Raw genomic sequence first — 57,671 nt, 5'->3', positions numbered from 1 at the left:
CAATGATACATCTGAAATAATATTGCCAATCCGCCAAATGAACATTCCAAACCGAACCGGGCGCTGTAATGCCCATAATCAGCAACAAAGGCGTTTCATCCGGAGATATTCCCGAACCCCGCTCTTCGTAATGAAGTTGTATTCCGTTGGTTTTTATTAAAGGCATGGAGTGTTAGCGATTGGCTGTTTCTAAGTCGAAATTATTTGAGTTTTTGTCAGATATATTATCGAGCGATAACTAAATGCTTATCGCTAAAAGCCAACCGCTAAATAAGTTTCGGTATTAAATCTTCCTGAATCCATTTCCCGTCATGTAACGTTACGAAATCAGGATCTTCCAGTGCTTCAGAACCTTCGTCTTCACAGATAATCCAGCCTTTATAATCGATATCTTTTAACCATTGTGTTACGCTCAAAAGATCAACTTTTCCTTTGCCCATCAGTGCAAACTCAGGATTTCCATCCCAGTCTTTGAAATGAACATGGTTGATCAGTGACTGATATTCTTTCATTTTCTCCAAAGGATCCATACCACCATTGATGATATGCCCAACATCCGGCGTCCAGCCAGTCACGGTTGAATCCAAGGATTCCAGAACAATTTTGTAATCTTCTGCGGTACGAATAATGGAGCTATGCGGTGAATTTGGGTGATAACTGCATGGAACACCTTTTTCAGCAGCTCTGGCCGAAACACGGTTTACAATATTCACCAGATTTTTCTGACGTTCTGCCAGATTATGACGCCCTGTTGGTATTTGAACTGTATTTAAAATTGCTCCCGGAAACTTTTGCAAAACGCTGATCGCATGGTCGGCCACTTCTCTTTCACGCTCTGTTTCTTCGGCCTCATTCCAGTCAAGAGCCAGCGCGAGCGCAGCCAATTCTATTCCCTGTTCTTTTAATTTCGCTTCCAAAAGTGACGGATCGATCAAATCGCCCATCCAGGTAAAAATGGGTTGAATGCCACTAAAACCTGCTTTTGCAATCACTTCAATCATATGACCCAAACGGCCCTGATGCGTTTGGCCGTTATTACTCATAAACCATGTATAAACTTCGGAACCGAAACGAAATGGAAGTTTTTGTGACATTTATTTTTTGCGGTTAGGTATTAGCTTTTAGCAAATAAAAATTGATTCCTGGCAATTGACAATTCGCTATCGGCTCTGGATAATTCACGAAATCCCGGGGCGATGCCCCGGGCTAAAATATATAAGTCCGTTGGACTTTAAGTTTCTGGATTATAAATTATGTTTGAGGCTCATTTCTCTTATGAAACGGTATCCTTTTTCGGCAATGTCCCATGGATCTGAAAATTCTCTCCATACACCAATGGCATTGGCAAAATCAGGATCGTTTCTTGAAAAAGCTTCAATCGTAAGCCAGCCCTTATACTTTATTTTGGCTAATGACGAGAATGCATTATCCCACAAAACCTGTCCTTCACCTGGCGTTCCACGGTCGTTTTCGCTGATATGCACATGGGCTAAAACCGGGGCTATAGTATCAAGTGCAGAGGCGTAACTTTTCTCTTCAATATTGGAATGATGCGTATCAAACATCGCTCTCACATTCGGATGATCGGCTGCTTTTACAAGTTTTAGTAACTGCTCCATGGTATTGCACAGGTAACATTCGAAACGGTTCAGAGCTTCCAGAGCAAAAACAATATTCGCCTGAGCGGCGTATTCAGCTGCCACATTCAATACTTCTCCTGCCAGCGCATATTCCTGATCAAGAGGCGGACGGTTAACAAAAACGGTATGTGCAGAATGGAAGGGGCCACAAATAATTTTTGCATTTAACTCATGTGCCCGGTCAACACCCCACTTAATTTTATCGAGCGCTTTCTGACGAATTTCAACAGAATCGCTGATAGGATTATCGTCCTTGCCCATGGTCATTACCGCGGTAGTTTCCAGGCCTAGATCGCGGGTATAATCGCCCATTCTTTTGTATGCAGCCGTATCCTGCGAACCAAGATAAAACTCTGCACCGTCGTAACCGATATTCTTTAACCTGTCAATGATGGGAAATAAATCGTCCGACACAGCTGCCGTCCAGGCAAGCACATTAAATCCTATTTTATTCATAATCAAATAGCTATTGGCAATTAGCGGTTAGCAATTATGCTGCCAGTCGTTTCAGATCAAAACCGTTATTGTTTAATACGGATATCTTTGTATTCAACTTTCATCGGCGGTCCAACATGAACCTGTACACCTAAAAGGCCTTTTGATTTCCCGTTTACTGTGTCATTATCCGTAACATCGCTCATCAATACGCCATTGATGTAATGCTGCAAACGGTTTCCTTTCACAACCAGATGAAATTCGTTCCAATCTTCACTTTTGATTTTGGTCTTTAATTCATCCGAAGTTCCCAGTGAACCTGTTACAGTTCTTCCAAGCCATGCATTATTTTTCAAATTTGCTTTAAAGGCCTCATCAGATTTATCAGTTGGCGCGTTAACAGTCACAACTTCTCCTCTGTAAGCCAGTGTGGTCCGTTTTCTTTCTTCGTAGTTTTGTCCGGTGTAACGATTGGCCCCATCAATATCAGCCTGATATCCTTTTAGTGCGTTAGGCACGTCCGTTAGCTGTTCGCTGCGGTAGTTGATCCCGGAATTACCTTTTTCAGTTATTTTGAATGATCCTTTTAATTCAAAATCGCCTGGTTCTCCATTTTTCCAGATAATAAAAGAGTTTGTTTTCAAAAGTGTTTCAGGTGTGATTTCACCAACCAGATTCCCATTTTCAACGCGCCAGTACTTGGTATCGCCTTCCCAGCCTTTTAAAGTCTTACCATCAAAAATCTGAACGAATCCTTTTTCCTTTTTTTGGGCGATTGCCTGGTTTTGAATGGCGAGGAATTGGGCGGCCACCAGGGCTGCCCCTACGGCGGCGAATCTTAATTTCGATCTCATTTTGAACAGCATTTTGTACGTTTTTAGACTTTTGAATAATTAAATACCCTTATAACTCTTTTCTAACAAGACATATATTATCGATCATACTCTTTAAAAAGAGGAAATTAATATCCAAAAATTCCTAAAATAATTGACCGTACTATCCTGTACTAACCTGCTCAGATAGATTTACAAGTTCAAAAAGTCTTTTTTTGTTTAATAAGAAAGCTATTAATCTTCTCGCGAAAGTATATTTCAATATATAACATGGAGTTAAACCTTGGTCCCTACAAAAATCCTAAATAATTATAATTCAGCAGGTCAGAGGTTTGGTGTTAATCCTTAATTATGTTTTTAAAATCGTTTATATAATTTGCTCAATATCAGCGTCAGCAAATTCAAACAGAAATCAGAATCTCAGCTTTTTTTATTTATTAAAATAAGTCACAATTATTTAAAATTACCGTTGTCGAAGCAGCATTATTCGCTAATCATATCATGATTTAAAAATGCACCAGCCACCGAGCCTGCCGCCACAGCCGACGACACAGATCTTAACCTTGAAGTATTATCTCCCGCCGCATAAATCCCTGAAATCCCGGTTTTGCCAAATTCATCAACCTTTATATGGCCAATTTCATTTAATTCACATCCCAGCTTTACCGGAATATCGGTATGTTGAACAAAAGGAACACGCGCATACAAGGCATCAATTTCCTGAGCAGATCCATCCTTAAATACAATTTCTTTCAGGTAACCGCTTTCATGAATCAGTTCAGCCACTTCCTTTTCCACGATTTGAAATCCTGGAATTGAAATTTTATCAAATATTTTTCTGTCAAAAACTGCCTTCCCATTTGTAAATAATGTCAGTTTCTGAGTCCAGTTACCGATCAGTTTGACAAAATCAATAGCCATAACATCGTTTGTTAAAATGCCCGTATTTTGTCCTTTGTATTCGTAACCGTGGCAGTAGGGACAATGGATTACAGAAATCCCCCAACTTTCCGAAAAACCAGGAATTTCGGGCAATATGTCTTTAACTCCCGTTGAGAAAAGAATTTTTCGGGTTGTATGCACTTTACCCTCCACAGTTTTCACAATGAAATTATTGTTTGTTCCCGAAACATCAATGACAATATCATTTTCAAACTGTACCGTCGGATAAGCAAGAACCTGACTTTTTGCAATTGCCGAAATTTCGGCCGGTGTCGCTCCGTCCTGTGTCAGGAAATTATGCGAATGCGGCGTTTGTCTGTTACACGGTTTGCCGGCATCAATAATCAGCACATTTCTGATAGCCCGCCCCAAAGCCATTGCCGCGGATAATCCGGCGAAACTTCCTCCAATAATGATCACTTCAAAATCTTTTTTTTCCATTTTATTATTTTTTTTTAATTTTGTCAATATTTATTACGTTATGTCTCATTTTAGAGACATCAAGACGCAAATTTTTTTACACTAAAATCCCCTTGCTCAAAGAATACCAGGCAAATTTTTTGATATTAATCTTCGCCACGTTTCCCGATTTTTCTGAATTAATTGCCGCTGTAACGATTCCGGCACAAAGCATTTCAATCCATTCCGCCGATAATTCTTTGGTGATCAATTCCTTTCTTTGAAGCTCCGCAACCGTGCTTTTAAACTTGTTGAACGTAACATCATAATTATTACAATTTTCGTTTTTGGTAGTGTGCTGATGATGGTCGTTATTATGCATTCTGTGCAGAAAAGAGAATTTTACGCCGCAATCAATTGCAGCATAAAGCATATTTTCAAATCGCTCTAATGGATCTGAATAACTTGTATAAACATCACCAATGGCTTTTTTACAACTTTCCTGCATAGCCTCCTGACAAGCCAGAAGCAGATCCTGCCGATCGGTAAAATAACGGTGTAATGTCCTTCTTGTAACTTCTGCTTTTTCCGCAACAGCTTCCAAAGGAGCAGATAGATCTTCGTTGAAAATCTCAATAGCAGCGTCAGTAATTTTTTGGCGGGTATTTTTCATTGCAGTATTTTCATTTTACAATAATATGACTTTTTTCTCAAAAATGAGACATTTAGAGTTATAAATTTTCTCTTCAAATAAAATCAGAAAACATCTAAAAACGCCTCATTCTAACTTTCTGACGATCTATCAGGAAAATTATGAACTTCATCAAAATCGCAGGAACGGAGTTCAGCGCGCACCTTACTTTTATATCAATCAAAGAAAACGGAATCTGATCAATCAGTATAAAACATCAAAACCTCATAGAAAAATGGAAACTTCACGCAACGAATTCCTTTGGAGAAAAGCTAAAAAAAGAGCCGGATTTAAAAGACATCTGCAAAATTATTTTATGGTAAATGCCGGGCTTTGGATAATCTATGCGATAATGTCCATCCAACCCTGGGGTCATCACCATCTTTACCCATGGCCGGTTTGGCCGATGTTTGGCTGGGGAATTGGTTTGTTATCTCATTATTTTTCTGCCTACGGAAATCCCAATGAACGCAGATCAACAGAGATTGAATATGAAAAACTGATTCGCGACGAAAGATAGATTTTCTTGTGAATGCTGAAAACCTGATATCCAAATGTCAGGTTTTCTTTTGCTTGAGAAATTGATCCAAAAATTTAATCCAATTTTTAGTTTCAGACATTTGAAACTTAGGTAAGTTACGCACCGGATTTGCTTTCTATAAAACAATCAGATTTTTATAAACCAATGAAAAGAATACTCTTATTCCTCTTTCTTCTATCAGGAACCAGCAGTTTTGCCCAAATAAAACTGGCCCGCCTTTTTTCGGACCACGTGGTACTTCAGCGTCAAAAACCGATTCCGGTTTGGGGCTGGGCAAAACCAAAAGAAAATGTAACGGTAACACTCGGCGGAGAAACCATCAAAGCTAAAGCGGATACTTCCGGAAAATGGATTGTAAGATTTGCGCCGCTTGAAGCTGGCGGCCCGTTTCAATTGACTGCGACAGCGAAATCAGGAAATGTGACCGTTCAGGATATTTTAATCGGCGAGGTCTGGTTATGCTCCGGACAGTCGAACATGGAATTTAAAGTACAACAAGCCGATAATTATGCCGAAGAAAAGAAGAATGCCGACTTTCCGAAAATCCGTCATTTTACGGTGGATCGTGAAGTAACCATGCTTCCTCAAAAGGATCTGAAAAATGGTTCCTGGGAAATTGCTTCTTCTGAAACGGTTGGTAATTTCACGGCAGTCGGCTTTTTCTTTGCCCGGGAATTATATCAAAAACTTAACATTCCAATCGGCATTTTACATTCTTCCTGGGGAGGTTCACAGGTGGAAGGCTGGATCAGCAAGGAAGGAATGCTGAACAGCGAGGTGTTAAAAGATTATGCACAACACATGCCGACAACCTGGGAAGAAGCTGATAAACAAATTGATGCAAAATTAAGAACACAACTATTTAAAGATCCGAAAATAAATCCGTCGGCTCCTGACGAAGCAAAATACACAGAAGCTGGTTATGATTTTTCAAAATGGCATAAAACAGATAATCCTATTGGTCAGTGGGACTGGAAAGGGATCTGGGCTTTTCGGGGCAATGGTTTTATGGCTAGAATAATTACTATTCCGGCTGATATCGTTTCACAAAAAACAATTTTAGCTCTTGCAGAAAATGACAGTCAGAATGCCATTTATATTAACGGTAAACAGGTTAGCAGCGGAATTATAAAAGGTGTCAGAAAAATTGAAATTCCGGAAAATATCTGGAAGGCAGGAGAAAATAGTCTGGTAATTAAATTTGGAAATCTGATCGGATCGCCTTGGTATGGACTTGGTCTGCAAGGTTCTGCAGACGACCTTTACATCGGTACCGGCAAGCAAAAAATAAGCATAGCAAAAGACTGGTTTTTAATGGCTTCTTTCGCTGATACACACAGTTATATGCATTCCAGCAACAATGTTGGAACCACAATTTACAATGGCATGATTGCGCCGTTAATCCCTTTTGCAACACGAGGAACTTTGTGGTATCAAGGAGAATCCAATGCCGGCAGAGCTTATCAATATCGTGAGAGTTTTCCATTGTTGATTAATGACTGGCGAAAAAAATGGTCAGTTAATGGAAAACCAGGCGATGAGTCGTTTTATTTTGTTGAACTTTCCAGTTTTGGAAGTGATCAAAGCAGCAACAAAGGAAGTAATTGGGCCGAACTTCGTGAAGCGCAAACCATGACTTTAAAACTGTCAAAAACCGGAATGGCGGTAACGATTGATGTTGGAAACGCAAAAGATATCCACCCAACCAACAAACAGGATGTTGGCCACCGACTGGCTACCAATGCCTTAAAACTGGATTATAGCCAAAATATTGAATACAGTTCTCCGATGTATGACACCGTCACTTTCAGCGATGGAAAAGCTACAGTGAGTTTTAAATTTGCCGGCAGCGGCCTTATGGTGAAAGATAAATATGGCTACCTGAAAGGCTTTGAAATTGCAGGTGAGGACAAGGTTTTTTATTACGCCAAGGCTGAAATTTCGGGAAATACTGTTATCATTTATCATCCAAAAGGAGTGAAACCGGTTTCCGTTCGCTACGCCTGGTCGGATGCACCGGTGGAAGCTAATCTGTACAATTCAGAAGGTTTTCCGGCAAATCCTTTCCGGACAGATACATGGCCGGGAACAACTGAAGGGAAGAAATTTGAGTAGATTTTTTTTATGATAAAATTATTTTTGTCCGGCGGCATTTCATCGCCGCCGGACAAAAAATTTACTCAATCTGTCTTTTGAAAAATTTCCACGACTCTTCAAAAACATCAATATCTGTCAGCCACTGATGTTTTCCATTGATCACTTTTAACAAAGTAACCTCAGGTTGGCCCTTCTTTTTGTAAGTATATTTTTCAATCGTAATGTCGTTGCTGGTATCTGCATCCTGCACAATCGATTTTACAGGATTTCCTTTGTAACCGTCAAGTGCGGCCCAATACTGAAATGATTGCTCCGTTGCTCTTACTGTGCCCAAAGAAACCCCTGGTATTTTTACTTCTCCGCCGTTGTAAGGATTAGTCTGATCCGCAGTACCGTTGGTGATCATGACTGCAAGCGGCATTTTTGATTCTACACAATCCATATTTTCAGGCGTAGGAAGATTGGCAACAATGGCAGAAATCGCTTTTATTTTCCCAGTCATCGTTAACCCCAGAGAATAAGACATATGTCCACCGCCAGAGAAACCGGTTGCAAAAACATGTTTTTCATTGATTTTAAATTTCTCTTTGAAGTACTTGATCATTCCCGAAAAGAAAGCAACTTCATCAATCTTTTCAACGTTTGCCGCAGCCGTCGATGCTTTGCGGCATTCATTCCAGTAATGTTTGTAACCGGCGGGATAAGCTATAATAAAATTGTCAGCAATTGCTTTTGTTTCCAGCTTCACTGCCTTTTCCACAATATCCTGAGGCTTTCCGCCAGAACCATGCATGGCGAAAACAAGACTTGCACCGGTTTGTGAAGCCTGTGGTTTGTTGTAGTAAAAAACCCGGTAATGTTTGTCGATTAATAAGGAATCAGAAATAAGCTGAGCTTTTAAGAGCGAGCTTTGTAATAAAATAACTGTAATGAGAAGTTTTCTGAGCATTGTGAAGCTGCTTTTTAGAGTTGCTTTTACAGTAAAAAGAGATTATGCTGTAAAAAACTACTTAGCCCCCATTTTTGCTTCTACCTTTTTAACATAACTTTTGGATACGCCGGCAAAACTGGCAATTTCTGATGTTGAGAATCTTTTAGCCAACAAGAGGTTAGTCACAAATTCCAGGCTCTTTCTCTTTTCACCTTCTTCTAATGCTTCCTCACGTGTAAGCATATTAATAGTCTCTATAATTCCCATAGCAGTTTCCTGGCCTGTTAATGATGCGATTTCCTTTTCAAAGTTAAAATTTATTGAGGAATTTTCAATATGCACAAAGGTCTTTAAAAAGAATAAAAAGCGTTTTATTTTTGGATTGTCATACTTTTCCATTTGAATCATTGCCTTGGCAATAGCAAGTCTTTGAAATCCAAGTTCAACCTCTGGTATTTTATTCATTGTCAACGTCTTTTGTGCTGCGAGAACAATAAGTGCAAAAGGATTATCCATTGCAAGTAACTCTTGTTCGCTATGATCCAGAATATGATATACATTATATTCATAGGTGATCCGGGTACCAAGAAATTCCTTATGAAAACGGTTGGGACGTTTCTGATTATGATTGCCGGTAAAAACTGCAAGCGCTACAATATCGACTTCGTAGCGATCGTAGATCCTGTACCAATATTGATGCATCCGCTTGGGAAAATCCTTCGTCCCTTCGCCCTGAATCTCAATATGAACAAGTATCCACTCTTCTTGCCCATTTTTCAGGTACGCTTTAACAAGCATATCAACAAAACGACTTCCCCCTTTCTTTTTGAGCGCGGGAAAAAGTTCGGACAATTCTTTATCCAAAAATTCAAAACCTGAATCAATGTTAAAAATATCATCAGCATCCTTAAAAAAGAAACGAAGCAGGTCTGGAAAGAACTCTTCAAAAGCACTTTTTAACAAAATATCATTCTTCTTTCGCATCAACAAAAGTAGGAACTATAAATATTGTAATTGTATTTTTCTTATTCCAATTTTGAATATTTCAAATATTAAATCAACCCATTTTTCCTGACAAAATTAAGTAGCCCAACAGATGTATAAATATTAAGTTTCCGGCAAATATTCCGGCGGTGCGCATTGATTGTAAATTCACTGATGAAAAGTTTTTCCCCGATTTCCTTACTGGTATATCCCTCCGCAATATTTCTTAAAATTTCGACCTCCCGTTGTGTGATCTGGTATTTTTTCAAAAAGTCGTCCCGGTTATAAACTTCCGAAACTGTATTGGAAGGCACCCCTTTAAACCATTTTGCGCCACCCGCCACAGCGCTTATCGCCTCTTTCAATTCTACGGATGAGCAATTTTTAACGAGATACCCCTCAGCATCCAGTTTTTTAATTTCTCTGAGCAATTCCGGTTGTCCATAGCTTGTAAAAACAATGACCTTTACCTTGATAAATTCCTTTTTAATAATTTTAAGCGTCTCAATACCATCCAGTTGCGGCATATTGAGATCGAGCAAAACAATATCAAAATGCGTTTGACGCAGCCTGGCTATAAGATGCCGGCCGTTACTGGCAGAATCGGCCAATTCTACGATTTCCATTTCCCTGATTACGCCAAGTATGCCATCCACAAGCATGGGATGATCATCCGCAATGATTATTTTGATAGACATAATAAAACGATTAAGCTGGTTGTTCCAAGTATATTTCTATGACAACAAGTGCCCCGCCATCCTGTTTATTGCTGATTTCAATTTTGCCATTCCAGTAAGCAACTCTGGAACGGATGGTACTTAATCCCTGGCCCTCATGTTTGGAAATGGCCCGAAGGCCCGCTCCGTTATCTTCTACAATAATGGTCACCTGCCCGCCATGATCAATCACTTCCAATGAGGCTTTTGTAGCCTGCGCATGTTTAAGAATATTATGAAGCAACTCCTGAATAATTCTGTAAAGGTCATTTAAAAATGCCAGGCTATAATTCCCCGTGTCCTCAAAGCCCAAAACAACAGTTTCCAATACAATTTTGCCGGAAAGATTTATAATTTCCACCGAATCAAAAATCGCTTCACGAAATCCGAATTTTTCAATAACCAATGGATTTAACTGGTGGCTTAAATCCCGGATCGTACTGGAAACGGATGATAAAATTTCCTGTGTTCTGTGTAATTTCTTTTCACCCTGCTCATCATTTCGTCCTTTTTCCAAGGTAGAAGATACTGATAAAGAAGCCAAAGCCAACATGGAACTTACCTCATCATGAAGCTGGTCTGCAATTTTCCTCCTCTCCTTTTCTTCCGCTTCCATAACTCCCTGCATTAAATCAATGTGCCTCTGTTTTTCAATTCTTTCCAGCTCACTTTGCTGCAATTCCTCTTTTTGCCGGTTCCTTATAAGTCTGTTTCTGAGGTATAAAATCAATAAAAGAATGGTTAGACTGGCCAAACCGATTCCTAAACCATAAAATATCCTTTCCCTGTGTATCTGCTTATCACGAAAAATCTTTTCCTCATTAAGACCGTTGATCTGCTTTTCCTTGTCCCTGATCCGAACCTTGGTCATCACTTCCTGAATCGCCCGATATTTGTTAAGATTTGTCAGCGAATCCTTAATTTCATAAAACCCTTCAAGCTCTTTAATATAGGCTGGATAATCTCCTTTTGCTTTCAGGAAATCAGCCCTAAAACGACTGTAATAATAACCTGTCGCTGAATATTTCTGGTTTTTTAATGCAGATTGAAAAATCCTGAAAATCCTGTCCGCTTCATTAAATTTTTTGTTAACTGTCAGAATGTGTGCATAGTATAATTCAAGGGGTAAAACTTGATAGCCGTGAGAATAACTTTCCGTTCCCGCAAACTTTTTATAGTATTTTTCGGCCTGAGCATTATCTCCACGATGCTCCGCCAAAAGTCCCGCCGCCACAAAATAGCTGATATAAGGAATCTGATCTTCGGGAAGATTAAACTGCTTTTTGCTTTTATCCAGAAATTCTGCCGCACTTGTGAAATCTTTTTGAAATGATTTTACAACCGACATTTCAGCATTATAGTAAGCCGCCTTTACACCATTAGGATTGGGTTTTACGGTTGAATCATAAAATAATTCAGCGAATTTTCCAGCCGTGTCAAAGTCGGTCAAGAGCAGATTGAGCTGCATCAGCTGGTAATAAATACTTGCCCCGGCATTTCTGAATGTAAAAGCTGTCCGCTCGTAAAGCTTTAACGGAAAACGGTGCAATGAAGAATCCTGGGCAAGTTCCAGCAGAGATTCAAACTCCTGAACCTGCTTTTGCGGATTGTATTGCAGAAACATATTGGCATAATTGTAACGGGCCGTAAAAAGGGCATTTTTATTTTTCAAACCAGATGCAATGGAAATCGCTTTAGACAAATTTTTGTGCATAAAAGCGGTATCTGCCATATTCGACAGCGCTTTGAAAGTGTAAATAAAGGACAGATTTTCGCGGTCTCCCGAGCGAAGACATTCCTTTTCCCCTAATGTAATGTACTTTTTCAATGAGTCTGGTTTAGTCCATTCTCCGTACAATAACACCGTATTTGCCAGCGCTTCACGGTACATCTGCCCGGTTCCGTAGGCGTTGCTTCTGGCCTTCGCATATAACTTTTCTGCTTCTTCAAAAAAATGCAGCGATTCCTTTGCCTTAGCCCAGCTCATTAAAAGAATATGCGTTTTTCGCTTATCTCCCGTTCTTTGTACGACGGACACATATTCAGCCAGAATCTCATAACTTATAGCAATATTTTTTTTGCCAATATCCTGGATTAAATCGCAGATTTCCCTGAATGACTGCTCGGTAACCGGCTGCGTTTTCATTTTTTTCCATGCCGCACGCCCGGTTTCCGGTGTATAATCCGCAGCAAAAGTACCTTCCGTTTTTAGCGAAAAACAGATTATCCAACTTAAAAGCAAAAAAGAATGAAGCCGCATAACGTTAAAGGTTTTAAGCCTGATCAAACCTTGTTTGAAAATCTTATTTCAATATAATTCCCCGATAGCAAAATCCACTGTAAACCACTGAAAATTAGCAAAGTATAAAGAAACAACATTTGCCTCAAATCTTTTTAAGCATAACAATTTAATGTTGGGAATGGAAATTTTTCAGGACTTACGGTATAGCATTTAAGGGTAATTAAAACAGTCATCCAAATATCGACTTCCATGAACGGATAAGATATACTTAGTTCTAACTACTTTTCAAGTACTAAAAAATAAACCACAACCTCTTTCCATTCCAATGGTCAGAGATTGTGGTTGTCAGGATTACAAAAATGTTGATCTGAAAAGTTACAGGCTGTCGTTTACATAGTTTCCGCGATCACAGATAAAATATTTCCGGCGGGATCCTTAAACCACGCGATTTCCGGACCACCTCCACGGAAAACATTATCCGGATCGGTTTTAAAACCAGGTAAATCATAACTTTCAAATCTAATTCCCAGTGCTTTCAGTTCTTCCACAGCTTTTGTCACATCTTGTACCGGGAAGTTAAGAATCGTAAAAGTTGCCGGTTCATGGTTCGGTTTTTCATACACTACAATATCATGTCCACCCCAAATATGAAGCTGTAAAATCCGCATTTCACTCATTTCCGTTATACCCAGTTTCAAAATATCGCTATAAAACTCCTTGGCATTTTCGAGATTATCTACTGAAAAGCCACTAAACGCCTTTGTGTCTCTGAACATAGTTCTTATCTTTTTATCGATGAATATTAATTATTTCTATCCGGTTTTTAATCGAAATAATCCATTTTAATCAAGAGCAATAATCGGACCTTTGCAAGGGAACAAACACAAAGTTAATTGTTCAATTATCAGTATCAGAGGCGATAAAAGACATTGTAAGGGGGTAATTGCGACAATTAAATTTTCTGTAAATGAGTGATACCAGAGATTTAACACAAGCGAAACTGGCTTTAAGATAATCCTGGCTATCACCTTCGATGCGCATACTTGTGATAATATCGCCAATATATATTTGTAAGCGATTTTTTTGAATAAGAAAAAATAAAATACCTCATAGAATTACGGCCTTAAACTTTTTAAACATTTAGAAAGACGATAAAATCGTAAGATAGATTTTCCGGCCAAATCATCAAAACATTTAAATTGGCGGGACAAAACGTATGAATTCGCAGTGTAGCCCAAATATCTTTTTTTCGATTGCAACTATTTCATTACCAATCACTAAATAATTACCCGTTGTTTTGATTTTCCTGTTTACTTTGTAGATGATAATCCAATATTTTTTCGGTAGGGTGATGTATGGCAAGGGCATTAAAAATATTTTCAGTCTTCGGCTCCCTGGCCTGTATCTTCATGACCGCTTCTTTCCGGGAGAAAAATGATACCTGCATTCCACAAATCTTAACGCAATTCCGGGCCGATTCAAAAACATTTGCAGCCAGTATTTCAACATTGGATTCGGCTTTACACCAAATAAATTCGACAAAACCTCAAACTATTACGAATGCAAAAAAGGCGCTTGTCAGCAGTCGCCTTGCCTACAAACGTATAGAATATTTTCTTGAATATTTTTTTTACACCTCCTCCCGGATTTACAACCGCGCACCAAAAAATGAAATAGAAGAACCTTACCTGGAATATCAGGAGCTGGCCGGACTTCAATATATTGAAACCATGCTTTTTGACAGTATTCCTGAAACACATAAATCCGTCTTTCAGGAACAAACCAAACTTCTCAGCTTGTCCGCTAATGATTTAAATGCATTATTATACAAATTTGGTGGAACCGATAAGCACATTCCGGAAGCTGTCAGAATAGAATTTGTACGTATCATAGCGCTCGGAATTACTGGTTTTGATGCGCCATTGCTGAAATCAGGAATAGAAGAATCTCTATCTGCTTTGGAATCTTCCCGGGAGGTTTTAAATCTGTATCTTGAAAAAAGTAAATCCGACGCATCGAATCTTAGTTTTTATCTAAATCAATCCATTCTATATCTAAAAAAAAATCCTGATTTTGAAACATTTGACCGGCTCGAATTTCTGACAACCTGCCTGTTTCCCTTGCAAAATAATTTTGAAAAATGGATCAAATCAGCAGGATTAGAACCCGATAAAAAAGGAATTTTGAATTCCGAGGCTCAAAATATTTTCAGCGAAAATGCATTAAACGACAAAGCATTTTCTAGTAAAAAACAAAACGTTTCCCAAGCCGAAATTGCACTTGGGAAAAAGCTTTTTTCTGAAACGCTGCTTTCAGGCAATGGTCAGAAAAGCTGCGCTTCCTGCCATAATCCGGACAACTATTTCATGGACGGTTTGCCGAAAAGCATCGGATTTGCCCCCAAAACATTTGTAAAAAGAAATGCTCCTTCAATACTTTATTCAAAATATCAGCATAGTCAGTTTTGGGATGGAAGAGTGAAAAGCCTGGAAAATCAAATTGAAAATGTAATTCGGGATTCTTTGGAAATGAATGGAAAAATTAACGAAATTTTAACAAAACTGAACGCTGAAAAACACTATCAGAAAGCTTTTCAAAAAATATTTTTGAAAAAAAACAAAGACAAAATAACGGAAAAGGAAATATATCGCGTCATAGCTTCTTATGTCGAAACTCTGAATCCTTATAATTCCTCTTTTGATAAATATATGCAGGGAAACAAGGCAGCTTTGACTGAAAATCAGATTTCAGGATTTAATCTTTTTATGGGTAAGGCTCAATGTGCAACCTGCCATTTTGCCCCACTTTTTAACGGACTAATTCCTCCGCTTTATACGCTTACAGAATTTGAAATACTGGGAACAACAAAAACTGATAATCTGGAAAAACCGGAAAACGATCAGGATGAAGGACGTTACCATTTTCGTCCTATCAAATTTTACAAAGGCGCATTCAAAACACCAACAGTCAGAAATTCTGCCAAAACGGCTCCATACATGCATAATGGTGCTTTTAAGTCTCTGGAAACTTTGATGGAATTTTACAATCAGGGAGGTGGAGCTGGCATGGGATTATCGGTTCCTTCGCAAACACTTTCATCAGCAAAATTAAACCTGACCGAAAAGGAGAAAAACGACATTATAGCTTTTTTAAACGCACTGACAGACGATTTGAGTGATATCTAAATTACCAAGACATAAAATTCACATCCCCTGACATTAAATAATTTATGAGAAAAAATATACTTTTTATACTTCTTACATTCCTGGTTTTTCCTGTTTATTCTCAGGTAATCCGTGGCCCATATCTGCAAGCGATGACTTCTATAAGCGTCATAATACGTTGGCGAACAGATGTTGCCACCAATTCGCGGGTACAATTTGGCGGTTCATCCACCACACTAACCCAGAAAGTTGAAGATGAAAAACTGGTTACCGACCATGAAATAAAGATTATGGGTTTGAATCCAGCAGGTAAATATTTTTACTCAATCGGCTCAACTTCTACGATCTATCTGGGTAATGAAAGTACTTTTTTTGAAACCGCTCCCGTTCCTGGCACCATTAAAAAATACCGTTTCGGCGTTTTGGGAGACTGTGGGACCAATTCTGCTTTTCAGGACAATGTGCAGGCTCAACTGTCCTCTTATCTGGGAAATAATTATATGAATGCGTTGATTTTGCTGGGTGACAATGCCTATTCATTGGGAACCGATCCTGAATATCAATCTAATTTTTTCAATCATTATAAAGATACGTTTCTCAAAAAATTCCCGGTTTTCCCGACACCAGGAAATCATGATTACAACAATGACAATCCGGACAGACAAAAAGATCACAAAGTACCATATTATGATATTTTCTCCCCTCCCACAAACGGAGAAGCAGGAGGTTTCCCATCTGGCACAAAAGCTTTTTACTCTTATGATTACGGAAATGTACATTTTCTTTCACTCGACTCTTACGGGCGCGAAGACCAGGAAACCCGGTTATATGATACATTAGGAAAACAAGTGCAGTGGATAAAAGCGGATTTGGCAGCCAATAAAAATAAAGGCTGGGTAGTGGCATACTGGCATCATCCTCCATTTTCCCAAGGTTCCAGAAATTCTGAAACGGAATATGATATGATAAAAATCCGTGAAAATTTCATCCGGATTCTGGAACGCTACGGGGTTGATCTCATACTTTGCGGCCATAGCCATGTCTATGAAAGAACGAGATTAATAAACGGATTTTACGACTATTCAGGAAAGTTTGACAACTCGATTTATAATGTAAGCCAGTCATCCGGGAAGTATGATCTTTCAGATAATTCTTGTCCTTATATTAAAAAATCATCTGTAAATAAAGGAACGGTTTACGTGGTTGCTGGTTCGGGCGGGCAACTGGGGGGGCCAGCTTCGGGTTACCCTCACAAGGCAATGTATTATTCCAACGCTGATCACGGCGGATCAATGATGCTGGAAGTGGAAGGAAACCGGCTGGATGCAAAATGGATTGGTATTGACGGATTGATCCGTGATCAGTTTACGATGGAAAAAGATGTAAATCAGGTTAAAACAATCAATCTCGATGCTGGTAAAAGTGTAAAACTGGATGCTTCATTCATTGGAAAATATGTCTGGAATAACGGTGAAACTTCCAGATCTATCACAGTTTCGCCAACCGTTGACACAGAATACAATGTAAAAGATGCCGAAAATTGCATAAACGATGTTTTCAAAATTAATGTGGCCGCTCCGTTGCCGGTAAAACTTATATCGTTTTCGGCCTCTGCTGACGCGACTAACGTTGTGCAGTTAAAATGGTCTACTGAATTTGAAAACCAGTTCGCTTATTTTCAGGTTGAAAGATCGGGCAATGCAAAAGATTTTTCAGATATAGGGCATGTTAAAGGAAGCGAAAATTCGACACAAACCAAGTCTTATGATTTTTCAGATCCGACAGGAAAAACCATTTTTTCTGCTGATTCTGTTTATTACAGGCTCAAAATGATTGATCTTTCAGGAAAGTATGAATATTCCAGAGTTATTGGCATAAAGCTTAAAGAGATTATCCTGGGAACAGAACCGGATACAACATTCGATATCGAAATTGTCCCGAATCCATCCGTTCAGGAAGATGTTCAGATCCGATTATCCGGACAAGAAAAAGCTTCGGCTCTTATTTCTGTAATTGATATTTCAGGAAAAGTTATACTGAGCAAAACGGTTATGCTGACGAAAGATTTAAGCCACTTTTTGCCAAAAGTAATTTCCAAAGGTGTTTATTTCCTAAAAGCAGTTATCGGTAACAGAACGGTCACGAAAAAATTCGTGATTATTTAAAAACATTTAAAAGTGAGCTAAAAGCTCACTTTTAATTACAAAACCACTTTACATCACTACAAAATATAAAACTTTTCTGGTGCGTAAGCCAAAGGAACGTGCTTGTCGTGCATCATTTGTTTCAGGTCGCGCTCAATGTTTCTTGAAATAGATAAGACTGGTGTATCCGTTGGTTTGTTTTCAAATGGATCCTGCAAATGAATAGCCATTTTCTCAATAAGAAAGAAACAGGCAGTAAGAACGATCAGTACGGGCACCATCAAAAATCCAAATAAATCAACCAATCCGAACGGAAGAAGGATGATGAAAAAATGCAGTGCTATGTGTATATATAGGCTATATGTAGCCGGAAAAACGGTATTTTTAATTCTTTCACATTTTCCCATCGCATCACACAAACGCGTAATTGTGCCGTCAATTTGAATTTGCTGATATGGATTTACCCAACCTTGCTTTAATGCATTATTCAAATCCCGGGCATGCAATTGCATCAATCCAACGTGTTTATTATCGTAACCGCTGAGATAATCCGCTTCTTCTTTTGATATAAAATTCTGTACCGAAGGCATAGGATCATCTTTGCGCAAACCATTTCCCAGGGCATAACACCAGGCAATTTGCCTTTTGATAAAACGGTGTTTAAAAGCTTCAATGTTTTCAGGCTGATAGGGGTCATCGATCAAAAAAAGTACCTGACGTGCCAGTGTCCGCGAGTCATTGACGATAGCGCCCCAGATGATCCGCGCTTCCCACCATCTATCGTAAGCCTGATTGGAACGAAAGGCCAGCAAGAGCGAAATAATTGTACCCAAAACCGTTGGGACGGTCATCGGAATACTGATGTTAGTAATATGAAAATTTTGGTAAATGACTTCGATCGTTAGGCCATAGATAGTCACAAACAGAATTTCATATTTTATTTTCCCGAAAACGTATCCGATAGGAATATTCTTTTTAAGCAGCATAATTTTGAATTTAATTATTTATACAACAATTCTAACCAATTGATTATCTGACACTTTCAACGCCCGTAAAAGCTGGTAAAAGGATTTCGTCTGTGTTGATCAGTGTAATACCTGATTTGCGAATAACCGGTAAGGCATCGATACTGCTCTTTCCAAGTTTCGGAATGCCATAACTTTCGGAGAATGCTATATAATCCGCCTGGTTGTAATCCAGAAAATTCTTAAAAGAAGCGAGTTTGCTGCCGTAAAAAAATTCTATCTTGATACTTTTCAAAATTTCAGGGAATATCGATTTTAACATCTCACATTCCTGACGAAATGAGTCTGACACAAATTCGTATTCTTTTTTACGATAATTTGAAAAAAGCAGATCCTGAATATCATCTGGGACGTGAAAAAGATGGGTAAAAAGAATTCTGACCGGTTCTGAGGAATTGCTTACAATTTTTTCGGCAACCTGAAAAGATTCCACACTGAAATCACTCACTATTATTATCGTTTTCATAATCCTATCGTTTTGTAACACAATGTATTTGATCAATAATTTGATGTTACAATGTTACAGCCGGCGGATTAGCACCAGTTAAAAACGAGATTATAATCCGGTGAGGGAATTATTAAAATTTTATAAGAATATTAAAATGGGATAAGAAAATCTAAATTTCAATGGGCAGATAAATGATAAAACGTGTCCCCACACCTACCTCACTATCCACCACTATATTTCCTTGGTGCAGTTTGATAATATTGTTTGCCAAAGGAAGCCCTATGCCGTAACCCTTGTATTTTCCGGTATTGGAAGCCCTGAAAAAGGGAACAAAAATCTGGCTCATTTCCCTGTCCGGGATACCGATTCCCTGATCTGTGATTTCAACAATAACAAACTTTTCATCCGCTCTGATCTTGATCAGTACCGGTTTGTTATCCGAATATTTACAGCTGTTCAGTACGATGTTAGAAAATGCAGCTTTTAGTAAAGTTTCGTTCCCGCTAATGATCAATTTTTGTTCATTTTCAGGCAGCTCGTCAAAATTGATTTCAACACCGTTACCGGGCATAATTTTGTCAGAAGTTTCCTTCACGGAAAACATCAGTTCATCAATACGGATCGCTTCCCATTTCTCTTTTTTTCCGTCAAAACCAGTCTGAGCCAGACTTAACATACTGTTGGTCAAGTGCTCCATTTTTTCTGATTCGTGAAAAATTGTTCGAAAAGATTCTCTAACCGTTTCCGAAATACCCGAATCAGAAAGATTAAGCTGAGATTCTCCGCTTATAATTGTGAGTGGTGTTCTGAATTCATGGGACGCGTTGCTAACGAAATTATTCTGGATATCAAAAGTTATTTCGAGCCTGTCGAGCATGTCGTTGAATGTTGTAGCGAGATCTGAAATCTCATCTTTATTAGAATCCACGGCGAGCCGCTGGTTAAGATTATGCGCGCTTATTCCCTTAACATTCCGAATGATACGACGGATGGGACTAAAAATCTGAATGGAAAATAATTTACCAAACGTAAAGACAAACAAAAGTGAAATCAGGAAACCGGTCGTGAGAAGATTTTTCAGATTTTCCATTTCTTCTAATCCATAAAGATCAACAGCAGAGGAAAGTACAATGATATTTTCACCCGACTGAGTAATATTCATTCCAACATAGGAAGTGTCGTTTTTGAAGAAACGGGCAGGTTGTTTTCTGATTATTTCATCATAAAAAGTCTGGGGCAACGGGAGTTTCTTCTTTAAACTGTCAGCCTTTTTCAGATCATTTTTCCAAATGATCTGATGCTGTTCATAAGGAAGATCGCCGAGATGTTTTTCTTTTATATCATAATAAATCGAAGTTTGTGATTTATCTTTTTGCAACGCAGCATGTCCGACGAGTTTCGCACGCACTTCAAGCCGGTGATAAAAACTTGACGCTATACTTCCTGATGTAAAAATGTACAAGAAAATACTGAGAGACAAAATGATTCCCGCCGTCAGTATTGTGAAAATAAGTACGATTCTATTTTGGATCTTCATAAGTCTGGCGCATCACATATCCCATTCCGAAAACGGTATGAATTAATTTAACAGAGCTGTTTTTATCAATTTTTTTGCGCAGATAATTGATGTAAACATCAACAACATTCGTACCGAGATTGAAATTTATATCCCACACATTTTCCAGAATTTCCATGCGGTTCAAGACTCGGTTCTGATTGGAAAGAAGATATTCAAGCAAGCGGAATTCTGTGGCCGTAACCGTAATCGGTTGGTTGTTCCGGGTTATTGTTTTGGTGATTTTATCCAAAACCAGATCGCCCATTTTTAGTAAATCAGTACTTTTTTCCTTTTCAGGTTCTTTTCCACGTCTTGTTAAAGTGCGGATACGTGCTTCCAGCTCTGCCAGTTTGAAAGGTTTGGTCATGTAGTCGTCTGCACCGGCGTCCAGTCCGGAAACAATGTTTTCAGTGGTTCCCAATGCAGTCAACATCAAAACCGGTGTTGAAGAATTGGAATTTCTTATATTTCTGCAAACTTCCATTCCGTTCATTACGGGCAGCATAAGGTCCAGAATAATAAGATCGAACTGGTGTTGAAGGGCCATTTCCAAACCTGATTTCCCGTCCATCGCAACCGTAATTTCATGACCTGCCGCAGATAAACTTCTTTGAATAAGTGATATTACGCTGGGTTCATCTTCTATGAGCAAAAGCTTCATGTATGTTTTGCTTTTTGTTAGGTGATTCTGGCAAAAATAACCTGTTTTTGGAATAAATAATTCTTTAACTATTCAGGAAGCTCCAAAAGGAGCTGGGAATCATCTTGGCAAGTTGGATTTACTATAAACAGGAAACGGCGCTACCGTGGCTTAGCGTCTATTTTGCCATAAAATAATTATGAATGATGCGTTTTTTTTGCTCAAATTAATAATTATAGTGTAGCGGGAAAAGATTGGGATTTTTCGAAAATCGTTTGTAGTCAATTAATCAGAATGAATATTTTGAAAGTCATAGAAGCTTCTCGTATATATAAAATCAATTCAAATCATGTTTTTCTTAGCTCACCGGAGCTTCCTGTTTATAGCAAGATCGGCGCAAACGCATAATTTCCTGGCTCCATTGGAGCCTCCTGTTTATAGCAAAATAAAAGTTAATACATATGTCCTAGCTCCATCGGAGCTAGGATTCATTAAACATATCAGACTTTGCTATAAACAGGAAACGGCTCTGCCGTTGGATTTAGCCGCGAGCCATTCCGGGAGATTGACAATATTTTCTAACCAACCCGATCTGTCATTTTTCCTGATTTTTTCAAATATCGAACATAACAATAGACAATTCCGAGCGCAACAAGAATGGACAGAAAAATACCTTTTCGGATATCCGGATCAGGAACGAGGTGTTCATACTCAAATAATATGATTGCCGCAATACCGACCAGCCAGATGAACAAAGTGTTGTATTCTTTCAAAATCCATCGTTTGTAGTTAAATTTCATTTCTGAGAATGTGGATTCAATTCCTTTTAAATTGATAACCCAGCGATTTACACGCCGACAATAATTGACAAAATCGAAACCGAATTTATTTTGAAGAAAATTTTCTTCGGCCATCACGATCGATTGATAAATGAATAGGAATATCGGGAATACAATGCCAAGATAAATCCAGGAATTGGAAAGAATACCAACGCCCAGCAGCATTAAAATGTTTCCTACATAAAGCGGATTACGACAATGTTTGAAAATACCTTCAGTAACCAGATTTTCTGCATGGACTTTTTTATCCTTTCCACCTCGAATGATATAAGCCAACCCGATCGTTGCGCCACGAATTGCTTCTCCCAAAATGGTAACCAGCAGCCCGATGACAATAGGCCATAAATGATAATTTTCGCCAAAACGAGCCTTTGTAAAAATATCCGGCGATGGCAAAAACAACAGCAGATAAAGAAAAATAAACAAAACGTTTCTGAACCTGAAAAAGAAATTTCCTATTGTGATCATTTTTTATGGGCTATGATTCCGGCAAAATTGTACCATTTGAAAAAAGTTTCGCAGTGGGCAAATCCCACATCTTCAAGCAAAAACGTATTTTCTGAAAGCTTGTATGGAATTAAAACATTTTCCAGTGCTTCTCTTTTTTGTGAAATTTCAAGATCGCTGTAATTGTTGCGACGTTTGTAATCATAATAGTATTTGATAAAATCACGGTTAAACAGACCGTCTTCTGCCAGAATTTTCTCTACCAGAATTAATGTTCCGCCGGGATTTAAACCGTTATAAATATTTTCCAGACATCTTTTCCGATGGATTGGACGCAGAAATTGTAGCGTGAGGCAAAGAATTACTACCGAGGCATTGTCAATGTTAAGATCGCCATGAAGATCTGCAGCGCGTAATTCATAAGGACGTGTAAACTCAGATTCACGCAGTTTCTTATCACATTTCATCAACATTTCATCGGACTCATCAATGCCAACAAAAGAAATATCCTCAGAAACCAATGCATTCAGTCCGATCATGGTAGTACCGGTAGAACAGCCAAGATCATAAACCAAAGTCTCCTTTTGAGCATGATCCGCAGCCAATTCTGCTATCATTCTTTGAATTTCTCCATAATGCGGCACAGAACGGTTCACCATATCATCGAAAACTTTCACCACTTTACTTCCAAACTTAAAGTCGGAAGCTTCGGAAATCTCTTCCCGAAAGACATTGTCTTTTTCCAAATTTTCCATAACGAATATTAAATATGCAACAACAAAACGGGGGACGAATCTTAGTACAAAACACAAATAACTGTGTATTCCGAAACTGCAATAAATATACTATTCACACAAAAATTAAAATTTTCACATTTCAAGAGAAACTCTTAAAGTTTTGACAAAATGAATATTTACCAAATAAAGAAAGTTCAAAAACGGACACTGCATTAATTAAGTATCACTTCCAATTCTATTTTGGAATTAAATAGAACAAAACAATCATACCTGATTAATAATAAATCAAATAATTGGATATAAACCTTACAAGAAAAGAATACGCCACAATTGATTTGTTTGTGGCATTCAGCAGGAAAAATCGGAGAAGAAATAATTTGGGAGAGAAGGAATGAAGAACCTGGATTTGTTTTTTTTGTAAGTCAAAATAATAGATACGATTTTTTTTGACCTTAAATTATTTTGCCGTCCAACCGCCGTCAACAGTCAAAATCGAACCGACCATATAGCTGGCAGCTTCACTGGCCAGAAAAATAGCAGCTCCCTGAATTTCACGCAGTTCAGCCCAACGGCCTAGTGCAGTTGCTCCCAAAACAATTTTCCGGGCATCTTCACTGTCTTTAATTGGGATGTTCATGGCCGTAAGAAACGGGCCGGGACAAATCGCGTTGACCATGATGTTAAAAGGTGCAAGTTCAATCGCGAGGGCTCTTGTCATGTTGACAACGGCACCTTTGCTGGCCGTATACGGTGTTCGGTTTGCCAGGCCGATAAGTCCCAAAGTACTGGCCAGATTTATAATCCGGCCGCTCCCGTTCTTTTTCATAAAAGGAGTTACGGCACGTGAGCTGAGCCAGGTACCATTAACATTTACATTCATCACTTTGGTAAAATCTTCATACGATAATTCATCAATGGCACCGCGAATATTTATTCCGGCGCTATTGATCAAAATATCAATTTTCCCAAAAGTATTAAATGCTGCTTCCGCCATTGCTTGCGTTTGCGACTCAACGGTAATGTCCGCTCTGTATGAAATCACTTTTGTTCCAAAGTCTGTTTCCAGTTGCTGCGCGGCAACTTTCCCTTCCCCGGCATTCCTGTTTACAAGCATTATATCGGCTCCGGCTGAGGCAAGTCCAGCCGCCATGGCATAACCAAGTCCGCGCGAACCTCCGGTAATAATTGCACTTTTACCAGTCAGATCAAATTGTTTGATCCCCGGCAGAATTTCATGACTCATGGAATAAGTTGTTCAGAACGCTTGTCTGTTTAGTATTGATGAAAACCCTGCGAAACAAATTCCAGCACACTCGGAAGGGAATCCCGCCAGTAAGTCCAGTTATGCGCACCGTCGCGGATACGGAATTCGTGAGGAATTTCTTTTTTTCTCATGGCGATATGTGCCAGACTATTTCCTTCAAACAAAAAATCATCGTCACCACAATCAATATACCAGCGAACCGCTTTCTTTTGCGCGTCTGGTATCTTGTCAATCAAAGCCAGCGCGTTATGACGGTTGAAATAATTTTGTATGGTAGAATCCTGGATTTCCGGGTTAGCCTTTTGCATATTTTTCCTGGCATCTTCCAGCGTAATCGGCCCTGTGTAAGCGCTTAGTGGACAGGCAGATGAAAAGAGTTCGGGATGATGCAGGGCGTACATAAAACTTCCTCCGCCTCCCATAGACAATCCGGCCACGGCACGGAAACGTTTTTCTGTTTTTATCCTGAATTTCTTTTCGACCGCAGGCATCAATTCCTGAAAGAAAAAATCTTCATAAGGCCAATCGCCCTTTACATCATTGAAATATCCCCTTCTTCCCGTGTCAGCATCAGGCATAACGATGATCATCGGCGTTGCCAAACCATCGCGAATAGCCTTGTCGGTAATATTCAATACTTCTCCAAACTGCACCCAGCCCGTATGATTATCCCCGGCACCATGAAGCAGATAGAGAACGGGATAACTTCTTTCGGAAGTGGCATAATCCGGAGGAAGATAAATGGCATATTTTCTTTCCGATTTCAAAAGCTTGCTAGGCAGCGATAAATTGTCAAGTACTTTTCCTGATTGAGCAAAAGTTATGGTAGAAAGCAACAGAAGCAGAAAGGTATAATTTACGATTTTCATATTTCAGGCTGACGGTTTGGATTGATATTTATTTAGAAACCCGGAATTTTTGGTTTCTCTTAATGTAAGATCGGAGAGTAAAATTTATACCCGGCTGATGAGATCAAATATTTTCTACCGAACGCAGATAATTTTCAATTTCCGCAAACTTTCCATAAACGGCCCAGTCGAGCGGCGTTCCCTGATAGATTTTATCTTTCAGATCAAGCCTGATTCCTGACTCGGCCAACAATTTCACAATTTCCAGATTCCCGCTAAAAACCGCCTGATGCAAAGGTGTCGAATGCTCATGAGCACCTTTTGGATTATATCTGTCTGCCCTCTCACCGTTTTTGAGCAAAATTTTTAAAATTTCAGTTTTTCCGTGTTGTGCAGCAAGGGCAAAAGCAAGATGGCGTTCTGTCTGATCGGATGTAGGAAGCAGCTTTTGAAAATCAGCCAATCTTCCCGTGGCTGCCGCAACAGGCAGATTTATTTTCGCTCCGTTTTTAATTAAAGCCTCTATTGCTTCAAATTCACCATGCGTCAGAGCCGGAAGTATTGCCTGATCAGGATTTGCCCCATTTTCACAAAGCAGGTTAATGAGCGGAATTTGCAGGTTACATTCGCGTGCAACCCTACCCGAACTCACCAGACCAAGCGTGTAATCCATTTGTTCACGATTTTTTTTCGCTCCGGCTTCAAGAATTACACCTGCGATACCGACAATATTCTGCGGCAGTTTCCCGTGTCGGACAGGATTTTCCGCTGTAAATTCCAAAAGTCCGGGATTACTGAAATATCCAACTTCATCGAAAAACACACGCTGATGAACAATTTCCGGATTTTTGAAGAGATACTTTTTCAGGTTTTCGATTTCTCCTGCGTCAATCATAGCAACGGCCTCACGAAATTTCCCGTCCGTTATTCGTTCATGATAAGGCGTCATATCAGTAGTTGTTTTTCTATCCAAAATTTACAAAAAAAGTCCGGATTTCTCCGGACCGTTTCAATATTTAAAATCTTTAGTCATCTACTTCTCACCTTGTTAATTTTTAGACGACAATTTGGCTTCATCATCTGCAATCTTGCTTCTTAAAGATTCAATATCTTTTTTCAGGCTTTCAAGATTGTCAGATGCTTTACGGGCGCGTTTAGCGTCCTTTTCTGCCGAATTAGCACTTTGACGTGCTCTCTTTGCAAGTTTTCTGTCCTGTGCATTACTGGTGAGGTTTGCAGCCTGTTTTCCATTTTCGTCCGCAGATTTCTGAGCCTGTTCAGCTGTTTTTGAAACCTCAGATGTTTTGTCTGCCAGCTGATTTTCGAGTTTAGCTAACTCAATTTTTTTGTCGTTCAGCTTTTTGCTTATTTCAAGCGATTCCTTTTGCTGCTGCAAAGTATTAAGGGAATCTTTTGAAACCACCTGTGCTGACAACGATAAGGATATAAGCATTATACCCAGTGTGTTAACAATCCATTGCATTTTCATAATCTTGTTTTTTTACTTAAAGAGAATTACAATCCACCTAAGAACAATTATCGTGCCAACGGCTTAAAAGCTGAAAACCCGGGGTCTATTTTTTCATCAATTCCCTTCATTTTTATAGGTAACCGGTAACAGAATCCTGAACAATGTCCCCTCACCTTCATTACTCTCAATAGTAAGTCCGGCACTTAACAATTCACACAAACGCTTTACGATAAATAGCCCGATTCCCTCACCCGTTGCAGAGGCCGAACTTTGCCCCATCACCTGTTTCACATCTTCCGATGTTTCAGTCAATTGAGATAAAAGTGACGCAGATATACCAACCCCTGTATCTTCAACATCAATAAACCATTGATAATCAGTAAATTTACTTAATTTTTCAATATTTTCAGACCTACCCCACTTCACACTAACCCTGCCATTTTTTGTATATTTTATTGCATTCAGAACCAGATTTTGGACAATTCTTCTGATTTTTACCAGATCACCCTGAATGATCAGTTGGTCTTCACCATCAATTTTCAACCACAAATTTTTATCTTTTGCTATCGGAACCATGCTTTCACATAGCTCATTCAGCATATCGGAAACATCAAAATTAGAAATTTCAAGTCTTTCCTGTCCCGCTTCCAACCGCGAGTAATCCAAAAGCTGATTCATCATATACGTAACCTGACGAAGATTTCGCTGGATCATTTCCAACGATCTGGCTCGTTGCTCTTCTGTATCCATTAAATTCAAAAGTGCCGTTGCACCCATGATAATACCGAAACTGCTCCGTAAATCATGAGAAGTCGCCCGCAGAAATTCGCCCCGATGGCTGATATACTGACGCATTTTTTCAAGCGACTGGATCATTTCATTGGATTCGTCCAGTTGCTGAATCCATTTGATCTGCTGCTGTTCAGCGTCTTTCAAAGAAGTGATGTTAAGCCCGGCAATGACAACACCCTGCTTGTGCCTCATGATAGAAATGCCTGACCATTTTTTCTCTTCTGAAAAATATATTTCTTCATAGGAATGCTCACCGGTAGACAACACCTGTTTCATTTTTGCAATGGCATCGGCGGGATATAATTCCGTAGCCCGGCTGTCGACCAACTCACTGAGCGGTTTATGAAATTCGTTTGCAAATTTCTGGTTGCTTACGACAAGAATAAAATCTTCAACTTCCTTTTTTTCGCCATAAACAGGCTTTAAATAACTGATCGAACCGGGAGAACAATCCAGTACGGCCTGCAAACTTTCCAGGCTTTTCATCAATTTTTTATCCGCATTCTTGCGTTCAGATATATCAAGAATAGTAACAACAACTCCGTTTTTGTCAATTTGCCGGGTAATGAAAAACGCGTAGCAGCTATTATCGCCGGGGAATAAATCCGAAATTTCCTTGTAAACCGGTTCTCCTGTTTTGAGTACACGGATGTATAAATCCAGAAGTTCAGGCATTTTTAATTTGGGTTTCCTTTCAATCGAAGAATTTTCATGAATATTTTCAGGGTTAAAACCGGTCAGTTCCAGTACCTGATGGTTATATACAGAAATTATAAAATCGACAGCCTCGCCCGTTTTGTCATCCTTAATTACTTCCATTAGCGTAATTGCCGCCGGCACTCCGTTTAAAACACTCAGCAACCTGTCCGCGGTTTTTGTAAGCTCTTTATTGGATGTTTCGAGTTCAATATTAGTTTCTCTTAATTCCTGCGTGCGTTGCTGAACGTGAAGATTCAGTTGTTCTGAAAGTGTTTTTTGTAGATGGATCTCAGTCCCGTTTCCAATATATCCCGTAAATTTCCCATCCGGAGAAAACATTGGTTTTGCAGTTTCCAATACCCATCTGTATTCGCCGTCATTCCGCCTGAGACGATATTCAATACTGAATATTTGTTTGTCAGGAAATTTTTTAGTGCACGTCGCTTTGTATTGCTCACGATCATTTTCATGGATATAACTTGTGAAATCATAATCCGAATCGCCAGCAATATGGCCCGTAAATTCAAGTAAGGCTTTGTTCAAAAAGTTGATGCGACTGTCCTGTCCTGTAACCCAAACCAAAGCCGGGGCATGATCAATCATATCATGAAACCACGCCTGACGTTCTTCCAGCATCCGTTGCACACGGCGGTGTTCGGTTATATCTTCAATAACAAGTAAAATGGCTTCTTTACGCTCATGCTGAACCACTTTTCTGGCGTGCAACAGCATGATTTTTTCTCCGACACCCTGAAAATGAAGGCAAACTTCGTAAGATTTTATGTGCGCGTTATTTGTGATAACCTCTTCCAGTAACTGTCTTAGCTGTGGGATATCCCATTGGCGCTTATCCAGTTCATAAAACATTCGTCCTTCAATATGCTCTTCCTGCACATGGAAAATCTTGTAAAAAGCTTTGTTCGCACTCTTTATTCTCAGCTCTTTATTCAAGACAAGTGTAGCCTCTCCGATGGTGCTAAAAATAGCTTCTGCATATCCGTATGCCTCAGTAAGCTGGTCGTTCCTTGTTAAAAGTTCCTGGTTAATTGTCAGCAATTCTTCATTGGTTGACTCAATTTCTTCCTTACTGGTTTCCAGTTCTTCATTGATGCTCTGTAACTCCTCATTACTGCTGACAATTTCTTCGTTTGCAGATTGCAGTTCTTCATTGCTTTTTTCCTGCTCTTCGATAATCGAATGCATATCTTTCCGCAACGACGACAATTCCATTTCCAGCTGTTTGATACGGTCATCCCTAAAATTGGATATCTTATCTTCAGCCAGCACGCCCGGCATCACTTCTTCAAGTAAAACAAGAAAAAGAGATTGATCAGCGGTATTTCTTATAGGAACAACTTCAATTTCAACATAATGAGTACGTTCATTTACAGTCATTTCGAGCCCCGTTTTACGGAAAATCTCTCCTGATTTCTTGCTTTTATGAATAGTATTCCTTAATTCAAAAACCAAAGACGGACGAGCCATTTTCAATAAATTAAAACTAGCCTTGCCGGGAGAATGTTCCAGAAAGAGTCCGGTAGATCCGCGAAATTGAAGAATTTCAAGATCCTGATCCACAACGATACAGGCTGGGACATACTTTTTAAGTAAAAAGGCATCTACTTCCTTATCTAAATCTCTGACAGGCGCCGGAAGTTCACTTATTTTTGACCGTATATTTACACTTCCTGTGTGCCCAAGACGGGCCGCAACGCGCCACCGCAAATTCATATCAAAAGCCGCCTTACTGGCATCCCTGCTTTTACGGATAAATATCTTTTGTTTTTTATCAATCTGGGAGAAAAGTGACACCGCACTCCCAACCGCCTCCGAATTCCCCAAAAGTAAAAAACCCTCAGGATTTAGCGCATAGTGGAAAGTACCCATGACTTTTTGCTGATAAACAGTATCCAGATAAATCAGCAGATTACGGCAGCTTATCAAATCCAGACGAGAAAACGGTGGATCTCTCAAAACGTTATGAGGAGCAAAAACACAAAGATCCCTTATTGATTTCTTAACCAGATACTGATCATCTTTTTTAATAAAAAACCTTGAAATACGTGTTGCTGAAACGTCAACAACTTCACTTTTTGAATATAGTCCTTGTCTTGCCCTGCTAATTGCCAGCTCGCTTAAATCGCTTGCAAATATTTGTATGGAAATAGCAGTAGTTTCACCCAGCAATTCCAATAGAATCATGGCTAGTGAATAAGCTTCCTGTCCGGTTGAACAGGCCGGAATCCAGATACGTATAGTTTCACCGGCAGATTTGTTTTTGATAATCTGAGGGAATAACTTCTTTTCGAGATAATCCATTGTTTCGGTATCTCTGAAGAAATTGGTCACATTAATAAGCAGATCATTATACAGTGTCCTTGCTTCATTGGGATGCTGTTTTAAGTAAATTGAATAGTCATTTAGCGTTTCCAGTTTATAAAGCAGCATTCTTCTTACAATCCTTCTCCGGATCGTCGACATTTTGTAATGGTCAAAATCTACTCCAACGGCTTGTTTTAAATATTGCAGTATCTTCTTTAAATCCTCATCACTGGCTTCATCTTCAACATCTTCTTCCTGAACGGCTGTGAGCTTAAAAACCGCCGTTTGCCCACTCAGGCGTTCCAGCTCTTTAGCTATTTCAAACGGCGAAAGTACCAGATCCACAACCCCTTCTGTTATAGCATATCTGGGCATACTCTGATGTTTGGCACTATCGTCCTGAGCAATCGTTACGCCACCAGCTACTTTTATCGCTTTCAAACCTAAGGTCCCGTCATTTGCCATCCCTGACAAAATGATACCAATCGCACCGTCTTTTTGCCGCTCTGAAAGGGAAATAAAGAATTTATCAATTGGCAGATGTAAAAAAGGCCGTGGCTTTCGCTGAATTAATGTCAACGCACCATCCAGAATTTCCATGTCCTTGTCGGGAGGAATAATATAGACATGGTTAGGCTCTATTTTCATTTCATGACTTGCCTCCTCAACGGTCATGGCTGTCAGCCTGGAAAGGATATCTTTTAAATGACTTTCAAACGTCGGTGACAAATGCTGGATATACACATAGGCCATCCCCGTTGCCGGCGACAGATTTTCAAGAATCCGGGAAATGGCATCCAACCCGCCTGCCGAAGCGCCAATAGCTACTATGCGTACAGGTTTCTCTTCCTTTAATATATTTTTCCGGGTTGGTAATTTTTCTGACATGAGCTTTACAATATACCTGCAATAATAAAATCAGCAGTATGCGTTAACCGCTCAGCTGGCGGATACCCGATTAGAAATACAGGAACCTGTACAATATTAAAAATATACCAGACGAAAACCTATGCAAAGAGAAGAGCGATACCATTTATGTTTATATCAGATTTTGAAAATTTGATATAAACAGATGACAACAACGATATTAACAAGCCAAACTTAATCTTTCAGCGTTGCTTGTTTCCATTTCAAGATATAAATCTTATCAACCATTCTGATAAACATATTCACCCTTATTGATTACAGGACGAAAAGCAGTATCAGCCAAAGAAGCACCCTGTTTTTATCCTATTGAAATTACAGGATTGTATTGCGCTTCCTGGAAAAGCAGGAGAAACCTTTTAATTGACCAATGTTTAAAAATTATACCATAATATATATACGCAATTGAAAATTACATTTTAATTTCATTCGATATTACAGCAAGTGTGAAACAGTACGGTTATTACGTCAAACACTTATTCAAAAATAAAATCATGTAACTGAACTGCTCCTTTTCAGGCAGTATATAAATTAAAAAATCATTCCAATTTTCAATAATAAGCTATAAGTGCTGCCTTGTCAATCATTTTCTGCATTCATATATTTAGTAGGATTAATTGTTGGCATAAAAGTTGTGCTGTCAAATCCGGTACCTGAAACTTAATATTACAATCATGGATACGAACAAATCAATAAACACAAGAATAACAGGTATTTTCCTCACGATCGCTGACGCCGATGGCGCTTACGAGGCTTTATTGAACAAAGGTTATGCGCGCGAAAACATTTCTGTTGTGATGTCGGACGTAACACACAAAGGGCATTTTCTGAAAGTTGAAGATGAAAGTGTGGAAACATCGCATACCTTGGAAGATGCCGGTCGCGGTGCTTTACTTGGCGGAACTGCCGGAGCTATTGTAAGTGCCATTGCAGCCATTGGCTCCAATCTTGCATTACCTGGTTTTGGTCTGGTATTAATGGGGCCGCTTCTGGCAGGGCTTACCGGTGCAGCCGCAGGTAGTATTGCAGGAGGAACAGTCGGGGCAATAATTGGAGCTGGCTACCCCGACGAGCATAAAGAATACTACGAAACGTCCATCCAGGAAGGTGGCGTTATGATGAGTGTCAGCCCGAAAAACGCGTTGGATAAAGTTGAAATTACTGAGGCATTTGAAAAAAATAATGGCCAGCGGATTTATTCCGGCGACCATAATGTAGTTCTATAAATTAAAGACCGGAGGCTTTACAGCTTCCGGTTTTATTTCAAAATTCAGTGTAACCATCATCTCCTAAAATATCCTGTCCGTTGTTCTCTCTGAAATTTTTGACAATAGCTTTTTTCTCATGAGCATTTCGCGGATCCACACTGATTATTATTCCTCCTTCCTTCATACTATCTCCATAAGAATCTGTATGCTCTTCGGGCACACTTGAACTTAGAATCCCTCCAACCGTTTGTTCAGAAGAATCATCGGATGTAAGATTATAGATTTTCTTTAATAGCGTATTGGATATTGCAATACCCAGCCCGGGAATTGAAATCATGGAAGTAATTGAAATAATTGCACTCACGATAACACCTTTGGGTTTCCCCACGGGCGTTCCCAAGTCATCTTCTTCACCTGACGTTACAAATTCTTCTGCATCTTCGGGATGCGGCCTTTCATATCTATTTAAAGTCTCATCCGACATTAAAACAGAAATATCATCATGTGTATGACCCAGTTTCAAAAGCGCGTGATAGGCCATATCTGCATCCTTCTTTGTAAAAAAAACACCGGAAACTGTACCGGGCAAATTGTAAGAAATACCGGAATTATTCATTGAAATAAAAATAAGTTATATCGAAAATTCTGATTTTCCATCGAAATTCAGCCACTGTACAGCTACCGGTTTATTATTAATTTACATTTTTGTTGAATCCATTTTGGTCGAATCCATCATCATTGTTGAGTCGGACGGTGCGGCTCCCATATTTCCATCAACAGAGGTGGTGTCGCTGCTCGTTGTCTCACTTTTCTTGCTGTTGCAAGCAGTCATGCTTAAAAGTAAGCATAAGCCTGCCATTGAAATTGTTTTCAGGATCGTTTTCATTTTTTGTGATTTTAGTTATGTGAACTATTTACACAAAAACACCTGAAAAAATCATACCCAAAAACATCAACCATGATGTTTTCAATTACTTACACCAAAGTATCAATTGAGAGAAGGTGCTCTGTTAAAGTCCAGCCAGTACTGACATGTCGCTTTAAGTACATCGCGCAACTCTTCAAAAATCAATGGTTTTGTCAAATAGGAGTTAGCTCCCGCCTGATAACATTGGTTAATTTCCTGGGGAATATCCTCGCTGCTCATCATGATAACGGGCAGACTTTTCCATTGCGTTTTTTTGTTGTCCGGCGTCTGGCGCAGCAATTTCAGGAGTTCATAGCCATTCATAGCAGGCATTTTCAGGTCCAGAATAATTAAACCAGGAAGTATCCCTTTATAATCAGGAGCCGACTGAAGAATTAAAAAATGATATAAATCCTGAGCGCCTTCAAAAAAGCGGACAGGGTATTGAGGTAAAAATTTAGTAAAAATACTTTCCAGAACAAACCTGTGGTCTGCGGAGTCATCTACAATGTATAATTCTTTTTTATCAGTCATGTTAATTTTGATTACAACAAAAATGAATTTAATAACCAGACATTTCTTCAACACTTGTCATAAAATCACCTGAAAGAAATCAAATTTACATTTAAAAAAGCAAAAAAATCATTCCATTGACTAATCCGTAAATACAAATTTTCAGAACGCGATCAGCAATAATGAAAGCGTTAATTCCTGTTACAATCTATTTTTTTATTCCGTTTAAAGTGAAACCAGATCAACCTCTGAAAATTCTCCTTCAACATCGTGGCCTTCTTCATCACCATATTTGCAAATTACTTTTCCTGAAAATTCAGAAGTGCTTTTATCTGTGATGTTGCTAACAACAGTCATGCCTTTGGTGCCGGTTTTTTCCTTAACCCATGCGCCTTCATTGAATTTTGGCTTGCTCATAATATTTATGTTTTACTTCTTTTTATCTTCTTTTTATTTTTGTCCTTATCATCTTTTTCCTTGTCGTCTTTTGAGAAAATTTTCTGTAAAAATGTCTTCTTCTCATCCGCTTTTAGCCTGACAGAACTAATGCTGATATCGTTGTCAATAGAAGGCTGGAGAGCATGAATAAAAGCGTTTTGCAAAATATTTGCCAATGCATACCAGACATTTGTTCTTGGGCTATCCAGGTTTCCCTGGAAAGGTATTTTAGTTGCAATCTGATCCTTTTTCTGGTTTTTCAAGATCACGCCCACAGTCCCAACGAGCCCTTCCCACATTTTCCTCAACAAATTATCTCTACGATCTTCTTTTCCTAAAACATCCAGATCCTTCAAAAATGGTTTTACATAACCGGCAAACTTTTTATCCTTTGCAGCCACCTCAGTATATAACCCAAATGATCCTTTGTTCACGTCAATTTTGGCATAGGCCTGAAAAAAGTTATTGAGTTTAACCAGGTTTGTATTTTTTAATTCGGCGCTCATATCAAAAGTTGGATCATTTGCCAACGGATTTGCCTTGGCATGAAACGTCAGTTTTCCCTCATAAATCGTGGCGTCTGCGTTAACAGTTGCGGGTAGTACAATCGTTGAATCATAGCTGTTTCTCAGGTTTTCGGCCAAAATATGCACATTCGTCATTTGAAGATCCACGGGCGGGTTCACCCCCTGGTCAATATATAGAATTCTGCCTTGATTTACTTCGCATCTGTTGATCTGCAAAGGCATGAAGTCATCGAGCAATTTCTTTAAAGCAGAAGAATCCCGCGCAACATCTTTCGGTTCAACTTTATCTTTGGTAAAACGCAGCATCGGTTTGTTCAACACCACTTCACCAACAATCGAACCGCGAAAAAGTGCCTTCCATTCTACGGAAAGATCAATGATCGAAGCAGCGAAAAACGGTGTTTGGTTTAATGTTAAAGTATCTTTTTTATTAAGATAAATGCTGTCAATCTTATAAGCTCCACGAATAATAGAGAGATCGATATCCTGAACATGTCCATAATATCCCTTCATCGTTGCCAGGTTTTTGTTGACGAGATGGAGGACTACATAAGGAAGAATGAGCCTGACGACAATAATCAGAATAATAAATCCTGTAAAACCCCACGCCGCTTTTCTCTTTCTGCGATGCAAATTTTTAACTTCCATTTCGTGACAGCGTTGCTTTTTTAAAGGGATATTTTAAAAACTTTCAACCGGCAAGGCAAATCAATCAAAAACCATACCATTGATCAAATTTCAAACTCCAACTTATCTCAGTTATTGTAAAAAATAACTGTTTCCGCCGCATGGTTATACCGTAACATTATATCTTCATTTAAAAATAAAACATGCTCCTCAGTAAAATCACGATCATCGCATTTTGAGATCCGTCCAATCTGATCGTAGGGAATTTTAATTGTAAAACGTTCATCAATATTCGCAGTTTCAAATGAAAATTTACACCTCAGACCGTCATCTGTCAACAGGATTTCTTCAATGGATTCGTTATTGAAATAAACAGGTGCAAAATTGGTCAGCTCATCAAAATAAAATGAATAATTCGCCACCACCATATAATGCCGGGACGGATCAGAAAAGTCTGAAATAATACGGTTTATTATTGCCAGCAGATTTAAGTCAACCTTTTCCATACGTTTAATTCTAAAAAAGCTTGTGAGAAATATTTAGCAAAATTCCTTTTAAAAAAAGGCTTGTGTTGAAAAAATGATTTCAACACAAGCCTTTACAAAAAAAACTGTTCCCCGTTAGTATTTCCCCAGGTGGGATTATCAAAATTAATTACGGTTGTACAAAACTGTCCAATGCTTAAGTTGTTTTTCAGTCTTTTTGGTTAATTGCCCGGGTAGCAATCGCCATTCCCAGTTATTTTCGCTGGATCCCGGACTATTCATTTTACTGGTTTCCTCCAGATTCAAAATATCCTGAACGGGCAGAACTGCTGTTTTCGCGACAGACCCAAACGCCAGCCTTATCATTGCTTCACAGACATTATTTTCAGTTAGCGAATGTCCAACATAATCCTCCAGACGCGCGCGTGTTCCGTTATCAATACCTTTTCGGAACCAGCCGCGCGTTGTGTTGTTGTCATGCGTACCTGTGTAAACGATGAAGTTTTTTGTATAATTATGCGGGATAAAATCCGAGCTGGCCATACTTTCGTCAAAGGCAAATTGCAGCACCTTCATACCCGGAAGCTCAAATTCATCTCTCAAACGAAAAACAGCAGGACTGCTTTTCCCCAAATCCTCAGCCACAAAAGGCAGGCTTCCCAACGCAGCTTTAATGGTTTGGAAAAATTCAGCATCCGGTCCAAGTTTCCAGATACCATTAACAGCAGTTTTTTCGCCTCCCGGCACTTCCCAATAATCTGCAAAAGCACGGAAATGATCCAAACGAACCAGATCAAAAAGCTCCGTATTCTTCCGCAAACGATCCACCCACCACTGATATTTCTGTTCTTTCAAAACCTCCCAGTTAAAAACCGGCATTCCCCAAAGTTGTCCGTCATCTGAAAAAGCATCAGGAGGCACGCCCGCTATACCCGTTATTTTGCCTTCGTCATCCAATAGAAAAAGATCACGATGCGACCAGACATCCGAAGAATTATAACTTACATAAAATGGCAAGTCGCCCAGAAAACTAATATCACGCTCATTGCAATACAAACGCAACGATTTCCATTGTTTGTCAAAAACGTACTGAACCCATTTCACAAACCGGATCTGGTCCGCTTCTGAATGCTGCAACTTTTGCAGCATTTCGGGATCACGCAATTTGTAAGGTCCCTCCCATTCAATCCATGGTTTCCCTTCATGCTGCTTCCTTATTGCCATATAAAGTGCAAAGTCATTTAGCCATTCAGCATTTTCTACACAAAACTTATCGAATTCTTCGGTTGGAAGCGCTTCCTTGCTGGTAGTAAAACCGGCATATGCTTTTTCAAGAATTTCCAGTTTAAGCTTTTCTGTTTTTTCGTAATCCGTTTTTCCATCCTGTGGAAGTTCATACATTGAAAGATCAGTACCTTCCAAAAGACCTTCTGCTTTTAAAAGTTCAGGACTAATCAAAGTGGGATTTCCAGCCCGGCTCGATAGCGCACTATACGGCGAATTCCCCTGGGCAGCTTCGGTAGGATTCAGCGGAAGCAACTGCCAGAATCTTTGCTTGGTACGATTCAAAAAGTCAGCAAATGCAAAAGCTTCCCTGCCCAGATCACCGATTCCAAACGGCGAAGCAAGTGAGCTAATATGCATTAAAACGCCAGCGCTCCGTTCATTTCTGATTTTCTCCCCCTTTAAAACAGCAACAGGAAAACTCTTGAATATATCCGAAACAGGCACAAAATCCTGATGTACTGATTGTTTTGCAGTGAACAAATTGCCCCATTCGGCATTCAGTCCGGCTGGAACCAGAACGTTCGTATCCTTCCAGTCGAGGTCAAATAATTCCTGTTTTTGCTCTTCACACATGATCGCAGTATGGAGCGGGACGATCGTGATCAAAACGGTTTGTTTATAAATCCGGGCAAAAGCAAGTACATTATTTTTGTAAGCGCCTTCCACATCCAGATTTATATAATCTCCCTCGGCAAAAAGCGCTGGATTTTCTTTTCTTAAATTGTATAGCTGGTGTGTAAGCCAAAGTTTTATCCGGGCATCATTGCGGTTTTGCCACAGTTTTTCCAGCAGACGTTCCTGATCGTCGTAATTCCCGAATTCAGCCAGAAATTGTTGTCTTTTATTGAAATCAACTGGTCTTCTATTGTCCGGATCAACAAGGCTAAAATCCCATAATTCACATCCCTGATACACATCCGGAATGCCGGGACAAATAAATTTCAATAATACCTGAGCCAGGGAATTGACGATACCGGCATTTGCCGCTTTGCTATGAAACAACGAAAATTTCTCCCAGAAAAGACTATCTTTTTTTAGTAATTCCAATGCGAAATTTTTTGTACCTTCTTCGTAAGCTTCATTGGGTTCTGCATAAGTTGTATGCGTTTTCGCTTCTCTTAACGCTTTTGGGAGATATTCTCTCAGTCGATTCGAAAAATCATCTTCATCTTCGCCCGGCATAGGAAAGGCGCCAAGCAGGGTTTGATAGATTAAATACTCATCATTAACATCCGGTGCTCCAAATTTTTCCCGAAGCGGCGCATTCAGTTCCTGCCATTCTTTTACATGCTCAAACCAGGGGCCGGGAAGATCTGTCAAGACATTCAAACGTGCCCGTACATCTTCTCCCCTTTTTGTATCGTGTGTTGATGTTGTGTTTAAAGAAAGCGGCCAGTCGATATGGCGCTGTTTCATTTTTTTATGGAAATCATCTACCGATAATCCGAAATTTTCAGGAGAATCACCTACCTCATTATGACCAATAAACCGATTATAAGTGTACATTAATGTATCCTCTCCACCTTTTGCCATCAGTGGCCCGGTGAACTGCATACAACGTTGGTAAAATTCCAGCGCCCGGGCTCTGTAATCCTCATTAGCGTCTTTCGGTTTTACAATAAGTATTTCTTCTAATAAAGAAACTGCGGATTCAAACTGCGGATGGATCGATTTTACTTCGCTGAAAATATTTTGTACCTCGGCAGATTCTATTTCTTCAAGTGGTAAAACATTACCATAAAAACGATAAACCGGGCAATAGATCAGGAATTCGCCAATCGTATTTTTCACCTTGTCTTTACCAATCTCGTTGACTTTTTCAGGCTCAGCGAGATTCAACTCTACGAAAAGCTGGTATAGATTTTCAAGCTCCCCTGCCATGGAATCGTAAAGAATATGCGATTTCTTTTGTCGAAGTTGATTTAACGGATTTACCGTGCTTTTTGTCAAATCCTCATAAAAATCTGTAAATGCCTTTTCGCCAGCTTTGTTGGTCAGAAGATTATTTACAAATGATAAAAAATCATAACCAGTAGTACCTTCAACCGGCCAGGATTTTGGCATATTTTCACCATTTTCAAGAATTTTTTCAACAACAAGATAAGCATCATCGCCGGCCAGATCACGAAGCTGGTCAAGATATCCGTCCGGGTTGTAAAGTCCATCGATATGATCAACTCTGATTCCCTGAAAAACTCCGTTGGCGAGAAGTGATTTTATCAATTTGTGATATTCATTGAAAATATTTTCATCCTGAATATTAAGACAGATCAATCCGTTAACTGTAAAAAACCGCCTGAAATTGATTTGTTCATCGGTTTTTTGCCAATTGCACAAAGCGTAAGTCTGCCGGTCAACAATCCCTTTCAGCTTTTCCTTATCGTCATTTATGTCTTTCAACGAATTTTCGATCAAACTTTTGATCTGATCGTTTTCTGCCAAAGACGTCAGCTGCAAGATTAATTCATTCCATCTTTGTGAAAAAATTCTGGTGTCTTCTTCGTCGGTTATTTCTTTTATCTGCGACAATATTTGTTGCAAAGACTGGTTCAGAACAACTTCGCTTCCACCTAAAATTGTTAAATACGAAGCAGGATTAAGCGGATAAACATTGTCCGAATATTGAAGTACAAAACGGCCGGAAAGAAATTCAATTGTAACTTTTCCATCTGCTAAAACTTCATCCAGATCTGATTCCAGAAATGGAACCATCAGTTTTCCATGGAAAAGCCGGCTATTCCAGGCGATATCAAAAAATGTCGCATAAACAGATTGTTTGCCTTTTTCCAACACGTCCATGAGCCATGGATTCTCCGAATGAAAAGCCATATGATTGGGAACGATGTCTTGCAGCCAGTTTATATCCATCTCTTTTAAGCTGGTAGTGATTGATTTCAAATCTTCTTCACTGCCAATTTCCTGATCAATTTCATTGGGATTAACGCCGTCGTATCCATGTGTACTTCCCGCCGTTGATTTAAATATCGGTGAAGCGTAAATAGTACTCACACCCATTTTTTGAAGATAAGGAATGATCTCTTCAAAATCTTTAAAGTTGAATTCTTTCTGGAATTGCAGACGATACGCAGCGATCGGATTATTCATTCTGATTGTTGTAAAGTGTGAAGGATTCTGATGGCAAAACCAGCGTTATTTCTCCGGGAATTGTTTCAGGCAAATCCTCTGACCCATTCCATAATACATCGGAAGACGCAATTAATTTGTGCCAGACTGGCGAATAAACCGCAACATTAACTTCCCGGGGTTGATTTGAAAAATTCATCAGACAAATAACATTCTGGTTTTTGTGCTGACGTTGCAAAACAATAACTCCTTTATCTTCAAGGCATTCGACATGCCCATCTTTACGATTCAAAACATATAAAGCAGATTTCCTTTTGCGGATCTCTATTAGCTTTTTGTAATAAGCCAGCATCGTTTTGTGAGGAGCCTTATCGGCCAATTCCCAGTGCAATTTTGAATTTAAAAATGCTTCCTCACCCATTGGATCCGGTGCTTCTCCTGCCATATGAAATGCCCGGAACTCCCTTTTTCTACCTTTCCGAACTGCTTCTGCTAATTCCGGATCGGTGTGACTTACGAAATATTGAAACCTCCCGGTTTCGCTGTATTCCTCTCCCATAAACAACAGCGGAAGAAAAGGACTTACCAGTACCGCTCCCGCCATGAGCTTTTGCATATCAAAACTTACCAGCTCACTCGTACGCTCACCAAACATCCGATTACCAACATGGTCATGATTCTGGGAAAAAACAACAAATTGCTCTCCCCCGTTTTCCTTGGCTTTCATCCCAAACTTTTTCTTGCGGTGATCCGAATACGCTCCATCATATACGTAAGCATCCTGATACGACTTCGCCAGCGATTTAATACCGTTAAAATCGGAATAATATCCCGATTTTTCTTGTCCCGAACTGACACGTAAAGAATGATGAAACTCGTCGATCCACTGGGAACTCATGCCAAATCCGCCTTTATAAGTAGGATTTATGAAACGTGTATCATTCAAATCCAGCTCAACGATCAAATAATGGCAACGGCCATTTTGTTGTTCCAGAAAGTCAACCTGCTCTTTAATTTCCTGTAAAATATGCACAGGACTGAAATCTTTTATTGCATGAACAGCATCCATTCTGAGCGCATCTATATGAAAATCGCGGAACCACATTAATGCATTTTCGATAAAAAAAAGCCTCACACCGTCACACCACGCGTCATCGAAATTAATTGCATTTCCCCATGGCGTATGATATTTATCTGTAAAATAAGGCGCAAATTCGTCCAAATGATTTCCCTCCGGGCCAATATGATTGTACACAACATCAAGAATTACGGCTAATCCTTTCTGATGACATACGTTAACCAAATGCTGCAATGCTTCCGCCCCACCATAGGAATTTTGCACACAGAATGGAAATACTCCGTCATATCCCCAGTTCCTTTCTCCTGAAAATTGAGACACCGGCATGATTTCGATGGCTGTTATACCAAGATCAACCAGATAGTCCAGTTTCTCTTCCATGGATGCAAATGTACCTTCCGGAGTAAAAGTGCCCGTGTGAAGTTCGTAGGTAATATATTCCTTTAAAGGTATATTTTTCCAATTTGTATCAGTCCAGGCAAATGCTTTCAGATCAATCGCTTTCGAAGGACCGTAAACACCTTCCGGCTGAGATAAAGATGCCGGATCAGGAAGTTGTTTTTCTCCGTTCAAAATAAACTGATACTGTTCTCCAGGTGATAATATATCAGTCTTCAAGATCCAATAGCCGTATTCTTCACTGATCAGCGGTATTTTTATATTGCGGGAAACTATTAGAATTTCCACGTGGCCTGCCTCAGGGGCCCAAAGGACTATGCTGGCGGATCCATTGTTATTAAAATTCACACCAAGAGTTCTTGTTCTTGTATTTACTGTATTCATTTTCTCCAAACCGGAATTTGAGTGATTTACCAGCTATTGGACATGTTGATAAATACTGTGCCAGTTGGCGTGCCGGATTTGCAATTTATTATTTAGCAATTTTCAATTCAATAAACTGTCTTTAAGACTATATTTTATCAAATTCCATATAAATCCTTCACCCTATCACTTTGCCAGAATTCTTTTGTAACAATATCCATTACAGAAATTTTCCCTTCTCTTGCTGCTCCTGTATCTACATCCCAAAGATTTCCGCCATGCATTGGAATATCCACATTATATTTTGTTGTCGGTGTATGACCAATATAAATCTCAAAAAAAAGCGCTAGTCGTTTGGGATAGAAAACCGAGTCCGAAGTCAGATTCTTATCCATAGCAGCCGCTGTTTCCAAAAGTGTACGGTCATTATTGAAATTATGAGAAAAAATTTCTTCAAGCGGACCTTTAATCGAAGTAAAACCTGCGTGAATGAACAATCGATTTTCTTTATCTATATAATAATCGGTTAGTCTTGAGAAAAAATCAAGATGCTTCGACCTGCTTTTCTGATCAAAATCCTGATAACTCAAAATTGTTGACATTCCCCGATTTTCCAACCACGCTTTATCGGGATCATTACCCGCCAGCCAGGATTTGCACCAGACGTCATGATTCCCTTTTATGAAAATGCAGGAATATTTTTCAGACAGATTTATTAGATATTCGATTACAGAAGCAGATTCCGGCCAGCCATCGACATAGTCACCCACAAAAATAAGCTTGTCATTCTCTCTCAGTTCAACTTTTTCCAAAACCTGCACAAGAGCCTTGTAAGCACCATGAATGTCCCCAACTACCAATGTTCTTGCTTCCATAAAATCATAATATTTTCCTAAGATATAAAAGTTTGGCGCCAATTTACAGTATAGGATCTTATCATTTTAGATAGAAAACTATTTAATATTTATTTATTTGAATTATATAAAAATTACATTCTGGACAAACGACCACAACTATCAGGCAAAATAATCACAAACGAAACTTATTAAAAAAAATTAAAAATACAAATAATAGTTAAATTATTCATAAATAAACATTTATGAATTTTCAAGTTTAGAAATAAAAAGAATTTATCCGAGATTTAAAATCTCTTCGAATAAGAAAAATGAATCAGGAAGGATTTATAAATTGATTTTATAAAAGAAAATTATATTTGAATTTTATAATTTATTATTTGAAAACCATAGACATTACTATCAATTCGGTGAGTAATTTTGTATAGTTATTAATGCAAAATTCTTAAACCAACTTTAATTATGTCTAAGCCAAGTATCTTAACCAAACTAACATTCTCGTTATTGTTATTAACAGCAGCCACAAATCTACAAGCCCAAACGTTGACTGATCCGGGAATGTCCCAGCACAATTACAAAATGCCAAACAAAGCTGCACAAGCAAAAATCAAGGAAACAGGTGAACATTTTGCCGTCACAATGAATACTGCTTTTGATACCGAATTACACCAGGCTCCAAAATATGCTGTTCGCCCCTCATCTATTGTTATTGCACTACATGAGAAAAAAGAACCCATGAGCCTTAACCCGCTTTCTTCGGTTTCTAATTACAAAACCCAACCTGTTCCAAAGATGCAGTCTACCCCGGAGGAATACTCTGCATCACTGAATTAATTTTTATTTAATTCAGAATTGTTTAGTCAGTGACTAAAAAAGGCTAAAAGACTCTCGTCTTTTAGCCTTTTTCTTTGATATAGTAGTTCAAACAGTGATTCTATTTCTTTGCAATGAATTTACTAAACCTCCTTTCCTTTCCGCCCGCAGTTTCATAAAATCATTTAAACTTCTGGAAGATATTCCCATTCTCTAATATCGCCTGCATTATGCGATGAAGGTTCCAATGCATAGATTTCGATAAATAAATGATTTTCCCCATCAAATTCCCCTTCCCTCCATTCTGAGAAATCGTACCAAGGCCCCGTTTTCCGGTATATCTGATTGCGTCATTCTATTGATTTTTAAATTACGCGATACATAAAAATTCGCCTGGATTTCCGTGTAGAAATCCAGGCGAATCGTATCAAATTAATTAATCATTCTTCTTTCCCAAGCTGGCATGTTGCTTTTGGTTATTCGTCAGGTTATTACCCTTTACGGTTTCCTCTTCATTATGTCTGCTATCAAGGTTATCCTTATTTTCCGTATGCGTCTTGCTTTGGCTTTGATGCACACCATTGGAACTTTGTGATTGTTTCATGATATTTATTAATTGATTCTGCTATAGAATATATAAAAATTATACCAGCCTCGCAGGCAAAAAGATTTGTATTTTCTGATTATTTATTATACAATTTGGTTAATTAATTAACCAGTGTTCAAACAGGCATGATTTTGGAGACCCGGCATTAGAGCTTACAGGAATAACCAGCTCATATTTAATTGTATACAAAACAAACTTATCGAAATTTACATTTTCTATTATGTCCGGATTTAACAATAAAATTAGGCAGATATTCTTTTTTATATTTATTGTAGCCTTGGGCATACTGCTTTTTTCTCAGCTTTATACCTTTTTTCCGGGTTTTTTGGGAGCGCTCACCTTGTATATCCTCAGCAGAAATTGGTATTTCAAATTAACATTTAATAAAAACCGGAACAAGAGCGCTACTGCGTTACTTTTTATGTTTGCTTTTGTAGCATGTATTGTAGTACCAATTTATTTTGCTGTTCAATTATTGTATTCCAAAATTGAGCACGTTCTAAAAAATCCGGATCAAATTTATTCTGCATTAAACGCCGTTTCCAGCCAAATAAAAGACTGGACCGGACAAGATATTTCACAAAGTGATTTTATCAAAGAACTCCCAAAGCGGCTTACCGGATTTGTTCCTATGTTGTTAAACAGCTCCGCTACACTTGTCGGCAATTTGCTGATGATTCTTTTCCTGGCCTTTTTCATGTTTACCAACGGCCAACAGCTGGAAAGAGCAGTTTCAAAATTTCTCCCCTTGCGAAATGAAAACATTGATATACTGGCGAAGGAAACAAAAATGATGGTAAGGGCCAATGCTTTGGGAATCCCAATTATTTCTATCGTTCAGGGACTTGTCGCTATGATCGGCTACTGGATTTTCGGAATAAAGGATTTCGTATTACTTGGATTTATCACCGGAATCTTCGCTTTTTTTCCCGTAGTAGGTACAGCTGCAATCTGGATACCTTCGGTAATTTTTCTTTTCTCTTCGGGAGAAAACGGCAAAGCAATCGGACTTGCGATTTACAGCGCAGTAGTGACAGGAAACATTGACTATCTGGCGCGTATTTCTTTTCTGAAAAAAGTCGGGGACGTACACCCTGTTATTACCATATTAGGTTTGATCGTTGGACTAAAACTTTTTGGGTTTCTCGGATTTATCTTTGGGCCATTGTTGATCAGTTACTTTTTATTGCTGCTAAAAATCTACACAAGCGAATTTGGGAAAGAATCATCCGCAGCAGAATATAATAAAGTGCTGGAACCCTGACAAATGATTTATTGCACATCATAATAAAATCGGAATACCGATGGAAGAAAAAAACTATTCAGGGACCATACCCTCGCAGGAGGACGGAAGCAAGATCAACGTTGAAAGCAGCATTGATCTTAAAAATGTTGAACTGGCAAAATCACTTTATGAAACTGCAAAAAACCGACTGTTTGATGTAAACAACTGGCAAAAACTGACCGGAAAATTCCTCGCCAATTTTCAGTTAACAGATCAATCGGGAAACCCTGAAGACTCACCCGTCAGGCAGGGAATGTATTTTCAAATTGATATTCCAGGCCCTGGTTCAAAAGCCGGTGAAGGTTACGACTGGGTAAAAGTGGAGAAAATTGAAGTTTATAATTCCCCGGACATTGAAAGTGTAGGCATACGAGTGAGACCTGCACCAAATCCATTATCAACCAACGAAAATATCGCTCATTTTTATTCCGGGGAAGCTACAAGCACTTTCACCGTTACCAGGGAAATGACAAAAATTACAGCAGCAGTATATGACCGGAATACCAAACCAAACCAGGACACAGATCAGCTTTCGGACCAGCTGCGAAATGCAATTATTGGTATTAGCGGCATTATCAGTTTTTCAAGAATACAATGGAAAACCCTGACGGACGCGCTGATAAAACAAGATGAATAATTTTCAATATAAAAAAAGTGAGACACCGAAGTATCTCACTTTCTAATACAAGTATTTTTTCAAATCCTAGGTTGCCAAAGGCGGTCCCGATGGAATGAATATTTTTTCGCGTTTTGCTTTAAATTTATGCCGTTTCGCTGTGAAAGTTGCCGTCATGTATTCGCCCATATAAATGGAGCCGGTCATGGTATCATCTTTCGCAGTGCCGGAAAATGAAAATGTTATATTATCCGCAATCTGACGATCCGAACTTCTCATTTTAACTTCGTTTCCTTCAACAGTTCCCTGTAATTCTCTCACCGAGAATTCGCCTTTATGCGAACCTTCAAGCCAGTTTCCGTCCTGTTCAATAATCAGTGATTGCTTGCTTACGGATGAGAAAAACTGAACATCCAAATCCCAATGCCCTTTAAGAGCAACAGTAGCAGGTTTCATATCTGTTTTTTGAGGCGTACGTTTTTCTGATAAAACAGAAACAAAACGGTCGGCTACTACTTTGTCGTCTCCCGGCTGCATTTGCCCCGTTGTGATAGAAATAAATGTTGAACCTTCCCTGCTTCCGCCACCCAATGCAATACGTGGTTTTGTTCTGCCAAAAAGTTCAGCGATTTCTTCACCGGTAATATTGAATTTGGCCGGATCCCACGAAATTCTTAGCTGCGGCGTGCGGTTCGAAAGCTGATCTTTGGGTTCTACAACTGTCGTTTTAACACCGTCAATGGCGGTTACCGTTTTCGAAATATTATCAAGCCATGACAGCCATCTTTTCCATTCGCCTGCGTGATCACGTTTTGTCCACGCTTCCACCGCGGCAATCATGCCCATAGTTTCTTCGCGGCCAACCTTATTGTCACGCCCCGGACCGTGGTGCGGCGCACTAGCCTGCCAGGCAGACATCAGCAAATCTTTTTGACCTAAAACAAGTCCTGCGCACTGAGGTCCGCAAAGTGCTTTTCCACCGCTGTAAATTACAACGGTCGCACCCATCTTTAAATGTACATTTGGAATAGTCAAATCCTCAGCCGCCGCATCAACCATTACCGGGATATTTTTCGGCTTCGCAATTTTTGAAATGGCTTCCAAAGACATCGGCCCTTTCATAGATTCGTCGCCAGCCATCAGATAAATAAGTGCTGTACGTGAACTGATTGCGTTTGTCAGTTCTTCAATAGAATCAACTGTGATCAAAGTCACCCCGACATTTCTCAACGCGTGGTCATACACGTTACGGGAATATCTTGGAATGATTACTTCCGTTTTGTCAAATCCTGCAAGATTTGGTACCCGGATCAGTTTTTCAGGATTACCCCCTGTAACACAGGCTACTGTAATATGTTTCATACCTGCTGCACAGCCGGCAGAAACCATTCCCCATTCAGCACCTGTTAGCTCAGCCAGACGTTTTCCAGCTCCGAATGCCAGTTCGTCATACTGTACAAAAACCTGTGCCGCGGCGTCCATTGCCGTTCTTACTTCGGGTCTTTCGATGGAACCACCGATGATGGTGAAAGTTCCTCTGCAATTGATAATCGGCTCAACACCGATTGCCTGGTAAATTTCCTTGCTGGCTGCAACCTGAGCCTGGCTGACTGCTTTTTCAGGAGCAGAAGTTTTGGGAAGCATGATACTCCCGGCCAGCGGAATCATGGATAGATCTTTTATTGCGTCTCTGCGATTCATTTGAAAAAAATAAGAGTTAGGAATTTTGGCGAATTACTAATTTAATTTTTAGGTGTAGTGAGCTTTTTAATGATTCTGATCGTAAAACATTTGTTGCAAAAGTTGGAACAAAATTAAAGTATAATATTTTGGATATAAAATTTTACACAGCGCATTATATCGACTTTATTACAAATGGCGGGACGAGTTTAACACATAATGCTTTCTTAACCAAATGAAGTTTCAATTTGCGGTTACGTTCCCGGCAGACTTTATATTGTTTCTTCTATTTATAACAAATTACACAAATCATATTTTAGAATATTTTTCATCTTCTTGTTAAAACAAAAAACAGCCGGAGAATATGCCGGCTGTCAGGATTTGAAAAATAAATATGTTGTTCCAAAACGTCAAATACGTTTAAAGCAAAGAATCAAAATGTATCGGAAATTGATTGATTCTTTTTCCTGTCGCATGAAAAATAGCATTTGCAATGGCCGGAGGCATTGCACAAAGGCCAATTTCTCCAATTCCTTTGCTGCCAAGTTCGTTAACAATGTCATCTTTTTCAGCAACAAAAATAACATCGAGCTCATGGATATCGGCGTGAACCGGCCGGACATTTTCCTGTTTTCATGCTAAGGGCAGTTTTCCTTTTGTGAGAATTTATTACGCAACAAATCCCGGTCAGATCTCCTTTAATCGCGCTTTGTAATTGGAAAATCAATACATGAATCCAAGTACCTATCCCTTTAATCGTTACTTTTATGATCGTAAGATAAAATACAATTATGGATTTGCTGTCGTCATTCATTAGCCCTTTTGAAGTACAACTTTCTTTTTATCACATTTTCGAGAATCTGGATAAAGTTGCCGCTGATCCTGATAATGAAAATGCTGCAAGAGCTACGTCATTACTTCACGATGCACGCCCCTTTCCTGAACTTAGAAACGGGATAACGGATATTTCCCAGATCGAAGAAAATGCAGGATTGATCAGGCGTTTATTGGCTGACTATTTCCCCGAAAATCTGACCTATAATGAAATTAAAGCAGTCACATTTCCTTACTCCAATGTTATTTTCAACCATTCCGAAAGGTTTAAAAATATAATCAAAGCCGCTGGTCCTGATCTGAACATGAATATCAGAGATTTTAATCAGCAGCAATTTTACGTTTTCAGCTGTTGTTTAATTCTGAATGAATTTTATGGTACTGCATTGGATTTCAGCCAACCTCTTTTTTATGAAATCCCTACGGCCAGTGGCATCAACAAATACTACCGGATTTTATACAACGCCGATTTTATGGAAATTTTGGCGACAGAAAGATCACCTGCTTTAACCCGGGATGAAGTTGATAATCTGGTTAATAACTATGATGATCTGGATTTGTGGAAAAAGAAAATTCCACCCGGAACATTTCTGCTAAAAGGTTTTGCCATGATCACTTTGTATGATGCAACCGTAGAAAACGTTGTATCGATTCTCAAAGAAAAACTGCTTAGCTATCATTCCTTTGGATTCAGAAACAGCATCGAATCAATTTTTCGCTCCATTTATCGTGTGGCCGATATCCGTGTAGGTTTTACTTCTTTTGATAAAGAAGATGATATGTTCAGTCTCGATAAATTTGGACAGCAGCTGCCAAGTTTCATCTTGCCGGAGGGCAAAAGCGAGGCAGCCAGAAAACTGCTTTGCGAAAAATCTTACTTCAATCTTATCGAACTGAATACAAGTTTTTCTATTAACGATACGGCTGAATATCTGGCCAATAATCCGGTAAGTTATCTGGCCAATCATTTTACCACTAAAAATATTGGCAGCTTCATTTTGGCTCCGCTGATCAAAAATAAACACATGTATGGCATTTTGGAAATTGTTTCGCCAAGGTCAAAAGTTTTGAACAGTATCAATGCCAATTTACTGGATATCGTTATGCCTTTTCTGATTGATACAATAGAAAGAATTGAAGGGGAATTTGAAAATCAAACACAGGCAGTGATTCAAAATCAATTTACAACGATTCATAATAGTGTTTACTGGAAATTTTATGCTGAGGCGCAGAAGCTGATTTTAGCACATCAAATTGGAGAAGAATATACTTTGCAGGAAATTGTATTTCCAACCGTACATCCGTTGTATGGGCAAATTGATATCAAAGGATCTTCAGAAGCCAGAAATGAAAGCGTCCAGAAAGATCTCAAAAAACAGCTAAAATGGCTTTTGCCAATTTTGGAAGAAGTTAATAAAGAAACCCAGAATTCCTTTGAAAAAGAAGAAAACCAGATAAGCCAGTATCTGATTGATATTTATCAGCCGTTAAAAGCCGGGACTGAACATTACATCAGTCAATATCTGGATAATACAGTTCACGAACATTTGAGAAAAATTAAAGACCCGGATCTGATTAAAGATATTCAGGATTATTTTGTTCAAACGGATAAAAACGCAGGGGAATTTCATAAGTATCGCAAAAAATATGAAACGACGATTCAAATGATCAACGAGAAAATTGCGAGCGTACTGGACGAAAATCAGATAAAGGCGCAAAGAATTTTCCCGCATTATTATGAAAGATTTAAAACCGACGGCATTGAGCATAATTTATACATAGGCTCTTCCATAGCGCCAAAATTGGAATTTGATTTACTGAAATTGTATCAATTACGACTTTGGCAACTCAGGACTTTATGCAAAATGGAAGCAGCACATCATCATTTAAAACCTCAGCTCCCTTACGATCTTGAAGTTACAACACTGGTTCTGGTATATCACGCGACAATAGATATCCGTTTCCGTATGGACGAAAAACGGTTTGACATCGACGGAAGTTACAACGCCCGTTATGAAATCGTGAAAAAGAGGATTGACAAAGCCTTTATCCAGGGAACAACCGAGCGTATAACCAAAACCGGATTTATAACGATTGTTTATCTCAATGAAACCGAGGAAAAAGAATACGTTGAATATTTAAGAATACTTCAGGCTGAACATATTCTGGAAAAGACAATTGAAAAAATGGATGTTGAAGATTTGCAGGGAATTTCGGGGTTGAAAGCATTGAGAGTTGGGATTGTACATTGAAAATTATTTGGTGCCGAAATCGTCAAAATCATAGATAATTTCAGGTTTTTACTACCGTCGGACGGATAATAAAAAATCTCTCGCGCCCAAAAAACCAGACAGATAATAAAACTTCAAACAAGCCCAAATCCTTAAACAACCTAAGAAAGACACCCCCAATTTCAATCCAAAACAGGCATCAGATTTGTTGCAATCCCAATTCTATTCCATGCGTTAATTGCAATGGCCGCCATAATTACCTGGGCCACATAATGATCGCCTAATAGTGCAATGGCATTCTTATATGTATTATCAGAAACATGATTTTGAATCAGGGTAACTTCTTCCGAAAGCGCCAGAACCGCCCGTTCTTCTTCAGTAAAAAAAGGAGTTTCCCGCCAGGCGTTTAATGCATAAATACGCTGCTCAGTTTCCCCTATTGCGCGCGCCTCTTTGGTATGCATGTTAATACAAAATGCACATCCGTTAATTTGAGAACCACGGATTTTGATCAGATTTTTATGTGTTGCAGTCAGCGCAGTACTTCCAATATATTTTTCCAGGCCTAGCATGGCTTTATAAGCAGCCGGCTCTGTTTCGGCAATGTTGATTCTCTTTTCCATTATTATTTTTTAGATTAATGACGTCACAAATTTCCGACTTCATCATCCAAAAAAACTTAATCGTGGTTAAGAAAAATCAGGAATCCGCAATTTTCGCTCTGATTTTGCTTAAAAATTCAGGTGTAAAACCAAGATATGAGGCCAGCATATATTGCGGCACGCGTTGAATAAAAGACGGGAAATTATTATTAAAATGATGAAAGCGTTCCTCTGGAGAAAGATTGAACATATACTGCAAACGCATAAGCGAAGCGGCATATGATTTTTGGACAATTAACCGAAAATAACGTTCAAGCTGCGGTATTTTGATAAATAATTCATCCTGAATCCGGTCGTCAATGCTGATCAGCTCACAATCCTCAACGGCCTGAATAAAAAGTTGTGACGGTTTTTTCTGTTCAAAACTAAAATAATCGGTAAGCCACCAATTTTCAATGGCAAACTGAACCATCTGCTTATTGCCGTTTTCTTTAAGCGTATAACTTCTGAGACAACCTTTGCCAATAAACCAGTTAGCGTGACAAACATGTCCTTCTTCCAACAGGTATTGTTTCTTTTTTATACTTTCAAATTTGACATAAGATCTCAAAATAATCTGTTCCTCTTCATTTAAAGCAACAAATTTTTGTATGTGCCGGACCAGATTTTCGAACATATTTCCTGCTGATTTTACTTTGCAATAATACAAATTCGCTTTTTTCAAAACGAAAATAATAGTTGCCCGATTTATAAAGATTTCAAAATCAATACAAACCGGTTAAATTGCGAACCGAAAACCGGGTACTTTTAAAATCCCGAATGGCTTTTAATTCTAAATATCCATAATATTTTATCCATTGCCAATTTCCTTCCAAAATGGAAAACAAACCAAAATACCGGATCGTGGTCGTTTCAAAAGACCATATCAAGCGTGAAATTTCTGAAATCTCATGATGTTTCGATTTTGCCGCTCATTGAAAGTCTGGATTTTATCAAAAATAAAAATCCCGGGGCTTCCCTTTTCGGACGGAATTTTTTGAAATAGGTGAAGAAGATTTTAAAAAGATAAGAAAAGAGATGCTGGAAGAGTAGCTTTCCAAGTCTCTCAAAACTGTCGCAGATACCCTCTGAAATTGTCATATTTTACCTTTGTGAAAATTGAACCAACCGTGTAATTTAGCTTTTGCAAAAGTCCTGATATCCGTCTTATCTTTTAAACTACAATACCATGACAACGGAACCAAAAATAGAATTCTTAGAGGCCGAACCTTATGTTGCGATCAGGCAAAAAGTGAGTATGGCCGAAATCCCGACGGTATTACCACCGCTTATTTCCGAGGTTTTCATCTGGATGGGGAAGGAAAATATTGAAGGAAATGGCGCACCGTTTTTTCGCTATCTATCAATGGATGAACACAGTAACCTGATTGTGGATGTAGGGGTACCAACAAAAACAAAGGTAAATGGCGACAACAGAATTATTTCCCGAGCATTCCCCGAAGGAGATTATGCCGTTCTGACTTTTACCGGAGATTATAAAAACCTGCGTCAGGCTCATATTTCACTGGATGAATGGATCATTCAAAATGGCTATAAAGATCGCGGTGTGATGGATGATGGCGAATTGGTTGGATGCCGGGTAGAACTTTACGTTTCTGATCCGGCAGCGGAACCCGAGCCTGAAAAATGGGTTACGGAGCTATGTATATTAATTGAAAAAGCTTAAATCGAAGTATACTAAAACCAGCTATTTTATCAATCTGAGAATCCGCGCTCTGTTGTATTGTTGTAAAATAACAGGACAAAGATTGTAAAGAATATTGCCCGCCATGATCAGAATGAAATACACAAATTTATGTTTGAATATCGCAAAAATTCCTGAAAGACAAAAGAATACGAAGCAGATAACGTGATACTTTTCATACATTGAAACAGTTTTCAGATACTTTTCTGCGTAGTTTTTATTCTTTATCGTCGTATCAATTGTATTGTCTTTTTTGAATAAACGATTTACCAAATCACCATTTTGGACAAATTTCCTGATCCATTTGACTCCCGGTTTTTCATAATATTGGGGAATATTACTCAATTGAAAAAACCGGGAAGATAAAAAGCCCGAAAAAAAACTTGCGACAAGAAATCCGTAAAACCATGTACCTGGGCCTGCTAACAGCCAAAAGAAAATTACGGGTGCAAAGCACAAAATAGTCCAGAGAAAATTGATAAGCTGGTTTAAAAATTGTTTTTTCAATATCTTGTCGGTTAACAATTACAGCAGAAACTTTACCAATTAAATGAAAATTATTCTTGTTCTGGGATCGCCCAACGAACCGGACGGAACGCTCAGTGAAATGGCAAAAAGCAGACTGACCGTTTGCCAAAAATTATATGTATCCGGAACTTACAAGATCGTTTTAACCGGTGGTTTTGGTCAACACTTCAATACAAGTGATAAACCGCACGCGTATTATTTAAAACAAAACTTACTTTCTAAAAATATCAGGGAAGAGGATATTATTGGACTTACAGAATCGCGGCATTCCGTGGAAGATGCCACACTTTCCAAATGGATTATAACACAATACAAGCCCGAAAAAATTATTATTGTTACCTCAGACTATCATTTTGACAGAGCAAAACTGATATTCGACGCCGTTTATGCACCTTTTACAGATTTTTCATTTTCGCTGGCTTCGTCTGTAAATATTAATCCGGAAATATTAAATCAGTTAATTCAGCATGAGAAAACTGCTTTGCAAGATCTGAGGGATCATGGTGTACGTTTTTAATTATATGTTTTCAGTGCAGCCGAATCGCCCAGTTCTTTCAGTATTTTTTTCAAACCATCAATATTCATCGTTAGCCCAACTTCTGCATCAGGCGCAGTCTCTTCATTGATTATCCCGATAGGGCCACTGTATTTACTGTTTTTTACAATGCGTATCATTTCAGTTTCAGCATCTCCCTGCCCTATAGGAACCACTTTAACCGGATTTCCTTTTTTCAGGCCTGATAAATTTATTGCCAGCAAACGAGGAAGAATTTCCGGAAAAAATTTGGGAAACCGGTCAATTTGTTCTTCGGCGTGATGGAAATTATAAACAATTCCTATGTTTGGTTTTTTCAAATAGCTAATAATTTCCAGCTGATTCTCCGGTTCTCCGTACCAGCCGCCATGGTTATAAAGCCCGATTGTGCAGCCAATTTCAGCTGCTTTTTCAGCGATATAAGAAATAGGTTTTGCGTGGGCTTTTACCTTTTCTTCCTGCGTCATGGTGTCAAGACCTTTGATTCCGCTAACCATAAGCCAGAGCTGGGTTTTCACTTTGTTTCTTTTCAATACTTCTAAAATAGAGACCAGATTTTTATCATTTTCAGGTTCTGGCCCGGAATGAAGCCAAAATGCCTGTAAAGTGATATGATGTGCTTTTAACGCTTCAATTTCGGCATCAAAAGTCGGGATATGTTTCTCGCGCCAGTCATAAGCCAGTTTGTTGATCCCTAATTTATTGAGCATTTCGGAACGTTCAACCGGACCTCTGTTTTTTACATCAAAAGGCACAATACACCAGGCTATGAGGTTATCGCGGCTATAAATATTTTTTGCACCTTTCGTTTTTTGGGCATTTGCCTGCGAGCCAGGTATGATTAAACCAATAATGAAAATCAGTTTAAAATTTTGAAAATATTTCATACCGGAATAGAAAATATTTAAACAGCAGTTTTGCTTTAAATCAGTATATATTTTTTCCATCGCTCATTCTGGTTTCTCACAGCAATCATGATCAGTCACGACCGGGATTTTCCAACCATTACAAAAGTTACCTTAACTTCATTATTACTCTAACCGATTTTCAAACAGTAACCCGCCCAATTTAAAAACAGCTTTCCTCCTTAGACTCTTTACAACTCAGCTGATTATTAAACCTTTTAAAAGAATATTTTAAAACTTTAAAGGTTAAAGCAATAAAATGTACGTTAAAGCTTTATACTATGTAGTGTTTTGCATCAGGTTAAGCTGCAATTCTTTGGAACAATAATTTCAATCTCACAAGAATATCCTGCTACTTTTTGCAGCAATCAATTCCAACTATTCAACTAATGCAGGAGTCATGATTTTGGGAGTAATATAATACCACAACGAATCGTAAAATTCTGATCATTAAGTAAAAACTTTTATATGCCTACTGCTAATTTACCCTGGATCGAATCGCCTTTTTTTGAAGAGATTTTAAAAACAAAAAAACTAACTGACCAACAGCTGAAATATGTACTGGATTATCAGAAAAACGGCTTTGTTGTGATTCCCGGGCTATTGCCTCATGCTTTGATCGACAAAACGAAAGATGATGCGGAAAACAAAGGATTTAATCCGGATTTCCCCATCAAAACCCAGCGTGACGAAAGAAGAATCCAGGATTTGTGGCAGGTTTCGGAAGCCTCAAAAGAATTGGCATGTTATCCTGCTTTACTTGAAATTCTCGAAGTATTTTACGGACGGGAACCTATTCCTTTTCAAACGCTCAATTTCAAATTCGGTTCGCAGCAAAGAGCACATTCAGATACGATACATTTCAGCTCGTTGCCTTCAAAATTTATGTGCGGCGTTTGGGTTGCACTGGAAGATATTACCGAAGAAAACGGCCCTGTTTTTTACTATCCGGGATCTCAAAAACTTCTGGAATATGACTTTTCATATATCCGGACAGATGCGCAAACGCCATCCTATAAAGATTATATTCAGTATGAAGATTTCATAGAAAAAATTGTAGAAGCCCACCAATTTGAAAAGAAAAAATTCCTTGCAAAAAAAGGAGATTTACTGATCTGGTCATCCAATATTATTCATGGCGGATCACCGGTTACCAAACAAGGTTCAACACGATGGTCGCAGGTGACGCATTACTTTTTTAAAGACTGCTATTATTACACACCGATGCTTTCTAATATGGTCACAAAACAACTTTATCTGAGAGATGAACTTGTGAATATGGTAACAGGCGAAAAAGTAAAACAAAGCTATAACGGAGAGAATATAAACGCACTAAAAGTTGGGAAAAACCTGTTTACGCTGCTGAACAAAAAAATTAAATTAGGCTCATTGGCCATGCGGATATTGAAAAAGAAAGCATATCTCGGCGACAGAGATTAAGCATAAAAATAACCTCCGGTACTATTATCCCGGAGGTTATTTTAAAAAGTATAACGTAATAAATTTCTAGTTCTTTCTTCTTTTCGTGCCGGTCGTATCCATTTCACCGGAGCCACCTTTTCTTCGGCCCTTTTTCATTCCGTCCATTTTTTTACTATCCCATTTGGTTGAGTCCATATTCATGTTTGGCGTTCTTTGGTCTCTGATCAAAGTATCATCCGAAGGACTCCCTGTTCTGGGCAATGGCGTCGGGGTAGAATTCAGCTTTTTTCCCTGATTCATTCTTGACGAATCCTGCATTGGTATTG

The 57,671-nt window shown here is 38.9% G+C and carries 50 protein-coding genes and 1 pseudogene (2 of these 51 cut by a window edge); 12 read left to right on the top strand and 39 right to left on the bottom strand.

Annotated features, from left to right (window positions below):
* The 6 genes from FDK13_RS17700 to FDK13_RS17675 all read right to left on the bottom strand — a co-directional run.
* A protein-coding gene (locus FDK13_RS17700) for an alpha/beta fold hydrolase (RefSeq protein ID WP_137341346.1) crosses the window boundary here: on the bottom strand, window positions 1-166 show its 5' end (the start). 653 nt of this gene lie to the left of the window's left edge; the window shows 166 of its 819 coding nt (coding positions 1-166); the start codon lies at window positions 164-166; the stop codon falls past the left edge of the window.
* A gap of 100 nt (window positions 167-266) precedes the next feature.
* A complete protein-coding gene (locus FDK13_RS17695; protein ID WP_137341345.1) occupies window positions 267-1,094 on the bottom strand; it encodes a sugar phosphate isomerase/epimerase family protein in 828 nt (275 codons plus the stop codon).
* 150 nt (window positions 1,095-1,244) lie between these two features.
* The gene (locus FDK13_RS17690; protein WP_137341344.1) at window positions 1,245-2,096 is read right to left on the bottom strand and encodes a sugar phosphate isomerase/epimerase family protein; all 852 of its coding nucleotides are present in this window, start codon (window positions 2,094-2,096) and stop codon (window positions 1,245-1,247) included.
* 65 nt (window positions 2,097-2,161) lie between these two features.
* The gene (locus tag FDK13_RS17685; protein ID WP_170982832.1) at window positions 2,162-2,929 is read right to left on the bottom strand and encodes a 3-keto-disaccharide hydrolase; all 768 of its coding nucleotides are present in this window, start codon (window positions 2,927-2,929) and stop codon (window positions 2,162-2,164) included.
* 462 nt (window positions 2,930-3,391) lie between these two features.
* Window positions 3,392-4,291 (bottom strand): NAD(P)/FAD-dependent oxidoreductase, encoded by a 900-nt coding sequence (locus FDK13_RS17680; protein WP_137341342.1) that lies wholly within the window; start codon window positions 4,289-4,291, stop codon window positions 3,392-3,394.
* A 76-nt stretch (window positions 4,292-4,367) separates the two neighbouring features.
* Window positions 4,368-4,922 carry a TetR/AcrR family transcriptional regulator gene (locus FDK13_RS17675; protein WP_137341341.1) on the bottom strand — a complete coding sequence of 185 codons (555 nt, stop codon included), beginning with the start codon at window positions 4,920-4,922 and terminating at the stop codon, window positions 4,368-4,370.
* A gap of 253 nt (window positions 4,923-5,175) precedes the next feature.
* Here FDK13_RS17675 and FDK13_RS17670 point away from each other — a divergent pair, with 253 nt between their 5' ends.
* Complete coding sequence (locus tag FDK13_RS17670) at window positions 5,176-5,460, top strand: 2TM domain-containing protein (RefSeq protein WP_137341340.1); 285 nt, start codon at window positions 5,176-5,178, stop codon at window positions 5,458-5,460.
* Between the two features lie 165 nt (window positions 5,461-5,625).
* Window positions 5,626-7,596 carry a sialate O-acetylesterase gene (locus tag FDK13_RS17665; protein ID WP_137341339.1) on the top strand — a complete coding sequence of 657 codons (1,971 nt, stop codon included), beginning with the start codon at window positions 5,626-5,628 and terminating at the stop codon, window positions 7,594-7,596.
* Window positions 7,597-7,657: 61 nt separating this feature from the next.
* Here FDK13_RS17665 and FDK13_RS17660 read toward each other — a convergent pair whose 3' ends face one another.
* From FDK13_RS17660 to FDK13_RS17640, 5 genes are all read right to left on the bottom strand, one after another.
* Window positions 7,658-8,527 (bottom strand): CE1 family esterase, encoded by an 870-nt coding sequence (locus FDK13_RS17660; RefSeq protein WP_137341338.1) that lies wholly within the window; start codon window positions 8,525-8,527, stop codon window positions 7,658-7,660.
* A gap of 57 nt (window positions 8,528-8,584) precedes the next feature.
* Complete coding sequence (locus tag FDK13_RS17655) at window positions 8,585-9,493, bottom strand: RpnC/YadD family protein (RefSeq protein ID WP_137341337.1); 909 nt, start codon at window positions 9,491-9,493, stop codon at window positions 8,585-8,587.
* 68 nt (window positions 9,494-9,561) lie between these two features.
* Complete coding sequence (locus tag FDK13_RS17650) at window positions 9,562-10,191, bottom strand: response regulator transcription factor (protein WP_137341336.1); 630 nt, start codon at window positions 10,189-10,191, stop codon at window positions 9,562-9,564.
* Between the two features lie 10 nt (window positions 10,192-10,201).
* Window positions 10,202-12,469: a sensor histidine kinase gene (locus tag FDK13_RS17645; protein ID WP_137341335.1), complete on the bottom strand. Its 2,268-nt coding sequence runs from the start codon at window positions 12,467-12,469 to the stop codon at window positions 10,202-10,204.
* 371 nt (window positions 12,470-12,840) lie between these two features.
* Complete coding sequence (locus tag FDK13_RS17640; RefSeq protein ID WP_137341334.1) at window positions 12,841-13,227, bottom strand: VOC family protein; 387 nt, start codon at window positions 13,225-13,227, stop codon at window positions 12,841-12,843.
* Window positions 13,228-13,860: 633 nt separating this feature from the next.
* Here FDK13_RS17640 and FDK13_RS17635 point away from each other — a divergent pair.
* Both FDK13_RS17635 and FDK13_RS17630 read left to right on the top strand, forming a co-directional pair.
* Window positions 13,861-15,636 (top strand): cytochrome-c peroxidase, encoded by a 1,776-nt coding sequence (locus FDK13_RS17635; RefSeq protein ID WP_229216088.1) that lies wholly within the window; start codon window positions 13,861-13,863, stop codon window positions 15,634-15,636.
* Window positions 15,637-15,680: 44 nt separating this feature from the next.
* Window positions 15,681-17,780: a T9SS type A sorting domain-containing protein gene (locus tag FDK13_RS17630; protein ID WP_137341333.1), complete on the top strand. Its 2,100-nt coding sequence runs from the start codon at window positions 15,681-15,683 to the stop codon at window positions 17,778-17,780.
* A 56-nt stretch (window positions 17,781-17,836) separates the two neighbouring features.
* Here FDK13_RS17630 and FDK13_RS17625 read toward each other — a convergent pair whose 3' ends face one another.
* From FDK13_RS17625 to FDK13_RS17575, 11 genes are all read right to left on the bottom strand, one after another.
* Complete coding sequence (locus FDK13_RS17625; protein ID WP_137341332.1) at window positions 17,837-18,745, bottom strand: bestrophin family protein; 909 nt, start codon at window positions 18,743-18,745, stop codon at window positions 17,837-17,839.
* A 43-nt stretch (window positions 18,746-18,788) separates the two neighbouring features.
* The gene (locus tag FDK13_RS17620) at window positions 18,789-19,250 is read right to left on the bottom strand and encodes a hypothetical protein (RefSeq protein WP_137341331.1); all 462 of its coding nucleotides are present in this window, start codon (window positions 19,248-19,250) and stop codon (window positions 18,789-18,791) included.
* A 151-nt stretch (window positions 19,251-19,401) separates the two neighbouring features.
* A complete protein-coding gene (locus tag FDK13_RS17615) occupies window positions 19,402-20,769 on the bottom strand; it encodes a HAMP domain-containing sensor histidine kinase (protein WP_137341330.1) in 1,368 nt (455 codons plus the stop codon).
* The gene (locus FDK13_RS17610) at window positions 20,753-21,451 is read right to left on the bottom strand and encodes a response regulator transcription factor (RefSeq protein WP_137341329.1); all 699 of its coding nucleotides are present in this window, start codon (window positions 21,449-21,451) and stop codon (window positions 20,753-20,755) included. Before FDK13_RS17610 ends, FDK13_RS17615 begins: the two co-directional genes overlap by 17 nt.
* Window positions 21,452-22,008: 557 nt before the next feature.
* Complete coding sequence (locus FDK13_RS17605; RefSeq protein WP_137341328.1) at window positions 22,009-22,737, bottom strand: methyltransferase family protein; 729 nt, start codon at window positions 22,735-22,737, stop codon at window positions 22,009-22,011.
* Entirely contained in the window at window positions 22,734-23,471 is a 738-nt protein-coding gene (cmoA, locus tag FDK13_RS17600) for a carboxy-S-adenosyl-L-methionine synthase CmoA (RefSeq protein ID WP_137341327.1), read from the bottom strand. The genes FDK13_RS17605 and cmoA overlap by 4 nt, the downstream gene beginning before the upstream one ends.
* 439 nt (window positions 23,472-23,910) lie before the next feature.
* Window positions 23,911-24,696: an SDR family NAD(P)-dependent oxidoreductase gene (locus tag FDK13_RS17595; protein WP_137341326.1), complete on the bottom strand. Its 786-nt coding sequence runs from the start codon at window positions 24,694-24,696 to the stop codon at window positions 23,911-23,913.
* Window positions 24,697-24,725: 29 nt separating this feature from the next.
* Complete coding sequence (locus tag FDK13_RS17590) at window positions 24,726-25,586, bottom strand: alpha/beta hydrolase (protein WP_137341325.1); 861 nt, start codon at window positions 25,584-25,586, stop codon at window positions 24,726-24,728.
* Window positions 25,587-25,689: 103 nt separating this feature from the next.
* Window positions 25,690-26,538 carry an ankyrin repeat domain-containing protein gene (locus tag FDK13_RS17585; protein WP_137341324.1) on the bottom strand — a complete coding sequence of 283 codons (849 nt, stop codon included), beginning with the start codon at window positions 26,536-26,538 and terminating at the stop codon, window positions 25,690-25,692.
* Window positions 26,539-26,613: 75 nt separating this feature from the next.
* Window positions 26,614-27,018: a hypothetical protein gene (locus tag FDK13_RS17580; RefSeq protein ID WP_229216087.1), complete on the bottom strand. Its 405-nt coding sequence runs from the start codon at window positions 27,016-27,018 to the stop codon at window positions 26,614-26,616.
* A 132-nt stretch (window positions 27,019-27,150) separates the two neighbouring features.
* Window positions 27,151-31,737 (bottom strand): CheR family methyltransferase, encoded by a 4,587-nt coding sequence (locus FDK13_RS17575; RefSeq protein ID WP_137341322.1) that lies wholly within the window; start codon window positions 31,735-31,737, stop codon window positions 27,151-27,153.
* Window positions 31,738-32,447: 710 nt separating this feature from the next.
* Between FDK13_RS17575 and FDK13_RS17570 the strand changes: the two genes are divergently transcribed.
* Window positions 32,448-32,999, top strand: coding sequence for a hypothetical protein (locus FDK13_RS17570; protein WP_137341321.1), 552 nt, complete (start codon window positions 32,448-32,450; stop codon window positions 32,997-32,999).
* Between the two features lie 37 nt (window positions 33,000-33,036).
* Here FDK13_RS17570 and FDK13_RS17565 read toward each other — a convergent pair whose 3' ends face one another.
* From FDK13_RS17565 to FDK13_RS17525, 9 genes are all read right to left on the bottom strand, one after another.
* A complete protein-coding gene (locus FDK13_RS17565; RefSeq protein WP_137341320.1) occupies window positions 33,037-33,597 on the bottom strand; it encodes a hypothetical protein in 561 nt (186 codons plus the stop codon).
* A gap of 81 nt (window positions 33,598-33,678) precedes the next feature.
* On the bottom strand, window positions 33,679-33,867 hold the full coding sequence (locus FDK13_RS17560) for a hypothetical protein (RefSeq protein ID WP_137341319.1): 189 nt from the start codon (window positions 33,865-33,867) through the stop codon (window positions 33,679-33,681).
* Window positions 33,868-33,969: 102 nt separating this feature from the next.
* The gene (locus FDK13_RS17555; protein WP_137341318.1) at window positions 33,970-34,422 is read right to left on the bottom strand and encodes a response regulator; all 453 of its coding nucleotides are present in this window, start codon (window positions 34,420-34,422) and stop codon (window positions 33,970-33,972) included.
* A 204-nt stretch (window positions 34,423-34,626) separates the two neighbouring features.
* Window positions 34,627-34,818 (bottom strand): hypothetical protein, encoded by a 192-nt coding sequence (locus FDK13_RS17550; RefSeq protein WP_137341317.1) that lies wholly within the window; start codon window positions 34,816-34,818, stop codon window positions 34,627-34,629.
* Window positions 34,819-34,823: 5 nt separating this feature from the next.
* Window positions 34,824-36,014, bottom strand: a complete 1,191-nt coding sequence (locus FDK13_RS17545; protein WP_137341316.1) for a DUF748 domain-containing protein — start codon at window positions 36,012-36,014, stop codon at window positions 34,824-34,826.
* A 107-nt stretch (window positions 36,015-36,121) separates the two neighbouring features.
* Window positions 36,122-36,499 (bottom strand): hypothetical protein, encoded by a 378-nt coding sequence (locus tag FDK13_RS17540; RefSeq protein WP_137341315.1) that lies wholly within the window; start codon window positions 36,497-36,499, stop codon window positions 36,122-36,124.
* Between the two features lie 144 nt (window positions 36,500-36,643).
* Window positions 36,644-40,870, bottom strand: coding sequence for a malto-oligosyltrehalose synthase (treY, locus tag FDK13_RS17535; protein ID WP_137341314.1), 4,227 nt, complete (start codon window positions 40,868-40,870; stop codon window positions 36,644-36,646).
* On the bottom strand, window positions 40,863-42,710 hold the full coding sequence (treZ, locus tag FDK13_RS17530) for a malto-oligosyltrehalose trehalohydrolase (protein ID WP_137341313.1): 1,848 nt from the start codon (window positions 42,708-42,710) through the stop codon (window positions 40,863-40,865). The genes treY and treZ overlap by 8 nt, the downstream gene beginning before the upstream one ends.
* A gap of 137 nt (window positions 42,711-42,847) precedes the next feature.
* Window positions 42,848-43,564 (bottom strand): metallophosphoesterase family protein, encoded by a 717-nt coding sequence (locus tag FDK13_RS17525; RefSeq protein WP_137341312.1) that lies wholly within the window; start codon window positions 43,562-43,564, stop codon window positions 42,848-42,850.
* Between the two features lie 441 nt (window positions 43,565-44,005).
* On the opposite strand from FDK13_RS17525, the gene FDK13_RS17520 reads away from it, so the two are divergent.
* The gene (locus FDK13_RS17520; protein ID WP_137341311.1) at window positions 44,006-44,377 is read left to right on the top strand and encodes a hypothetical protein; all 372 of its coding nucleotides are present in this window, start codon (window positions 44,006-44,008) and stop codon (window positions 44,375-44,377) included.
* Window positions 44,378-44,792: 415 nt separating this feature from the next.
* Here the strand turns inward: FDK13_RS17520 and FDK13_RS35460 are convergent, their stop codons facing one another.
* Complete coding sequence (locus FDK13_RS35460) at window positions 44,793-44,960, bottom strand: hypothetical protein (protein ID WP_170982831.1); 168 nt, start codon at window positions 44,958-44,960, stop codon at window positions 44,793-44,795.
* 223 nt (window positions 44,961-45,183) lie between these two features.
* Here FDK13_RS35460 and FDK13_RS17515 point away from each other — a divergent pair, with 223 nt between their 5' ends.
* A complete protein-coding gene (locus tag FDK13_RS17515) occupies window positions 45,184-46,227 on the top strand; it encodes an AI-2E family transporter (protein WP_262711820.1) in 1,044 nt (347 codons plus the stop codon).
* Window positions 46,228-46,267: 40 nt separating this feature from the next.
* The gene (locus tag FDK13_RS17510) at window positions 46,268-46,885 is read left to right on the top strand and encodes a hypothetical protein (RefSeq protein WP_137341309.1); all 618 of its coding nucleotides are present in this window, start codon (window positions 46,268-46,270) and stop codon (window positions 46,883-46,885) included.
* Between the two features lie 66 nt (window positions 46,886-46,951).
* On the opposite strand, the gene FDK13_RS17505 is transcribed toward FDK13_RS17510, so the two are convergent.
* Window positions 46,952-48,565 carry an aminotransferase class V-fold PLP-dependent enzyme gene (locus FDK13_RS17505; protein WP_137341308.1) on the bottom strand — a complete coding sequence of 538 codons (1,614 nt, stop codon included), beginning with the start codon at window positions 48,563-48,565 and terminating at the stop codon, window positions 46,952-46,954.
* A 399-nt stretch (window positions 48,566-48,964) separates the two neighbouring features.
* Window positions 48,965-49,159 (bottom strand): annotated as a pseudogene (locus FDK13_RS36130) (hypothetical protein); the annotation flags it as partial.
* 176 nt (window positions 49,160-49,335) lie between these two features.
* Between FDK13_RS36130 and FDK13_RS17495 the strand changes: the two are divergent.
* A complete protein-coding gene (locus FDK13_RS17495; RefSeq protein ID WP_137341307.1) occupies window positions 49,336-51,630 on the top strand; it encodes a GAF domain-containing protein in 2,295 nt (764 codons plus the stop codon).
* Window positions 51,631-51,791: 161 nt separating this feature from the next.
* On the opposite strand, the gene FDK13_RS17490 is transcribed toward FDK13_RS17495, so the two are convergent.
* Window positions 51,792-52,232: a carboxymuconolactone decarboxylase family protein gene (locus FDK13_RS17490; RefSeq protein ID WP_137341306.1), complete on the bottom strand. Its 441-nt coding sequence runs from the start codon at window positions 52,230-52,232 to the stop codon at window positions 51,792-51,794.
* Between the two features lie 76 nt (window positions 52,233-52,308).
* A complete protein-coding gene (locus FDK13_RS17485) occupies window positions 52,309-52,887 on the bottom strand; it encodes a Crp/Fnr family transcriptional regulator (RefSeq protein WP_137341305.1) in 579 nt (192 codons plus the stop codon).
* 552 nt (window positions 52,888-53,439) lie between these two features.
* Here FDK13_RS17485 and FDK13_RS17480 point away from each other — a divergent pair.
* Window positions 53,440-53,937, top strand: a complete 498-nt coding sequence (locus tag FDK13_RS17480; RefSeq protein WP_137341304.1) for a GyrI-like domain-containing protein — start codon at window positions 53,440-53,442, stop codon at window positions 53,935-53,937.
* Between the two features lie 21 nt (window positions 53,938-53,958).
* Here the strand turns inward: FDK13_RS17480 and FDK13_RS36650 are convergent, their stop codons facing one another.
* Complete coding sequence (locus tag FDK13_RS36650; RefSeq protein WP_374756104.1) at window positions 53,959-54,300, bottom strand: glycosyl-4,4'-diaponeurosporenoate acyltransferase CrtO family protein; 342 nt, start codon at window positions 54,298-54,300, stop codon at window positions 53,959-53,961.
* Window positions 54,301-54,505: 205 nt separating this feature from the next.
* Here FDK13_RS36650 and FDK13_RS17475 point away from each other — a divergent pair, with 205 nt between their 5' ends.
* Window positions 54,506-55,000, top strand: coding sequence for a YdcF family protein (locus FDK13_RS17475; protein WP_137341303.1), 495 nt, complete (start codon window positions 54,506-54,508; stop codon window positions 54,998-55,000).
* On the opposite strand, the gene FDK13_RS17470 is transcribed toward FDK13_RS17475, so the two are convergent.
* On the bottom strand, window positions 54,997-55,905 hold the full coding sequence (locus FDK13_RS17470) for a sugar phosphate isomerase/epimerase family protein (protein ID WP_137341302.1): 909 nt from the start codon (window positions 55,903-55,905) through the stop codon (window positions 54,997-54,999). The genes FDK13_RS17475 and FDK13_RS17470 overlap by 4 nt on opposite strands.
* Window positions 55,906-56,391: 486 nt before the next feature.
* Between FDK13_RS17470 and FDK13_RS17465 the strand changes: the two genes are divergently transcribed.
* Complete coding sequence (locus tag FDK13_RS17465; RefSeq protein ID WP_137341301.1) at window positions 56,392-57,363, top strand: phytanoyl-CoA dioxygenase family protein; 972 nt, start codon at window positions 56,392-56,394, stop codon at window positions 57,361-57,363.
* A gap of 66 nt (window positions 57,364-57,429) precedes the next feature.
* Here FDK13_RS17465 and FDK13_RS17460 read toward each other — a convergent pair whose 3' ends face one another.
* On the bottom strand, window positions 57,430-57,671 hold the 3' portion of the coding sequence (locus tag FDK13_RS17460) for a hypothetical protein (RefSeq protein ID WP_137341300.1). 82 nt of this gene lie beyond the right edge of the window; 242 of the gene's 324 nt are visible here — the last part of the coding sequence; the start codon falls outside the window, past its right edge — the gene reads right to left on this strand; its stop codon occupies window positions 57,430-57,432.

This window comes from Dyadobacter frigoris, assembly GCF_005280585.1.
GTDB lineage: Bacteria > Bacteroidota > Bacteroidia > Cytophagales > Spirosomataceae > Dyadobacter > Dyadobacter frigoris.
Note: the sequence above shows the minus strand (reverse complement) of the source record. Positions and strands in the feature narration are given on the sequence as shown.

Coding starts and splice junctions, on each gene's coding strand:
- FDK13_RS17540 (WP_137341315.1), bottom strand. CDS start 36,499: ATGGAAAAGGTTGACTTAAATCTGCTGGCAATAATAAACCGTATTATT.
- FDK13_RS17635 (WP_229216088.1), top strand. CDS start 13,861: ATGACCGCTTCTTTCCGGGAGAAAAATGATACCTGCATTCCACAAATC.
- FDK13_RS17545 (WP_137341316.1), bottom strand. CDS start 36,014: ATGGAAGTTAAAAATTTGCATCGCAGAAAGAGAAAAGCGGCGTGGGGT.
- FDK13_RS17555 (WP_137341318.1), bottom strand. CDS start 34,422: ATGACTGATAAAAAAGAATTATACATTGTAGATGACTCCGCAGACCAC.
- cmoA (WP_137341327.1), bottom strand. CDS start 23,471: ATGGAAAATTTGGAAAAAGACAATGTCTTTCGGGAAGAGATTTCCGAA.
- FDK13_RS17595 (WP_137341326.1), bottom strand. CDS start 24,696: ATGAGTCATGAAATTCTGCCGGGGATCAAACAATTTGATCTGACTGGT.
- FDK13_RS17610 (WP_137341329.1), bottom strand. CDS start 21,451: ATGAAGCTTTTGCTCATAGAAGATGAACCCAGCGTAATATCACTTATT.
- treY (WP_137341314.1), bottom strand. CDS start 40,870: ATGAATAATCCGATCGCTGCGTATCGTCTGCAATTCCAGAAAGAATTC.
- FDK13_RS17580 (WP_229216087.1), bottom strand. CDS start 27,018: ATGCTTATATCCTTATCGTTGTCAGCACAGGTGGTTTCAAAAGATTCC.
- FDK13_RS17485 (WP_137341305.1), bottom strand. CDS start 52,887: ATGTTCGAAAATCTGGTCCGGCACATACAAAAATTTGTTGCTTTAAAT.
- FDK13_RS17620 (WP_137341331.1), bottom strand. CDS start 19,250: ATGAAAACGATAATAATAGTGAGTGATTTCAGTGTGGAATCTTTTCAG.
- FDK13_RS17615 (WP_137341330.1), bottom strand. CDS start 20,769: ATGAAGATCCAAAATAGAATCGTACTTATTTTCACAATACTGACGGCG.
- FDK13_RS17565 (WP_137341320.1), bottom strand. CDS start 33,597: ATGAATAATTCCGGTATTTCTTACAATTTGCCCGGTACAGTTTCCGGT.
- FDK13_RS17550 (WP_137341317.1), bottom strand. CDS start 34,818: ATGAGCAAGCCAAAATTCAATGAAGGCGCATGGGTTAAGGAAAAAACC.
- FDK13_RS17470 (WP_137341302.1), bottom strand. CDS start 55,905: ATGAAATATTTTCAAAATTTTAAACTGATTTTCATTATTGGTTTAATC.
- FDK13_RS17520 (WP_137341311.1), top strand. CDS start 44,006: ATGTCTAAGCCAAGTATCTTAACCAAACTAACATTCTCGTTATTGTTA.
- FDK13_RS17670 (WP_137341340.1), top strand. CDS start 5,176: ATGGAAACTTCACGCAACGAATTCCTTTGGAGAAAAGCTAAAAAAAGA.
- FDK13_RS17480 (WP_137341304.1), top strand. CDS start 53,440: ATGACAACGGAACCAAAAATAGAATTCTTAGAGGCCGAACCTTATGTT.
- FDK13_RS17505 (WP_137341308.1), bottom strand. CDS start 48,565: ATGAATCGCAGAGACGCAATAAAAGATCTATCCATGATTCCGCTGGCC.
- FDK13_RS17475 (WP_137341303.1), top strand. CDS start 54,506: ATGAAAATTATTCTTGTTCTGGGATCGCCCAACGAACCGGACGGAACG.
- FDK13_RS17625 (WP_137341332.1), bottom strand. CDS start 18,745: ATGCTGCTTAAAAAGAATATTCCTATCGGATACGTTTTCGGGAAAATA.
- FDK13_RS17515 (WP_262711820.1), top strand. CDS start 45,184: ATGTCCGGATTTAACAATAAAATTAGGCAGATATTCTTTTTTATATTT.
- FDK13_RS17655 (WP_137341337.1), bottom strand. CDS start 9,493: ATGCGAAAGAAGAATGATATTTTGTTAAAAAGTGCTTTTGAAGAGTTC.
- treZ (WP_137341313.1), bottom strand. CDS start 42,710: ATGAATACAGTAAATACAAGAACAAGAACTCTTGGTGTGAATTTTAAT.
- FDK13_RS17645 (WP_137341335.1), bottom strand. CDS start 12,469: ATGCGGCTTCATTCTTTTTTGCTTTTAAGTTGGATAATCTGTTTTTCG.
- FDK13_RS17630 (WP_137341333.1), top strand. CDS start 15,681: ATGAGAAAAAATATACTTTTTATACTTCTTACATTCCTGGTTTTTCCT.
- FDK13_RS17640 (WP_137341334.1), bottom strand. CDS start 13,227: ATGTTCAGAGACACAAAGGCGTTTAGTGGCTTTTCAGTAGATAATCTC.
- FDK13_RS17465 (WP_137341301.1), top strand. CDS start 56,392: ATGCCTACTGCTAATTTACCCTGGATCGAATCGCCTTTTTTTGAAGAG.
- FDK13_RS17495 (WP_137341307.1), top strand. CDS start 49,336: ATGGATTTGCTGTCGTCATTCATTAGCCCTTTTGAAGTACAACTTTCT.
- FDK13_RS17690 (WP_137341344.1), bottom strand. CDS start 2,096: ATGAATAAAATAGGATTTAATGTGCTTGCCTGGACGGCAGCTGTGTCG.
- FDK13_RS17590 (WP_137341325.1), bottom strand. CDS start 25,586: ATGAAAATCGTAAATTATACCTTTCTGCTTCTGTTGCTTTCTACCATA.
- FDK13_RS17575 (WP_137341322.1), bottom strand. CDS start 31,737: ATGTCAGAAAAATTACCAACCCGGAAAAATATATTAAAGGAAGAGAAA.
- FDK13_RS17665 (WP_137341339.1), top strand. CDS start 5,626: ATGAAAAGAATACTCTTATTCCTCTTTCTTCTATCAGGAACCAGCAGT.
- FDK13_RS17490 (WP_137341306.1), bottom strand. CDS start 52,232: ATGGAAAAGAGAATCAACATTGCCGAAACAGAGCCGGCTGCTTATAAA.
- FDK13_RS17560 (WP_137341319.1), bottom strand. CDS start 33,867: ATGAAAACGATCCTGAAAACAATTTCAATGGCAGGCTTATGCTTACTT.
- FDK13_RS17695 (WP_137341345.1), bottom strand. CDS start 1,094: ATGTCACAAAAACTTCCATTTCGTTTCGGTTCCGAAGTTTATACATGG.
- FDK13_RS17675 (WP_137341341.1), bottom strand. CDS start 4,922: ATGAAAAATACCCGCCAAAAAATTACTGACGCTGCTATTGAGATTTTC.
- FDK13_RS17525 (WP_137341312.1), bottom strand. CDS start 43,564: ATGGAAGCAAGAACATTGGTAGTTGGGGACATTCATGGTGCTTACAAG.
- FDK13_RS17650 (WP_137341336.1), bottom strand. CDS start 10,191: ATGTCTATCAAAATAATCATTGCGGATGATCATCCCATGCTTGTGGAT.
- FDK13_RS17510 (WP_137341309.1), top strand. CDS start 46,268: ATGGAAGAAAAAAACTATTCAGGGACCATACCCTCGCAGGAGGACGGA.
- FDK13_RS17570 (WP_137341321.1), top strand. CDS start 32,448: ATGGATACGAACAAATCAATAAACACAAGAATAACAGGTATTTTCCTC.
- FDK13_RS17605 (WP_137341328.1), bottom strand. CDS start 22,737: ATGATCACAATAGGAAATTTCTTTTTCAGGTTCAGAAACGTTTTGTTT.
- FDK13_RS17660 (WP_137341338.1), bottom strand. CDS start 8,527: ATGCTCAGAAAACTTCTCATTACAGTTATTTTATTACAAAGCTCGCTC.
- FDK13_RS17685 (WP_170982832.1), bottom strand. CDS start 2,929: ATGAGATCGAAATTAAGATTCGCCGCCGTAGGGGCAGCCCTGGTGGCC.
- FDK13_RS17680 (WP_137341342.1), bottom strand. CDS start 4,291: ATGGAAAAAAAAGATTTTGAAGTGATCATTATTGGAGGAAGTTTCGCC.
- FDK13_RS35460 (WP_170982831.1), bottom strand. CDS start 44,960: ATGAAACAATCACAAAGTTCCAATGGTGTGCATCAAAGCCAAAGCAAG.